Origin of the sequence: Solimonas marina, assembly GCF_012241385.1 — a bacterium.
Taxonomy (GTDB): Bacteria; Pseudomonadota; Gammaproteobacteria; order Nevskiales; family Nevskiaceae; genus Solimonas; species Solimonas marina.
This window is the reverse complement of sequence record NZ_JAAVXB010000005.1, coordinates 113,550-171,220: the sequence shown is the minus strand read 5'-3', so window position 1 is coordinate 171,220 and position 57,671 is coordinate 113,550. Positions and strand designations below refer to the sequence as shown.

General features: G+C 66.3%; 52 protein-coding genes (2 of these 52 cut by a window edge). 18 read left to right on the top strand and 34 right to left on the bottom strand.

Going from position 1 to position 57,671, the window contains the following annotated elements; translation table 11 throughout:
* From G7Y82_RS11090 to G7Y82_RS11075, 4 genes are all read left to right on the top strand, one after another.
* A protein-coding gene (locus tag G7Y82_RS11090; protein ID WP_168148175.1) for an FUSC family protein crosses the window boundary here: on the top strand, positions 1-1,032 show its 3' end. 1,092 nt of this gene lie to the left of the window's left edge; only the last 1,032 of its 2,124 coding nucleotides appear in the window; its start codon lies off the left edge, out of view; the stop codon is at positions 1,030-1,032.
* Positions 1,022-1,219 carry a DUF1656 domain-containing protein gene (locus G7Y82_RS11085; protein WP_168148173.1) on the top strand — a complete coding sequence of 66 codons (198 nt, stop codon included), beginning with the start codon at positions 1,022-1,024 and terminating at the stop codon, positions 1,217-1,219. The genes G7Y82_RS11090 and G7Y82_RS11085 overlap by 11 nt, the downstream gene beginning before the upstream one ends.
* A gap of 15 nt (positions 1,220-1,234) precedes the next feature.
* Complete coding sequence (locus G7Y82_RS11080) at positions 1,235-2,131, top strand: efflux RND transporter periplasmic adaptor subunit (protein ID WP_168148171.1); 897 nt, start codon at positions 1,235-1,237, stop codon at positions 2,129-2,131.
* A gap of 128 nt (positions 2,132-2,259) precedes the next feature.
* Positions 2,260-4,686 (top strand): zinc-dependent metalloprotease, encoded by a 2,427-nt coding sequence (locus G7Y82_RS11075; protein WP_168148169.1) that lies wholly within the window; start codon positions 2,260-2,262, stop codon positions 4,684-4,686.
* Here the strand turns inward: G7Y82_RS11075 and G7Y82_RS11070 are convergent.
* Positions 4,683-6,068: a sensor histidine kinase gene (locus G7Y82_RS11070; protein ID WP_168148167.1), complete on the bottom strand. Its 1,386-nt coding sequence runs from the start codon at positions 6,066-6,068 to the stop codon at positions 4,683-4,685. The two genes, G7Y82_RS11075 and G7Y82_RS11070, sit on opposite strands and share 4 nt — an antisense overlap.
* Positions 6,065-6,811: a response regulator transcription factor gene (locus G7Y82_RS11065; RefSeq protein ID WP_168148165.1), complete on the bottom strand. Its 747-nt coding sequence runs from the start codon at positions 6,809-6,811 to the stop codon at positions 6,065-6,067. Before G7Y82_RS11065 ends, G7Y82_RS11070 begins: the two co-directional genes overlap by 4 nt.
* A gap of 183 nt (positions 6,812-6,994) precedes the next feature.
* On the opposite strand from G7Y82_RS11065, the gene G7Y82_RS11060 reads away from it, so the two are divergent.
* Complete coding sequence (locus tag G7Y82_RS11060) at positions 6,995-8,572, top strand: serine hydrolase (protein ID WP_168148163.1); 1,578 nt, start codon at positions 6,995-6,997, stop codon at positions 8,570-8,572.
* 34 nt (positions 8,573-8,606) lie between these two features.
* Here G7Y82_RS11060 and G7Y82_RS11055 read toward each other — a convergent pair whose 3' ends face one another.
* The 6 genes from G7Y82_RS11055 to G7Y82_RS11030 form a co-directional block, all read right to left on the bottom strand.
* A complete protein-coding gene (locus G7Y82_RS11055; RefSeq protein ID WP_168148162.1) occupies positions 8,607-9,398 on the bottom strand; it encodes a response regulator transcription factor in 792 nt (263 codons plus the stop codon).
* A gap of 83 nt (positions 9,399-9,481) precedes the next feature.
* A complete protein-coding gene (locus tag G7Y82_RS11050; protein WP_168148160.1) occupies positions 9,482-10,396 on the bottom strand; it encodes a 2OG-Fe(II) oxygenase in 915 nt (304 codons plus the stop codon).
* A gap of 3 nt (positions 10,397-10,399) precedes the next feature.
* A complete protein-coding gene (locus G7Y82_RS11045; RefSeq protein ID WP_168148159.1) occupies positions 10,400-11,047 on the bottom strand; it encodes a hypothetical protein in 648 nt (215 codons plus the stop codon).
* A gap of 41 nt (positions 11,048-11,088) precedes the next feature.
* Positions 11,089-11,739 carry a hypothetical protein gene (locus G7Y82_RS11040; RefSeq protein WP_168148157.1) on the bottom strand — a complete coding sequence of 217 codons (651 nt, stop codon included), beginning with the start codon at positions 11,737-11,739 and terminating at the stop codon, positions 11,089-11,091.
* 5 nt (positions 11,740-11,744) lie between these two features.
* On the bottom strand, positions 11,745-13,127 hold the full coding sequence (locus tag G7Y82_RS11035) for a cytochrome-c peroxidase (protein ID WP_168148155.1): 1,383 nt from the start codon (positions 13,125-13,127) through the stop codon (positions 11,745-11,747).
* A 119-nt stretch (positions 13,128-13,246) separates the two neighbouring features.
* Positions 13,247-15,580 (bottom strand): alkaline phosphatase family protein, encoded by a 2,334-nt coding sequence (locus G7Y82_RS11030; RefSeq protein ID WP_168148296.1) that lies wholly within the window; start codon positions 15,578-15,580, stop codon positions 13,247-13,249.
* A gap of 251 nt (positions 15,581-15,831) precedes the next feature.
* Here G7Y82_RS11030 and xth point away from each other — a divergent pair, with 251 nt between their 5' ends.
* Both xth and G7Y82_RS11020 read left to right on the top strand, forming a co-directional pair.
* Positions 15,832-16,602, top strand: coding sequence for an exodeoxyribonuclease III (xth, locus tag G7Y82_RS11025; RefSeq protein WP_168148153.1), 771 nt, complete (start codon positions 15,832-15,834; stop codon positions 16,600-16,602).
* 98 nt (positions 16,603-16,700) lie between these two features.
* Positions 16,701-17,714 carry a hypothetical protein gene (locus tag G7Y82_RS11020; protein ID WP_168148150.1) on the top strand — a complete coding sequence of 338 codons (1,014 nt, stop codon included), beginning with the start codon at positions 16,701-16,703 and terminating at the stop codon, positions 17,712-17,714.
* A gap of 21 nt (positions 17,715-17,735) precedes the next feature.
* On the opposite strand, the gene G7Y82_RS11015 is transcribed toward G7Y82_RS11020, so the two are convergent.
* From G7Y82_RS11015 to G7Y82_RS10970, 10 genes are all read right to left on the bottom strand, one after another.
* On the bottom strand, positions 17,736-19,076 hold the full coding sequence (locus G7Y82_RS11015) for a gamma-glutamyltransferase (protein WP_168148149.1): 1,341 nt from the start codon (positions 19,074-19,076) through the stop codon (positions 17,736-17,738).
* Positions 19,077-19,147: 71 nt separating this feature from the next.
* Positions 19,148-19,402, bottom strand: a complete 255-nt coding sequence (locus tag G7Y82_RS11010; RefSeq protein ID WP_168148147.1) for a YfhL family 4Fe-4S dicluster ferredoxin — start codon at positions 19,400-19,402, stop codon at positions 19,148-19,150.
* 43 nt (positions 19,403-19,445) lie between these two features.
* On the bottom strand, positions 19,446-19,946 hold the full coding sequence (gene coaD, locus G7Y82_RS11005; protein WP_168148145.1) for a pantetheine-phosphate adenylyltransferase: 501 nt from the start codon (positions 19,944-19,946) through the stop codon (positions 19,446-19,448).
* A 28-nt stretch (positions 19,947-19,974) separates the two neighbouring features.
* Positions 19,975-20,538 (bottom strand): 16S rRNA (guanine(966)-N(2))-methyltransferase RsmD, encoded by a 564-nt coding sequence (rsmD, locus tag G7Y82_RS11000; RefSeq protein WP_168148143.1) that lies wholly within the window; start codon positions 20,536-20,538, stop codon positions 19,975-19,977.
* A 139-nt stretch (positions 20,539-20,677) separates the two neighbouring features.
* The gene (locus tag G7Y82_RS10995; RefSeq protein ID WP_168148142.1) at positions 20,678-21,166 is read right to left on the bottom strand and encodes an Rv1443c family protein; all 489 of its coding nucleotides are present in this window, start codon (positions 21,164-21,166) and stop codon (positions 20,678-20,680) included.
* 95 nt (positions 21,167-21,261) lie between these two features.
* Positions 21,262-22,704, bottom strand: a complete 1,443-nt coding sequence (gene tldD, locus G7Y82_RS10990) for a metalloprotease TldD (RefSeq protein ID WP_168148141.1) — start codon at positions 22,702-22,704, stop codon at positions 21,262-21,264.
* Between the two features lie 4 nt (positions 22,705-22,708).
* The gene (locus G7Y82_RS10985) at positions 22,709-23,545 is read right to left on the bottom strand and encodes a carbon-nitrogen hydrolase family protein (RefSeq protein ID WP_168148295.1); all 837 of its coding nucleotides are present in this window, start codon (positions 23,543-23,545) and stop codon (positions 22,709-22,711) included.
* Between the two features lie 2 nt (positions 23,546-23,547).
* The gene (locus G7Y82_RS10980; protein ID WP_168148140.1) at positions 23,548-27,705 is read right to left on the bottom strand and encodes a YhdP family protein; all 4,158 of its coding nucleotides are present in this window, start codon (positions 27,703-27,705) and stop codon (positions 23,548-23,550) included.
* Positions 27,706-27,792: 87 nt separating this feature from the next.
* A complete protein-coding gene (rng, locus tag G7Y82_RS10975; protein WP_168148139.1) occupies positions 27,793-29,253 on the bottom strand; it encodes a ribonuclease G in 1,461 nt (486 codons plus the stop codon).
* A 19-nt stretch (positions 29,254-29,272) separates the two neighbouring features.
* The gene (locus G7Y82_RS10970; protein ID WP_168148138.1) at positions 29,273-29,857 is read right to left on the bottom strand and encodes a Maf family protein; all 585 of its coding nucleotides are present in this window, start codon (positions 29,855-29,857) and stop codon (positions 29,273-29,275) included.
* Between the two features lie 111 nt (positions 29,858-29,968).
* Between G7Y82_RS10970 and G7Y82_RS10965 the strand changes: the two genes are divergently transcribed.
* A complete protein-coding gene (locus G7Y82_RS10965) occupies positions 29,969-30,970 on the top strand; it encodes an MBL fold metallo-hydrolase (protein WP_206370568.1) in 1,002 nt (333 codons plus the stop codon).
* Between the two features lie 42 nt (positions 30,971-31,012).
* Here the strand turns inward: G7Y82_RS10965 and G7Y82_RS10960 are convergent, their stop codons facing one another.
* Positions 31,013-33,775, bottom strand: a complete 2,763-nt coding sequence (locus G7Y82_RS10960; protein ID WP_168148137.1) for a beta strand repeat-containing protein — start codon at positions 33,773-33,775, stop codon at positions 31,013-31,015.
* A 321-nt stretch (positions 33,776-34,096) separates the two neighbouring features.
* Between G7Y82_RS10960 and G7Y82_RS10955 the strand changes: the two genes are divergently transcribed.
* Entirely contained in the window at positions 34,097-34,867 is a 771-nt protein-coding gene (locus G7Y82_RS10955; protein ID WP_168148135.1) for a class II aldolase/adducin family protein, read from the top strand.
* A 7-nt stretch (positions 34,868-34,874) separates the two neighbouring features.
* On the opposite strand, the gene G7Y82_RS10950 is transcribed toward G7Y82_RS10955, so the two are convergent.
* The 13 genes from G7Y82_RS10950 to G7Y82_RS21900 all read right to left on the bottom strand — a co-directional run bounded on the left by G7Y82_RS10950 (position 34,875) and on the right by G7Y82_RS21900 (position 47,161).
* Positions 34,875-35,159, bottom strand: coding sequence for a DUF4345 family protein (locus tag G7Y82_RS10950; RefSeq protein WP_366515653.1), 285 nt, complete (start codon positions 35,157-35,159; stop codon positions 34,875-34,877).
* Positions 35,160-35,288: 129 nt separating this feature from the next.
* Positions 35,289-35,750 (bottom strand): MOSC domain-containing protein, encoded by a 462-nt coding sequence (locus G7Y82_RS10945; protein WP_168148132.1) that lies wholly within the window; start codon positions 35,748-35,750, stop codon positions 35,289-35,291.
* A 75-nt stretch (positions 35,751-35,825) separates the two neighbouring features.
* Entirely contained in the window at positions 35,826-36,218 is a 393-nt protein-coding gene (locus tag G7Y82_RS10940) for a GFA family protein (RefSeq protein WP_168148130.1), read from the bottom strand.
* The gene (locus G7Y82_RS10935) at positions 36,215-37,411 is read right to left on the bottom strand and encodes an Lnb N-terminal periplasmic domain-containing protein (protein ID WP_168148128.1); all 1,197 of its coding nucleotides are present in this window, start codon (positions 37,409-37,411) and stop codon (positions 36,215-36,217) included. The genes G7Y82_RS10940 and G7Y82_RS10935 overlap by 4 nt, the downstream gene beginning before the upstream one ends.
* Before the next feature lie 77 nt (positions 37,412-37,488).
* On the bottom strand, positions 37,489-38,358 hold the full coding sequence (locus G7Y82_RS10930) for a CorC family transporter (RefSeq protein WP_168148126.1): 870 nt from the start codon (positions 38,356-38,358) through the stop codon (positions 37,489-37,491).
* Positions 38,355-38,792, bottom strand: coding sequence for an rRNA maturation RNase YbeY (ybeY, locus tag G7Y82_RS10925; protein ID WP_168148124.1), 438 nt, complete (start codon positions 38,790-38,792; stop codon positions 38,355-38,357). The genes G7Y82_RS10930 and ybeY overlap by 4 nt, the downstream gene beginning before the upstream one ends.
* Positions 38,789-39,796: a PhoH family protein gene (locus tag G7Y82_RS10920; RefSeq protein WP_168148122.1), complete on the bottom strand. Its 1,008-nt coding sequence runs from the start codon at positions 39,794-39,796 to the stop codon at positions 38,789-38,791. The genes ybeY and G7Y82_RS10920 overlap by 4 nt, the downstream gene beginning before the upstream one ends.
* Positions 39,793-40,782 (bottom strand): threonine dehydratase, encoded by a 990-nt coding sequence (locus G7Y82_RS10915; RefSeq protein ID WP_168148120.1) that lies wholly within the window; start codon positions 40,780-40,782, stop codon positions 39,793-39,795. Before G7Y82_RS10915 ends, G7Y82_RS10920 begins: the two co-directional genes overlap by 4 nt.
* Positions 40,779-42,155 (bottom strand): tRNA (N6-isopentenyl adenosine(37)-C2)-methylthiotransferase MiaB, encoded by a 1,377-nt coding sequence (gene miaB, locus G7Y82_RS10910; RefSeq protein ID WP_168148118.1) that lies wholly within the window; start codon positions 42,153-42,155, stop codon positions 40,779-40,781. Before miaB ends, G7Y82_RS10915 begins: the two co-directional genes overlap by 4 nt.
* Before the next feature lie 87 nt (positions 42,156-42,242).
* A complete protein-coding gene (locus tag G7Y82_RS10905) occupies positions 42,243-42,680 on the bottom strand; it encodes a low molecular weight protein-tyrosine-phosphatase (protein ID WP_168148116.1) in 438 nt (145 codons plus the stop codon).
* 117 nt (positions 42,681-42,797) lie between these two features.
* A complete protein-coding gene (locus G7Y82_RS10900; RefSeq protein WP_168148114.1) occupies positions 42,798-43,772 on the bottom strand; it encodes an NADPH:quinone oxidoreductase family protein in 975 nt (324 codons plus the stop codon).
* Between the two features lie 279 nt (positions 43,773-44,051).
* Positions 44,052-45,410, bottom strand: a complete 1,359-nt coding sequence (locus tag G7Y82_RS10895; RefSeq protein WP_168148112.1) for a sigma-54-dependent transcriptional regulator — start codon at positions 45,408-45,410, stop codon at positions 44,052-44,054.
* A complete protein-coding gene (locus G7Y82_RS21900; RefSeq protein ID WP_206370566.1) occupies positions 45,407-47,161 on the bottom strand; it encodes an ATP-binding protein in 1,755 nt (584 codons plus the stop codon). Before G7Y82_RS21900 ends, G7Y82_RS10895 begins: the two co-directional genes overlap by 4 nt.
* 66 nt (positions 47,162-47,227) lie before the next feature.
* Between G7Y82_RS21900 and G7Y82_RS10885 the strand changes: the two genes are divergently transcribed.
* From G7Y82_RS10885 to G7Y82_RS10845, 9 genes are all read left to right on the top strand, one after another.
* On the top strand, positions 47,228-48,313 hold the full coding sequence (locus G7Y82_RS10885) for a putative porin (RefSeq protein ID WP_168148108.1): 1,086 nt from the start codon (positions 47,228-47,230) through the stop codon (positions 48,311-48,313).
* Positions 48,313-48,792, top strand: coding sequence for a type 2 periplasmic-binding domain-containing protein (locus G7Y82_RS10880; protein WP_168148107.1), 480 nt, complete (start codon positions 48,313-48,315; stop codon positions 48,790-48,792). Before G7Y82_RS10885 ends, G7Y82_RS10880 begins: the two co-directional genes overlap by 1 nt.
* Positions 48,793-49,002: 210 nt before the next feature.
* Entirely contained in the window at positions 49,003-49,701 is a 699-nt protein-coding gene (locus tag G7Y82_RS10875) for a thermostable hemolysin (RefSeq protein ID WP_240954237.1), read from the top strand.
* Positions 49,698-51,194, top strand: coding sequence for an AMP-binding protein (locus G7Y82_RS10870; RefSeq protein WP_168148105.1), 1,497 nt, complete (start codon positions 49,698-49,700; stop codon positions 51,192-51,194). Before G7Y82_RS10875 ends, G7Y82_RS10870 begins: the two co-directional genes overlap by 4 nt.
* A complete protein-coding gene (locus G7Y82_RS10865; protein WP_168148103.1) occupies positions 51,191-51,853 on the top strand; it encodes an iron-containing redox enzyme family protein in 663 nt (220 codons plus the stop codon). The genes G7Y82_RS10870 and G7Y82_RS10865 overlap by 4 nt, the downstream gene beginning before the upstream one ends.
* A 29-nt stretch (positions 51,854-51,882) precedes the next feature.
* A complete protein-coding gene (locus G7Y82_RS10860) occupies positions 51,883-53,532 on the top strand; it encodes a phosphoethanolamine transferase (RefSeq protein WP_168148101.1) in 1,650 nt (549 codons plus the stop codon).
* A gap of 64 nt (positions 53,533-53,596) precedes the next feature.
* Entirely contained in the window at positions 53,597-54,409 is an 813-nt protein-coding gene (locus G7Y82_RS10855; RefSeq protein ID WP_168148099.1) for an SDR family oxidoreductase, read from the top strand.
* 19 nt (positions 54,410-54,428) lie between these two features.
* The gene (locus G7Y82_RS10850; RefSeq protein WP_168148097.1) at positions 54,429-55,076 is read left to right on the top strand and encodes a tetratricopeptide repeat protein; all 648 of its coding nucleotides are present in this window, start codon (positions 54,429-54,431) and stop codon (positions 55,074-55,076) included.
* Positions 55,077-55,163: 87 nt separating this feature from the next.
* Positions 55,164-56,426: a CDP-glycerol glycerophosphotransferase family protein gene (locus G7Y82_RS10845; RefSeq protein ID WP_206370565.1), complete on the top strand. Its 1,263-nt coding sequence runs from the start codon at positions 55,164-55,166 to the stop codon at positions 56,424-56,426.
* On the opposite strand, the gene G7Y82_RS10840 is transcribed toward G7Y82_RS10845, so the two are convergent.
* Together G7Y82_RS10840 and G7Y82_RS10835 are read right to left on the bottom strand one after the other, a co-directional pair.
* Entirely contained in the window at positions 56,420-57,571 is a 1,152-nt protein-coding gene (locus G7Y82_RS10840; RefSeq protein WP_168148095.1) for a glycosyltransferase, read from the bottom strand. The genes G7Y82_RS10845 and G7Y82_RS10840 overlap by 7 nt on opposite strands.
* On the bottom strand, positions 57,549-57,671 hold the 3' end of the coding sequence (locus G7Y82_RS10835) for a COG4705 family protein (RefSeq protein ID WP_168148093.1). It continues 711 nt past the right edge of the window; the window shows 123 of its 834 coding nt (coding positions 712-834); the start codon falls outside the window, past its right edge — the gene reads right to left on this strand; the stop codon is at positions 57,549-57,551. The genes G7Y82_RS10840 and G7Y82_RS10835 overlap by 23 nt, the downstream gene beginning before the upstream one ends.

Sequence of the window (57,671 nt, the reverse complement as noted above, 5' to 3'; positions counted from 1 at the left end):
CGCCCGGCGCTGCCGGACAGCAGCCGTTTCACGCCGCATGGCGATCTGCCGACGGCCATTGCCGCCGGCGCCCGCGCGGCGCTGGCGCTGGTGCTGGTCTGCACGTTCTGGATTGCCACCGACTGGTCGGCCGGCTCCGGTGCGGCGCTGATCGCCTGCATCGTCTGCTGCTTCTTCGCGGCGTCACCGACGCCGGTACTCGCAACGCGGCAGATGATGCTCGGCGCGGTCTTCTCGACGCTGCTGAGCTGGCCGTACGCCCTGATCCTGCAGCCCGCGGTCGGCGACAGCTTCACGATGTTGATCGTGTCGATGCTGCCGATCATGATCCCGGCGCTATGGCTCGCCGCGCAACCGGCGACGGCCGGCGTCGGCCTGCCGGCTGCCTTGTTCTTCGCGTCGCTGGCAGCGCCACAGACGCCGATGATTCAAGACCCGGCCTCGCTGCTCAATCAGGGGCTGTCGCTGTTTCTCGGCATGGCCGCTGGCGGCATCGTCTTCAGCACGCTGATACCGGCCGAGGGCGCGGTGCGTCTGGACCGTTTGCTCAATGCGCTGCGCAAACAGCTCAGTGAAGTCTGTACGCGGCCGCTGGACGGCCTGCGCGCCCGCTTCGAGAGTCATTGCCGGGATCTGCAGATGCAGATTTCGATCACCACCAAAATCTCCGAAGCCGCCATCACCGACGCTCAGAACTACGGCTTGTCGTTGCTGGAGATCGGCCACGCGATCATCGACGCGCGCCGCACGCTGGCCACCCATGCCGACCTCGCACCGCTGCATGGTGCGATGTCGGCAACGCTCGATGCCGTCGTGCGCGTCGCCGAACAGGCTTCGGCCCTGCGCCGTCGGCGCGCACTCAAGCGTCTTGACGATCTGATCGCCGACGTCGGCGCCATGCACCTGCATGCGCCGGCCGCACTCGCCGCCCGTCAGCGTCTGCTGCATGCACTGTACCGGTTGCGCGCCGGCCTGCTCGACGCCGCCGACCACCCTGAATCGCTGTCCGCCGGAGCTGCTCATGCCGCGTGAATTCGCGCTGTCCGGAATCCTGTTCCCGAGTCTGATCGTGGTCTTCGTCATCGCCGCCGCGGTGACCTGGATCATCGACGGACTCATGGCGCGCGCCAATCTCCATCGTTACGTCTGGCATCCGCCGCTGTTCCGGCTCGCGTTGTTCGCCTGCCTGTTCGGCGCCGGCGGCCTGCTGCTCTACTGAATCCGGACTGTCCCCATGAACGCCATCAAAGCCCTGCGCATCCTCATGACCCTCGCGATCTGCGTCATCGCGGTCATGGTCGGCACTGCCCTCTGGGATCACTACATGCTGTCACCGTGGACGCGCGACGGCCGCGTACGCGCCGATGTCGTGGCGATCGCCCCCGACGTTGCCGGCCTGATCGCCGATATTCCGGTGCACGACAACGAATACGTGCACAAAGGCGATCTGCTGATGCGCATCGACGACAAGCGCTATCAGATGGCCGTCGATCAGGCCGAAGCCGCACTCAAGGCTGCTGACGTCGAGCGTCATCTGCGCAAGCAGGAGGCCGCACGTCGCGCCAAGCTCGACAGCCTGGTCATCTCCAAGGAAAACCGCGAGACGACCTCGTCGCAGGCCGCGGCCGCCGACGCCAAGTACGACGCGGCACAGGCGGCGCTCGACGTTGCCAAACTCAACCTCGAACGCACCGAGATTCACGCGCCGGTCGATGGGTACGTGACCAACTTCACTGCGCAGGTCGGCGACTACGCGTCGGTCGGCAAACCGGTGCTGGCGCTGATCAACGCGCATTCGTACTACATCCTCGGCTACTTCGAGGAAACCAAGCTGCCGCGCGTCCGCGCTGGCGACCCGGTCCGTATCCACATGATGGACGGCGAGGAGCTGACCGGCCGCGTGCAAAGCGTGCCGCGCGGCATCACCGACCAGAACGACACGGTCGGCCGCTCGATGCTTGCCAACGTCAACCCGACCTACAACTGGGTGCGTCTCGCGCAGCGTATCCCGGTGCGCATCAGCATCGACGACCTCGAGCATCATCCGCTGATCGCCGGACAGACCTGCACGGTCGTCATCAAGCCCGGCAAGCAGGACACGAAACAGGCCGCCGCGGCGCCGGCCGGATGACGAAATCTTCACCGAAAATCGGGGCTTTGGCGCTTGCGCCGACGCCCCGTTGCTGCGGAAATGCGCAGGCACTATCAGCCTAGCTGCGTGTCCGGGCCACGCGGCTTTTTTCGCAGGAGATTCTTCAAATGACGCACCCCGTGGTCCGGCGCCAGGTTTCGCTCCTGGGCGCCGCTGTTCTCGGTCTTGCGCTGCTCGCGTCGCCGGCCGCTCAGGCCGCAACGCCCAGCATCGACAAGTTCACGTCCGGCATGCAGCACCAGGACGGCTTTCTGCCGTTGTACTGGGACGCCGATTCCGGGCACATCTACATGGAAGTGCCGAAGGCCGGCACCGAGGCGCTGTTCTTCACGACCATCGCGCAGGGCATCGGCTCCAACGACATCGGCGTGGATCGCGGCCAGATTTCGCGGACCAAGCTCGTGCGCTTCGACCGCATCGGCGACAAGCTGATGCTGACCGCGCTCAATGAAGCCTTTCGTGCCGACACCGACGACGAGGGCGTCAAGCTCGGCGTCGAACAGTCGTTCGCCGATTCGACGCTGTTCGGCTTCAAGATCGCCGCGCAATCCGGCGACCATCTGCTGATCGACGCCACCAACTTCGTGCTGCAGGACGGTCATGGCGTGATCGAGCGCCTGAAGCGCTCGCATCAGGGCGACTTCAAGGTCGACCCGAGCCGCAGCGCGATCGCGATGGACGGCACCAAGGCGTTCGAGAAGAACAGCGAGCTGACCGGCACGCTGACGCTGGCCGCCAACAATCCGGGCAACTTCGTACGCGATGTCGCCGAGGGCCCGAGCGCCCTGACAATCAAGGAACGCTACTCGTTCTTCGAATTGCCGCCGCCGGGCTTCAAGCCGCGCGTCGACCTGCCAGGTGACGGCTACACCGGCTGGGATTACGTCGACTACGGCGCACCGCTCGGCGAGCCGATGGTCAAGCACTACATCGCCCGTCACCGCCTCGAAAAGAAGGACCCGACCGCGGCGATCAGCGATCCGGTCAAGCCCATCGTCTACTACATCGACTCGGCCGCGCCGGCCGTGATCCGCGCGGCGCTGCTGCGTGGCGCGAGCTGGTGGAACCAGGCCTTCACCGCCGCCGGCTACCGCAACGCCTTCCAGGTGAAAGTGCTGCCCAAAGGCGCCGACGCGCTCGACGGCCGCTACAACATCATCCAGTGGGTCAGCCGCCTGACGCGTGGCTGGAGCTACGGCTACGGCGTCATCGATCCGCGCGACGGCGAAATCATCAAGGGCAATGTCACGCTCGGCGCGCTGCGCGTGCGTTACGACTACATGATGGCCGAAGGCCTGCTGTCGCCGTACACCGATCCGGATCATCCGTCGACCGAAGCCGAGAAGATGGCGCTGGCACGTCTCAGCCAGCTCGCCGCGCATGAGCTCGGTCATACGCTGGGCCTGACGCACAACCACATGGGCAGCACCGAAGGTCGCAGCTCGGTGATGGATTACCCGGCGCCGCTGGTCAAGCTCGACGACAACGGCAACGTCGATCTGTCCGACGCCTACGCGGTCGGCATCGGCGACTGGGACAAGGTCACCATCGACTACGGCTATCAGGACTTCCCGCAGGGCACCGACGAAAAGGCAGCACTGACCAAGATCCTCGCCGACGCGCGTGATCATGGCCTGCACTTCCTCGGCGACCAGGATTCGCGCGCCGACAGCACCGCCAGCCCGCCGAGCAACCAGTGGGTCAACGGCACCGACAACGTCGCCGAGCTCAAGCATGCGATGAAGGTGCGTGCCGCCGGCCTCAAGAAGTTTGGCGAGGATGCGATCCGCGGTGGCCAGCCGATGGCGACCATCGAGGAAGCGCTGGTGCCGCTGTACCTGTATCACCGCTACCAGGCCAAGGCCGCGGCGACGATGCTGGGCGGTCAGATCTACACCTACGCCGTGCGCGGTGACGGTCAGCTGCCGACCAAGCCGGTCCCGGCCGACCAGCAGCGCGCCGCGCTGGCCGCACTGATCGACACGCTGGCTCCGTCGCAGCTGACGCTGTCGCCGAAGCTGCTGTCGGAGCTGCCGCCGCGTCCGCAGGGTTATCGCTGGAACCGTGAGCTGTTCACGCGCACCACCGGCATCACCTTCGATCCGCTGGCGCCGGCCGCCGCCGCCAGCCAGCTGACCATCGGTCTGCTACTGAATCCGGATCGCGTCGCGCGCCTGTCGACACAGCACGCCGTCGACGACAAGCAGCTGAGCCTGCTCGACGTCATGGATGCGATCGACAAGGCCGCGTTCGACGGCAAGGCCGACGGCAGCTACGAGGACGCGATCCGCGAACAGCAGCAGACGATCTTCGTCACGCAGCTGCTCAAGCTCGCCACCGAGTCGAGCTCGTCGCAGGTCCGCGCCGACGCCGAGTACAAGCTTGGCCAGATCGAAGACCGTCTGTCGTCGGCGAAGAAGGGCGATGCCGCACAACGCGCCGGTCTGCTGTCGATGCTCAAGCGCTACGACGACGGCACGCTGGATGTCAGCAAGCTGCCGGAACCGACGATCCCGCCGGGTGCGCCGATCTAAGGGTTTTGCAATCGCAGTCCGCAGTCCGAAGCGGCCACCGAAAGGTGGCCGCTTTTTTTGTGGGCGCTCGTCACCGGCAGCGACATCGTCACGCGCAAACCGCCGTCGTTGACCGCCTGTATCTCGCCGTGGTGCGCGCGCACGACACGATCGACGATCGCCAGCCCCAATCCGTAGCCGGGTGTACGCCTGGCGTTTCGCCCACGAAAGAACGGCTGGAACAAGCTCGCCAATTCCGCTTCCGCAACGCCCGGGCCGTGATCGCCGACGCTGAGCGAACAACGATCCGCGGATGCCGCGACACGAACATCAATCGCATGCCCGGCACCGAACTTCACCGCGTTGCTGATCAGATTATCGAGCGCGCGCGACAACAACTGCGCGTCGGCCTCGACCAGCGCCGGCACCGCCGCATCGAGGCGCAGAACACTGCCGACACGCCGCGCATCCAGTTCGGCCTGCGCCACGGACATCGCGGCCAGCGCCGCCAGGTCCACCGACTCGCGCCGCGGTTGCGGCACACCGGCCTCGACCTGCGACAGCGTCAGCAACTCGTCGATGAGATGATCGAGACGCGCGATCTCGCGTTCGGCACGTTCGAACGAGCCGAGCGGCGCCGGCCGCTGGCGCTTCGCGAATTCGAGAATCAACTGCAGACGCGCGAGCGGCGAGCGCAGCTCGTGCGAAACATCGCGCAGCAGACGCCGCTGCTGATCGACGAGCGCCTCGACACGACCGGCCATGCGGTCGAACTCGCGGGCCAGCGTCTGCAGCTCCTGCGGCGCGTCGTCGAACCGGCCGCCGGCCCGCGCCGACAGCTCGCCTTCAGCCATCCGTTGCGCCGCGCCCTGCAGCGCCGCGGCCGGCGCCGAGATACTGCGTGCAAACCACCAGCCGACCAGACCGATCGCCAGCAGCGACAGCGTCACCTGTATGGTCAGCAACAAAATTCGCCGGACCGGAAACGGCGCCGGGCGACGCAGCGCCACGAACCAGCGGACCGCACCATCGGCGCCCACCACACGCTGTGCGACCAGCAGTTGCCCGGGCCTGGGCTGCCATTCGCTGTGCGGCTGCAGCAACAACCGCGGCAAGACGCGCTCGACTTCCGGCAGCAGCGGCCCTCCGAGCAAGCTGCGCCCGTTTTCCAGTAGCGTCGCTTCGACATGAATGTCGCGCTCGCGGTCGGCGGCCCAGTCACCCAGCGCGTCCACGCCACCGGCCAGATAGTGCGCGTCGGCGTCGCGCGCCAGGCGCAACCAGTCGGGGGCGCGGCTCTCGGTGTACCAGGTGATGACGCTGCTCAGCGCCACGCTGACCAGCAAGGTGGCGACGTTGACGCAACAGAACCACAGCAACAGACGACGATACAGCGTGTTCAAGCGGCGGCCCCATCCGGGACGTGCATCAAATAGCCGGCGCCGCGCACGGCTTCGATCACCGGCGCCAGTGGCGACGCCTGCAGCAACTTGCGCCGCAAGCGACTGACGTGCACGTCGATCGTGCGGTCGAAACGCGCCGCTTCGCGGCCCAGCGACGCCTGCATCAGCTCCGACTTGCCGATCACGCGCCCCGCCTGCCGCGCCAGAATCAGCAGCAACTTGAATTCGGCGGCGGTCAGGCGCAGATCGCGGCCGTCGATATCGGCACGGCAGGCCGCCGCATGAATGCGCAGCCCACCGAGGACGGGATTCTCGGGACCGCCCGACAGTTGTCGCCGCTGCATGGCGCGCACGCGCGCCAGCAGCTCGCGCGGCAGGCAGGGCTTGCCGAGATAGTCGTCAGCGCCGTATTCAAGGCCGGTCGCGCGGTCTTCCGCATCGCCGCGGGCCGACAGGATGATCACCGGCAACTGGTGATGCAGACGCAGCTCGCGCAAGGTCTGCAGCCCGTCGCCGCCCGGCATCGCAATATCGAGAATCAACAGGTCCGGGCATGCGTCGAGGGCGGCAAGACGACGCAGCACGCCGTCTCCGTCGTGCACGGCATCGACGGCGAAACCCTCGAGGCGAAGAAAGTCAGCCAGCAGCGCGCAGAGCTCCTCGTCGTCATCGGCGATCAGCACGCGAAATGGCGGACGCAACGCCGCGACGGTCTGGGTTTTGAATCGGGACGGAATGGACATGGCACCTGAAAGCGATAGGCCCGGCTCGGGATTCGCGCGCCTGTCATCCTAGTTTCACTGTCCAATGTGACAGCCTGGCGTCACACCACCGCAACGCCCTCGGCCGCCGCTTCGGTCGCCACGCCCCTACAATCGACGCTCGCGCCACCCCAACCCACACGCCCCCAAACTGTCCCATTGCGCATGCATCGTTTCCCCACCCTGCTTGCCCTCGCCACCGCCCTGCTGCCGTTGCTGACATTCGCCGCCAGCACGCCGTTACCCGCCGAGCGCATCGCCTACCTCGACCAGCAGGTCGACGCCGCGGCCGCGCGCTATCACCTGCCGGGCATGGCGGTCGGCGTCATCGACAACGGTCAGATCGTCTACACGCGCACGCTCGGCGAACGTGTGGTCGGCAGTGGCGAGAAGATCGATGGCGACACGCTGTTCAAGATCGCTTCACTGAGCAAGGCGATGACCACGGCGCTGCTGGGGCGCCTGGTCGACGAAGGCAAGCTCGACTGGGACGACAAGGTCACGAAGTATCTGCCCGGCTTCAAGATGTACGAGCCGAAGGTGACGAAGCAGATGCGCGTCGCCGACCTGCTGACGCATTCGAGCGGCCTGCGCTACGGCAGCGGCGATCTGATGCTGTGGCCGGACCCCAACGATTTCACGCGCGCCGACATCATTCACGCGCTGCGCTACTTCCCGCCGGCCTATCGCTTCCGCACCGAATACCACTACGACAACCTGCTCTACGTCGTTGCCGGCGAACTGGCCGCCAAGGCCGGCGGCGCCTCCTATGAAACGCTGATGCATCGCGAGGTCTTCGCGCCGCTGGGGCTGAACCGCTGCCAGGTCGGTCGCTGGGACCGCGACGCGATCGGCAACGTCGCCGAGCCACACGGCTATATCGACGGCCACAATCAGGTGATCCGCGCCGACGGTCCGGTGATCCCGGCCTCTGCCGCCGATCCGGCCGGCGGCATCCGCTGCAGCCTCGACGACATGCTGCGCTGGGCGCAGAACTGGCTGGCGCCGACACCCGCGCAGTTGCACTGGCTGTCGGCCAAGCAGCGCAAGGTGCTGCAATCGCCGCATATCAAGATTCCGGTACCGGCGCTGGCGCGCGTCTGGAGCGGCACCACCCGGCGCGACTATGGCTATGGCTGGCGCATGAACGACGTCGACGGCCAATGGGCGGTCTGGCACACCGGCACCCTGTCCGGCATGTACGCCGAGCTGTGGCTGCTACCCGATGCCCGCAGCGGCTTTGTGCTGTTGATCAACGGCAACGGTGGGCAGGCGCGCACCGTGCTTGGCGAAACCTTGAAGAAGTTCTTCACCCAGCCGTCGAACACGCAAGGCGTTGCCGGCTACGGCGACAAGCTCGATACCATTATCGCCAACGCACCGACGCGCCGTAACGATCCGAACCTGCCGGACAGCGCGGCGATGCCGCCCGTCAGCGCTGCGGCCATGGCCGGCCAGCTCGGCATCTACCGCGATCCGTGGCTCGGCCAGGTGTCGATCTGCGCACGCGATGGCTTCGTCCATTTCGCTTCGGAAAAGTCGCCGCGCCTCGCCGGTGTCGTCGTTCATGATGGCGACCGCGACCTGGTGCGCTGGGACGATCGCAGTGTCGACCCCGACGCCTGGCTGGACTTTCACCAGGGCAATCCGATCCAGCTGACGATGGCCAAGCTCGACCCATACGGCGACGCCAGCTCCGATTTCGAAGACCTGCACTTCGTGCGCGAACGCGGCTGCGAGTAAGGCCGATATCCGCCGCTGTGGTGGCGGCCGCGCTTCAAGCGGGCTCGGCTGGCACCATGTCGGCCGGCACCGTCGAACACATCGGCAGTGCCGTCATCGGTGATTCGGAATCGGCCGGGGAGACCAGGCGGTAACCGCTGCCACGAACGGCTTCGATGCGTGGCGCCTGCAACGACGCGTCCTGCAGCTTGCGGCGCACGCGACTGACATGCACGTCGAGACTCCGGTCGTAGCGCTCGATCTCGCGCCCCAGCGCGGCGCGCGTCAGCTCGGCCTTGCCGACGACGCGGCCGGCCCGGCGCGTCAACGCCAGTAGCAGACGGAACTCGGCCGCCGTCAGGCGCAGATCGCACCCATCGACGCAGGCCCGGTGCACCGTGACGTCGAGCTGCAAGCTGCCGAGCGTCAGATCGTCCGGCAGCTGCATCGTCTGCCGACGCAGCTGCGCGCGAATCCGTGCCAGCAGCTCGCGTGGCGGACAAGGCTTGGCCAGATAGTCGTCGGCCCCGGCGTCCAGGCCGACAACGCGGTCGCCCAGCGCGCCATGCGCGGACAGCATGATCACCGGCAGCGGGTGGTAGGCCCGCAGTTCACGCAGTGCCTGCAAGCCATCGGTGCCAGGCATCGTCACGTCGAGGATCAACAGGTCCGGACTGCACTCGGCCGCCAGCCGTCCGAGCACGCTGTCACCGTCATGCACGGTCTCGACTTCGAAACCCTCGTCGCGCAACAGGTCGGCAAGCAGCTGGCATAGCTCCTCGTCGTCGTCGGCGATCAGAATGGACGGCGGCACCCGGTGAGTAGCCGGCGGGGGGACGGACGGCATGGCAGTTCCCTGAAAATGCCAGGTCATGGCGCCCCGGTGGGCCATGACATGAAACGGCAAGTCTGCCGCCGTGATGTGACAGATCAGCGGTCGTGCCACTGGGCGCGCATCGAAACCCCGTCGGCGCTGACGAAGCGGCGCTGACGCATCCATTTCGTCGCCACCCATTTCTCGCCGGCGAGCACCCGGCCGCCAGCGTGCAGCGTGCGGGGATCGACGCGGCCGCTACGACTGCAGTATTCGAAATACACGGCATTGCCGCGCTGCGGCGCAACCGACCAGCCCAGCGCCGGGAATACGGTATCGCCGCCAGCCTGAACGTCGTTCAGATAGCAGACCAGCGTGCTGACGCGCTGGCCGCTGCGTGCGATCGACGCCCGGCTCGCGGCGCTGCCCAGATCGAGGAAGTCGAAATGCGGGGCACTGGCCGCGCCGGCGGTGTAACGCAGAATCTGCAGTCCCTCACCGTTTTCGATCGGCAGCTGCATCAGCGCCGCAAGGCGTCGGTCGATACGCTCGATCAGCGGATTCTCGGCAGGCCGGAAAAACATGCCGTCGCTGCTGCGCTCGGCACTGACGACGTCACGGCCGGTTTTCGGATCGACGATCGTCGACGGCAGCAGGCGCGGCCGCGCCATTGCGATCAGTGCCGCACATTCTTCTGCATCGAGCACACCGGACAGCAAGGCCAGCGTCGGCGACTGCAGTCGCGCCAGCACATCGACCCGGCGCTCGTCGGCAACGAGGTGCCGCGCGGCCGGAAGATACGGGGCGTCGTCGGCCGGCGGCGCGTCGTCGGCGATCTCGACGACATCGATCGGCGGTGAACGTCGTCCCTGCCGAGCGGCGACGAAGGCATCGACGATCGCCTGTGCAGCCGGGACCGGCATGCCCTGCGCCTGCAGGGTTGCGCGCAACCGAAGCGGCGCCATGCCCTGCTCGAGCTGCCGATTCAGCCAGCCGGCCAGCTCCGGCGCGAAACGAACGAGTGTGCCCATTGCTCAGACCGGTGCCGAGCGCGCCACCCAGCCGTTGTCCCCGAGTGTGAATTGCTGCTGCAGTTGCAGTCGGCCGCCGGCACCGTCGATGACGCGCGCCACCATCGGCAACACGCGTTGTGCATCGGCGTGACGCACCCACGGGGCCGGATCAATCTGGTACGTGTAGCTGACCAGCGCCGTCGGATGCTCGGCGTCACGCGGGTCGAGCTGCCAGTGCACGACTTTGTCGAGCGTGATCTGTGCGACGCAAATATCACGCGCGTGCTGCACACCGGCGCGCGACGTGTACGGATGTACCTGGTAGTAGCGCCGACCGTTGGCCGTCAACGCATAGCGTTTGACGACCCCCTGCGGGTTGTCGGTACTGCGCTCGACGGCGACCACCGTGCTCGTCACCAGGCCCAGCTTCTCGAATACCGGATATTGCACCGCCCGGCTCGAATGCGCGGCGGCCTCGGACGGCGTCAGATCGGACGGCCAGTCGAACATGCCCAGACACAGCTGACCGCGATGCGCCAGAAAGTCTTGCAGCGCGAACTCGAAGTTCTCATGCGTCGCAGCGCGCGGATCGTAAGGCGCGCTACAAGCCTGCAGCGCTGCCGTCAGCAACAACGTCACCGGAACCGCCAGGCGGAACATCGTCTTCATCGCTTCTCACTCATCAAGGTTTTCGAAAGTCGTACGCGGCCTCAGCTCGCCGACAGCTCGTCGGCGACCCAGCCGGACGGCGTCAGGTGCATACCGATACGGACCTGCAGGCGACCGGCATTGCGCAGTGCACGCGTCACTGTCGGAAACGCCCGTGTCGCCGTATCGGTCTGCATCCACGGCGCGGGCATGGCGCGGTACGTGAACAGCACCGACGTCACCGTACGGCCGTGGAGCCGCATCGGCCGCTCCCAACCGATCAGGCGGTCGAGCGACAGCGTCGCTGCACACAGATCCGCTTCGTGCGTGACGTGTCGAAAGGCCGTCGACACCACTTCGGGCGCGTGCAGGTAGTAGCGCCGGCCCAGTGCCGTCAGCCGATACTCGCGCGCGGTTATCGGTCCTGCGGCAGCGCCGCCGGCGCGGCGTGGGGGGACGTCCTGCCCGCTGACCAGCCCCAACGATTCGAGGGCCACCATGCGCCGCATCTCGCCCGGCGGGTGCGCACGATCGGCGTCGCCGACCGTGATCGGCCACTCGTACAGGCCCAAGCACAGGTGCCCGCGCTGCGCCAGGTAATCCGCAACCGCCGCCTCGAAGTTCGCGCGATTCGGCAACCGAGCACGTGGATCCTGGCAAGCGCCGATCACCAACGTCAGCAACAGCAGGGCAAGGCCTCTTGGTACCGACATGCAGGTCAATTCACGCAGGCGCCATGGGTCGGCGCGGTTTCCGGCGGCTGATACCCGTCCGTCAACGTGTCCAGGAAGCAGATCAGATCGGTGATGTCCTGCTCGGTCATCGACGGCGTCGAATGCACCGCGCGCGGCTCGGTGCCGCCGCCGAGTGTGTTGTCGCCACCGACACCGGTGCCGAGCGGCACCTCTTCGTCGATGCTGCCCTGCTCGTCGGCCGGCAGGTCGTCGAACTTGTCGACCGTCGCGCCGGGGACAAAGGTCGGCTGCAACGCATAGTCCGGGTTGTCGACCGGCGTGCCCGTGCCGCCGCTGCTCGGATACCAGTATTCGGGATTGGTATCGCGCGTGTTGTAGAAGTGCACGACCTGATCGAGTGTGTGAAAAACGCCGTTGTGGAAGAACACCGTGCGTGTCGCCACGTTGCGCAGCGTCGGCACCTTGAACTGTCCGCAATACGCATCCGGCGTACCGAGTTGCGCTGGCGTGTGGTCGGTGCGGTATGGCCCGCACAGGCCCATGTCGTAATAGGCCGGATCGTCGTTGTTCGGAATGTCCGGGTTACGCGGCGCGCCGATCGCCTGATAGGTGAAGTCCGTCATCAGACCCGTGTTCCCATCAAAGCTGGCGCCACCGTAGTGGCAGGCCACACAGTTGCCGATGTCGGCGGTGTTGAAAACTTCCAGCCCGCGCTTCTCGGCTGGGGTCAAGCCGCCGCCAATTTTGTTCTCGATGTAGAGATCGTATTTGCTGCTGTAAGGGTGGAAGCTGATGTCTTCACGCTGAAAAGCCTGCAGCGCCTGACCCAGATCGGCAAACGCGGCATCGGTGTCGTCGAACACATTCGCACCGAATACCTGCTCGAATTGCGCGGCATACGCACCGATCTTCAACGCCTCGACGACGGCGGCTTTCGAGGGATTGTCCATCTCGACCGGATTGAGCAGCGGAAAGGTGATCTGATCAGCGAGCGAGTCGGCGCGGCCATCATCCATAAAGCCGCCGCCAGGCGAACTCAGTGTCACGCCGTCGGGATTCTCGGCCTCGTCGGAGTAGGCCGGCGTCATGTCTTTGTAGCGCAGCGACGGCACCGCGCGCGTGCCGTAGGACTCGCCGTCAGAGCCGAGCTGCACGGCGAGACTGTTCGGCGGCCCATAGGCGTATTCCGGTGAATGGCAGTCGGCACAGGACATGTCTTTGAAGCCCGACAGCGTCGTATCAAAGAACGCTTTCTTGCCAATCTGCGCCATCGCACTCAGTGACGAGCTGTCATCGTCGCTGCCAGTCGACGGCGATGATGATGCCCCACTCGCGGCACCGTGATTGCCATTGCCGCAGGCGGACAGCGCCAGTATGAGCAGCAACGCTGCCACGCACTTGTTCATCTCAAAATTCCCATTCCGCCGGCGTATAGATCGCGCTCGGCGCGCACGAGGCACATGACCGTCCCCGAACGAAAAGGCGGCGGCGCCCTCCGCGGAGGGCGCCGCCGCTACGGCACGGCTTACTGGGTTGCCCAGATGTTGTCCTGATTCGCGTCAGGCCCCGTTTGCGGCGTGATCGCGCCGTCGGTCGCACCGGTATCCGGGTTCTGCACGCCTTGAATGTCGGCAGGATTGAGCTTCTGCTCATAACCATCCGGAATCACGTAGGCGTGATTCATCGGACGCACCGCATCGAAGTGCGTATCCGCGCTGCCCGCGAATTCCGGCAGATTCGTGATGTTCTGCGCGATGAAGTACTCCGTGTACTTGGCACGGTTCACGTAAGTCTCCGGCTGCACCGGATCAGACAGCTGGAACATGTCCTCGAGCGTGCGGGTGAACGAGAAGTGGCTGTAGGTGTCGGTATCCGCAACGCCCTTCGGCGCCGAACCAACGTCCTGGCCGTTGGTGATGACGGCGAAGATCGAGTTGCCGTGGCCGATGTTGCCGTTGCCGTAGTTGGTCACCGCGCTCGCCTGTGACCAGCTGCCGTCTGCGTTCTGCACCAGCGGCTCGGTGCCGCTGTTCTTGCCACCAGCATTCCAGCCGCAACACGACGTCGCCGAACCTTCGCCTTCGTCGTACATGATCACGATGGCTTCGTGGCGGTTGGGGTTCTTCCACAACGCCGACGCCTGGATCTTGTCGACGATCATGCCGACGTAATAGTCGCCGCGATTGATGATCGGGCTCTGGCCGCTGTTGTCGCCTGCGCAGCTCGTGTCGCTACCCGTGCCGTGCATGTCATCGCACTGGTCGGGAATGACGAAGTTGAGCTGACCGACGTCGCCGGTCGCCAAATCGGTGCCGAGCTGGTCGTAATCGTAGCCTTGCGGAATCGTGTAGGCGGTGCTCTTGGCCCAGTCTTCCGGCGTGTACTGCGTGCCGATCACCGTGCGGTTGTCGGCGTAGAACTCCGGCAGATTGCGTGCGAGCTGATAGCCCATGCCCGGATGGTGCTTGGTCTTGTACAAACCACCCGGCACCGCGTAATCGGCCGTGCCGGTCACGCCACCTTCGTTGTAGGTGTCGACGACCGCCGAGTCGGCGACGCTGTCGGTGCGCGGGTCCTGACCCGGGTTCATCGATTCGTTGTAAACGCGCCAGGTCAGGCCGGCCGACGAGATCTGCGTGAACAGATTGGCCGCCGAAATATTGTGATTGGTGCCGCTGCAGGTGCTCGAATAGCCGCTCAATGCACCGGTCGCGGTCGGCATCGCCGGCATCGCCGGCAGTGGCTGACCATCGGACGCCGTGCCGCCGGCGAATGCCACGTCCGTCGGTGCGTTGTCGCCGGTCGCCGCGCAGCCCCACCAGTTGTCGTCGGTGATGCCGAAGTCGTCACCGCCGCCGACCGCGATGTAGTTCGGCTCGGACGGCTTGCCGGTCGAGTAGTACGTCGAGAACTGGTCGTAGGTGTCGAGAATCTTGTTGATGTTCGGTGCACGCGCGTTGCCGACAATGGCGTCCGTGCTCTTGTTCTCCATGATGATCACGAAGATGTTGTCGTAACGCGGAATGCCTTCGATGTTGAACGCCGCCTGCTGGGCTTCGGCGAAGGTGATGGCCGCCTGCGTCTCCTGCGGCGTTACCGCCGTCGCGGTGCTGACGCCGGACAGATCGACCAGACGCGGATCGCCCCCCTTGACGGCCAGGTTGTCCGGATACAGGTCGCCGCGATCGAACTTGGCCGTCGCGTAGACGTAGCGGTTGGTCAGTGCGTTGTCTTCGAACAGCAGCGCCGACTGCTCGTCTCCCGACAGCGTATTGACGTCGGCCAGCGCGTCGGCACCGCTGATCGTCAGCGCATTGGCGGTGTTGAACGGTGCGCTCAGGCGCGTCGCCAGTGCGGCCTTCTCGGTGGCGTAGTCACTGCTGTCGGCCTCGACCAGGCGCTGCACTTCGCTCGACATCGGGCTGATGACGATCGCGTCTTCGCCCTGATCGGCGATCTGCGCCGCCGAAGCGCGCAGGATCAAATGCGCGGGCACCGCTGCGGACAGCGCGGTGTTCGTCGATGACGTCGTGATGTCGGCGACCAGCGGGCCGCTGGCGTCCGAATCCACCGTCAGTGCGAACGTGCCGGCACTGTCGGTGGTCGCGGAGGTCTCGCCGTCATCGAGCTTGCCGTTGGCATTGCTGTCGAGGAATACCGTGGCACCGGCGTAGTAGCCCGGCTTGATCGTCGGGTCGCCGCTCGTGCTGCCCGGCACATAGCCGCTCGACGAAACGACACCGGACAGCGTCTTGGTGGTCGGCGTGGTACCACCGCCGTCGCCGGACCCGCCGCCGTCGTTGTTGTTGCCATGACCATCACCGCCGCACGCCGCCAGAGCGGCAATGGCGGCCACCATTGCCGCTTCGGCAATGGCCCGGGACGACTTGCGGAAAAGCTGTGACGGCTGTTTGAACATCGATCTACTCCCCTGCGTGGATGCGCGAGCGCGTCGGCACGGCGCCGACGGCCTCTCGTAAGAGCCGCGATCCTAGGCGGCGTGATTGACGAATTTGTTTCTCTTTTCCGGGCTTTACACTTCTTAACGGTGCCAGCACCGCAAGCGTTTCGGAATTAGAATCGCGGACGCCCGAAAAACGCCCTGCCGCCATGCGCATCGCCACCTGGAACGTCAATTCGCTGAAAGTCCGCCTGCCGCACCTGCTCGACTGGCTGCGCGAGACACAGGTCGATGTCGTCGCTCTGCAGGAGCTGAAAATGATCGACGACGCGTTCCCGCACGACGCGCTCGCCGAGCTGGGCTACCGCGCGGTGACCAACGGGCAGAAGACCTATAACGGCGTCGCGCTGCTGGCACGTCATGAGATCGCCGACGTCGTACGCGACATGGACGGATTCGTCGACGAACAGAAGCGGGTGATTGCCGCGACCATCGGCGGCATCCGCTTCGTCAGCGTTTACGTCGTCAACGGCCAGTCGGTCGGCAGCGAGAAATACGCGTACAAGCTGCGCTTCCTCGACGCCCTCTACGACTATCTGGCCGGCGAGCTGGAACAGCACCCGCTGCTCGCGGTCGGTGGCGACTACAACATCGCACCGGCACCCGAAGACACGCACGACCCGCAAGTCTGGGAAGGCGGCGTGCTGTGTTCCGAACCGGAGCGTGAAGCACTGCAGAAGCTGATGTCGCTGGGCCTGCTCGACGCCTTCCGCCTGTTCCCGCAAGCCGCCAACGCCTTCACCTGGTGGGACTATCGGCAGGCGGCGTTCCGCCGCAATCTGGGTCTGCGCATCGACCACTGGCTGCTGTCGACACCGCTGGCCGCCGCCGCGCGTAGCGCCGCCGTCGACCTGGCACCGCGCAAGCTCGAACGACCGTCCGATCACGCGCCACTGGTCGTCGAACTCGCCGATACCTGAACTGCGTCACAAAAACGGGGCTGTTGTTCGCAAAACCGCGGTGCCGATGAGAACCAGTGCGCGGTTTGCCGGACGGACGCCGACTACCATCGGTGCCCATGCGCAACCCAAGAACCCCGGCGGAGCGTGACGGCCGCCGCAACCACTACGACGTCACCGGACGCGTGCGCATCTCGCATCCCCACGAGGTGCGCGATGCGGTCTGCACCTTGCTGCACGCCCGCTGGCCCGCCCTGGACCTGAAGCCCCTGCGCCACGCGTTCTCGACCTTTGCTCGTCTTTATGCCGGCCAGTTGCCAGGCTATCAGGGCTGCGACACCTGGTATCACGACGCTCAGCACAGCCTCGATTGCGCGCTGGCGATGGCGCGCCTGCTCGACGGTCACGAGCGCAGCGTGCCGGCCGGCCAACGCCTCGGCCCGCGCCGCGCACTGCTCGGCATCGTCATGGCGCTGTTCCACGACGCCGGCTATATCCGCCGTCGCGGCGATCGCGCCGGTAACGGCGCCGAATTCACGCTGACCCATGTGCGCCGCAGCGGCGAGTTCCTGCGCGACTATCTGCCGCGCGTCGGCCTGCGTGCCGACATCTCGTGCGCGCGCCAGCTCGTGCATTTCACCGGCTACGAAATCGCCCTCGAGCAGATTCGCGTGCGTAACGAACGCGATCGCACGCTCGGCTTTCTGCTCGGCACCGCCGACGTGCTGGCGCAGACCGCGGACCGCTGCTACCTGGAAAAATGCCGGGACTTCCTCTACCGCGAGTTCGCACTGTGCGGACTGGCGGGCCAGCCGCGCAGCGGCGCGCCGACGCCGATCTACGCGTCGGCCGAGGATTTGCTGAATCGCACCGCAACGTTCAATCGCCAGCTCTGGGCCGAGCGTCTCGACGGCCATTTTCGCGGCGTGCACCGCTATCTCGATGTGCACTTCGGCGGCAGCAACCCCTACCGCGCCGCCATCGACGTGCACTTGAACCGGATCGAGGCGCTGGTGCAGAGCGGCCGCCTCGACGAGCTGCGGCGGCGGCCGGTGGCGATCAATCGCGAGCGCCTGCGGCGCATCCTTGCCACGCCGAAGCGCCGGGCGCGCACCATGCGCATCGCAGCCTGAACCGCCGCACGGCGAAGGCGATCAGCGCGCGGCGGCGTCCTGCGCGCGCACGCTGCGCGTGGCCGGGTTCCAGTCGATCAGCGCTGCGGCCGGCGATGTCGCCCGCCCGTTCAACCAGTCGTCGACAAGCTGCGCCGCGTCGGCGCCCGGCATCGCACCGCCGGCAACGCCGGTCACCAGCAGACCGCGCGGGCCGGCCGCGAACAACGGCGTCATCGGCGACAGCGGCCGGCGTTGCGCGGCCAAGCGATTGGCGGTGCCGCTGGCGGTCGCCGGCGCAAAATCAGCGAGCGCGTCATTGATGAAGACGCCGGTCGCAGGCACCAGAAAACCGCTGCCGAAGGCGTGCCCGAGCGTGAACGTCGCTGCGACCTGATTGCCGGCACGGTCGAGCACGACGACGCTCGCGCCCGACAGGTCGTGCCGCAGCATCGGTGCCGCCGGTGGCGTGGCGCCGGCGGCCAGCGCACGCAAATGGGCGCGTGACAGCAAATCGACCAGCGGCGGCCGGCGCGCATCCGGATCGCCGAGCGCATCGGCCTCGGCGCGGGCGCGGCGCCACGCCGCCTGCCATTGCGTCGCCGCGCGCGACGAGCCGTCGTCGAGCCAATCGCCGACTTCGAGCTGGCCGAACAAGAGGCCGACGCTGACCCCGCCGGTCGATGGCAGCGCCGGCAGGGTCAGCCGGTAGCCGCGGTAATCGACATCCACCACTTCGCGCTCGGCGGCGCGGTACAGGCGCAGATCGGCATCGCGCCACTGGCCGCCGGCCACGCTCACCGCCTTGAGCAGGTGATCCGCCACTGCGCCTTCGTAGAAGCCGCGGCGCCCGTCGCGCGCCAATGCTTCGAGGGTCATGGCCAGATCAGCCTGCGTTAACCCCTGCCCGGCAGTCAGCGAACGGCCGCCGGGCTGCAACAGCTTGCGCGCCGCCCAGGACGAGGGCGGTGTTGCGGTCAACGCCGCCGCCAGTGCCGGACTGACGGGACTGCCGGTGCGCGCGGTTTGAATCGCCGGCTGCAGCAAGCGCGTCAACGGCCGGCTGGTGTAAACCGACGCGACCCGCGCCAGCGCCGCCGGCGTGCCGGGAATAGCGCCGGCAAAGCGGGGCGGCGACGTCGCATCAATGACCGCTGGCGCCTGCTCGCGCCCGTCGATGAAGACATCACGGTCGTCGCGCGCGCGATGCAGCAGCCAGAAGCTGCCGCCGCCCAGACCCGCGGCCTGCGGGTCGACGACGGCCAGCATCGCCGCCGCGGCGACGGCCGCGTCGAAGGCGTTACCACCGGATTCGAGCGTATCGAGACAGACCTGCGTGGCACGCGCATCGGAGGTCGCACAAGCCGGGGCCGGCAACGACACCGGTTCGGCACCTACCACGGCGACGGCCAATGACAGGCCGGATGCCAGAACCCGAGCGAGCGCCGCGACGTTCAAGGCGTGTGGCCGGTCAGCCGCTGGTATTTGGCGCGCAATTCGTCCTGTGTTTCCTCGCGCTCGGGATCGAGCGGAATGCAGGCGACCGGGCAGACGGTCTGACATTGCGGCTTATCGAAGTGGCCGACGCACTCGGTGCATCGGTCGGGATCGATCTCGTAGATCTCGATCCCCTGATAGATCGCCTCGTTCGGGCAGACCGGCTCACAGACGTCGCAGTTGATGCAGTCTTGCGTGATCTTGAGGGCCATAAGACCGCTATTTTAGCGCGCGGCCACGCGCGGCGGCTGAATTTCAGCGCTTGCGAGGCTTCTTGCGGCCGAAACGTTCGAGCAGCACCGGCACCACTTCCTTGGGCACCAGCTTGGCCACCGGCGCGCCGAGTCCGGTCAGCTCGCGTACCAACGACGACGACAGGTGCGCGTATTCCGGCGACGGGTTCATGATCACCGTATCGAGATCCGGATACAGATCGCGGTTCATCACCGCCATCTGCTTCTCGTAGTCGAAGTCGCCGGTGGTGCGCACGCCACGCACCAGCACCGTGACCTTGTGCTCATGCGCGAAGTCGACGACCAGCCCGGAGAAGCCGATCACTTCGACATTCTTCAGGTGCTTGACGACACTCTGGATCAGCTCGACGCGCTCTTCGAGCGTGAATTTCGGGTTCTTCGCGAGGTTGTGTCCGACCGCGACGATCAGCTTCGGAAACATCCGCGACGCGCGCTTGATGATGTCGTAATGACCGAGCGTAATCGGATCGAAGGTTCCGCTATAGGCCGCGATGACCGGCATGTCGTTCCCTGTTTGCGTGGACACGGATTCAGGCCGGCTGTTGATAGCGGGCCAGGCCAAAGCATACCTGACCGGCTTTTTTCTCTCTGAACAGCTCGAAGCCCACCGGCAGCGCCGGCATCGCCCCCGGCGGCCATTCCAGATAGACCCAGGCGCGCGGCGCGAGGACAGCGGCCAGGTCCGGCAGGACGCGCTCGAGCAACCCCTTGCCGTACGGCGGGTCGAGAAATACCACATCGAAGCGATGCGGGGTTTGCGTCAGATAGAACGCGGCATCGATCTCCGACACTTCGGCATGCTGCGCCTTGAGCACAGCCAGCGCGGCGCGGATGGCGGCCGCCTGACGGCGTCCCTCTTCGACGAACACGCAGTGGGCGGCACCCCGCGACAGCGCCTCGACGCCGAGCGCACCACTGCCGGCGAACAGATCCAGGCAGCGCGCGCCGTCGATCACCGGTGTCAGCCAATCGAACACCGTCTGCCGCACGCGGTCCGGCGTCGGCCGCACACCGTGCGCGGCGTCGAACTCGATGACGCGTGAGCGCCACTGTCCGCCGATCACGCGCAAGCGCCCTTCGCCGCGCTGCGCCATCAGTGCCGCTCCGTCGGCGTTGGCGGGACAGACGGGATACGGATGGAACGGGCGGGCATGTCAGCGTCGGACGCCGGGCGGCTTGGGGTCTGCATGGGGCGGACTTTAAGCTGCCCCGCGCAGACGTCAATCCCGGCGCTCAACGAGACGCCGCCTCGCCCTCGATCGGCCGCGCCTCGATGATGCCGAAATGGGCGCGCAACCAGCGGTGCCGCTGCAGAAACAGCAGGCGCACGAACAGGCGGATCAGGCGCTCCGGCAGGAACCGCGGCTCGATCTCCAGCTCATCGACGAGCCGCGAGCCGCGCGACATCAGCTCGACGTGGCGCTTGTGCCGCCAGCGCCGCTGCAGCCACGAGCTCGAATCTTCCTGAAAGCCGTAATCCCACTGCTTTTCGATGCGTAGCGCGTGACGATCGAACGGAATCAGCCCGAGCAACAACAACCAGCTGTTGAACAGCAGCGCTCCCGACGGCGCATCGCGCAGCGTCAGACAGGCAAAGGCTTTCGGCACGCTCATGCGCACCATCGGCGACAGCTCGTCATTGACACCCTGCATGCGCGTCGCGTGCAGCCAGATGGTCGGCGGCTCGGCGTCGAGATGGCTTTCGAAACGCAACCAGATCATGGTCGTCTCCGTTGCAGGCTCGATGGCCACCTTCGGCCGACGCCGGTGAACGGCGGGTGAAGCGAGCGGACGGCGAAAACCGCCGAACTCGGGCCTCAGGCCTGCGTGCCGCCGATCGTCAACGCATCGACCTTGAGCGTCGGCTGACCGACGCCGACCGGCACGCTCTGGCCTTCCTTGCCGCAGGTGCCGACACCCTCGTCGAGCTTCAGGTCGTTACCGACCATCGACACGCGCGACAGCGCTTCCGGGCCGTTGCCGATCAGCGTCGCGCCCTTGACCGGCCGCGTGATGCGGCCGTTCTCGATCAGATAGGCCTCGGATGCCGAGAACACGAAGTTGCCGGACGTGATGTCGACCTGACCGCCGCCGAAGTTGACGGCGTAGAGCCCTTTCTCGACCGACGCGATGATGTCACCCGGTTCGCTCTTGCCAGCCAGCATGTAGGTATTGGTCATGCGCGGCATCGGCAGCTGCGCGTACGACTCGCGGCGACCGTTGCCGGTCGGCGCCATGCCCATCAGCCCGGCGTTGAGCTTGTCCTGCATGTAGTTCTTCAACACGCCGTTTTCGATCAGCGTCGTGCACTGCGTCGGCGTGCCTTCGTCGTCCACCGACAGCGAGCCGCGACGATTGAGCAGCGTGCCGTCGTCGACGATGGTGCACAACTCGGAGATGACCTTCTGCCCGACGCGGCCGGAGAACGCCGACGAACCCTTGCGGTTGAAATCGCCTTCCAGGCCGTGGCCGACGGCTTCATGCAGCAGCACGCCCGGCCAGCCGGGTCCGAGCACCACCGGCAACTGGCCGGCCGGTGCCGGCACCGCGTCGAGCAGCACCTGCGCCAGACGCACGGCTTCGCGCGCATAGCGTTCCGGCATGTCGCCGTCGAAAACCTCGGCATAGCGCGCACGACCGCCGCCGCCGGCGTGCGCCATCTCGCGGCGGCCTTGATGTTCGATGATGACCGAGACGTCCATGCGCACCAGCGGCCGCACGTCGGCGCTCCAGGTACCGTCGCTGCCGGCGACCAGTACGGTCTCGAAACTGCCGGCCAGCGACGCGTTGACCTGGATCACCCGCGAATCGACGGCGCGTGCGGCGGCGTCTGCACGGCGCAGCAATTCAAGTTTCTTGTCGGTCGGCCAGCTCTGCAGCGGATCGACCGGCGCATACAACGGCTTGACCGTGCGCGGCGCGAAGGCCTGCACGGCGCCGAGCTGGCCCTGACGGACGATCGCCCCGGCGGTCTGCGCGGCATCGCCGAGCGCGGCCAGATGCAGATCGTCGGAATACGCCAAGCCCTGCTTATCGCCGGCCACCGCACGCACGCCGACGCCGTGTTCGACGTGGTGCGCACCGGACTTGATCAGGCTGTCTTCGAGCGACCAGGTCTCGGTCACCGCGTGCTGGAAATACAGATCGGCGCTGTCGACGCCCGGTTTCATCAAGCGCGCCAGCACATCGGCGATGCGGTTCTCATCCAGCTCGGCCGGTTCGAGAAAGGTCTGGCGGGCAAGTTCAGTGGCTTCAGTCATGACTTCATATTGACGGCGGATACGCCGTTTGCAAGCGACGGTGCGCAAGCGCCGGAAAACCTTGGCGCAATTCCGCCTGGTGCGACGCGTCGCGGTCGGCGAGCACGACACCGGGTTCGGTGCCGGCTTGGCTGACGATGCGGCCCCAGGGTTCGACGATGGCACTGTGACCGTAGGTGCCACGGCCGCTCGGGTGCACGCCGCATTGCCCCGGCGCGATCACGTAGCAGAGGTTTTCGACGGCGCGCGCGCGCAGCAGCAGATCCCAGTGCGCCTCACCGGTCTTGACGGTGAACGCCGCCGGGACGATCAGAATCTCGGCGCCGTCGGCGACCAGCGCGCGATACAGCTCCGGGAAGCGCACGTCGTAGCAGACCGACAGGCCGACGCGACCGACCGGCGTATCGACGACCACCGGCTGCAGCGCGCCCGGCGCGATGCTGGCCGACTCGCGGTAGCGCTCGCCGCCGCCGTTCGGCACGTCGATGTCGTAGAGATGAATCTTGTCGTAGCGCGCGACGCGCACGCCGTCGCTGTCGTAGACACAGCAGGCCGCCCAGACGCGTTCCTCACCGTCGACGCGAATCGGCACGGTGCCAGCGATGATCCACAGATCCAGCTCGCGCGCCAGCGCCGCCAGCCGGTCCTGAATCGGACCATGTCCGTCGACCTCGGCGATCGCCAGCTTGTCGCGGTCGCGTCGCCCCATGAACGCGAAGTTCTCGGGCAGCACGGCGAACCGCGCCCCCTGCGCCGTGGCATCGCGCAGCAGCGCCGCGGCCATGTCGAGGTTGGCGCCGACATCGTCGACGCTGGTCATCTGGATCGCCGCCAGACTCATGTTCATGGGTTCGTCTCCTGCGTCACGGTCGGCGGTGCGGCCTTCGCCTTGTCCTGGTTTGCGGCCGCTGCCGGCTTGCCAGGCGCCGGCGTCGCGGCGACCGGTTTCGCTGCCGCGGCAGCCGGCGCCTTCGACGGCGCGACTGCCGGGGTTTTAGCGGCCGCCTTGCTCTGGGTCTTGCTTTCGACCTTGGCCGGGGCCGGGGTCGTCGGTTCGGCCTTGTCCGGCTTCGGCAACGAATGCGAGTCGATCTTCTCGACCTTCGGGTTATACCAGCTGCCGGAGACGTGATAGGTCAGCTGCGTGACCTGATCGAGCGGCTTGTCGAGCACTTCCTGCGCAACCAGAACCAGCGCACCGACCGCGGGACCGCCGAGCAACGCGGCGCCAAGCGTGACCCCGGACGAGATGCCCGCCGGGTAGACGGTGACGCGCTGATCGTAATCGCGCGCGACCAGTCCGATGCGGCCGCGCATGTCGATCTTCACCGACGGCCCCTTGATCGTCAGGTCGTCGGTCACGGCCGCGCCGTTCCCCAGATCGAAGTGGCCGCCGATGGTGTCGAAGCCAAGGCCCTCGTCGACGACATCACTGAAATTGAGCAGCAGACGGCGCGGCAAGGCATAGAAATTCAGCAGACCGAGCACACGGCCGGCGCCCGGCTTGACGGCCTTGAGCTGACCGTTGTCGGCACTGAGGTCGACGCGCCCCTGCGCAACCTGCCAGACCAATCCAGTCGTCGACGGCGCCCACTTCAGATCGGCCTTGACCTTGGTTTCCTTGGCACGGAAGTTCTGCTCGTAGTCGAGCGCCCCGAGTACTGCGTCGAAATCCTTGCTCTCGATCATCGCCTGCAACGCAGCCGACGACTTGCCGTCGGCGCGCCGCCATTGCCCGCTCGCGTCGAGATCGAGCACGCCACCGGAAATCTTCAGCCGATCAAGACGCTGCCCCTGCGCGATGCGCGAGCTGCGAATCTCGACCTGACCGAAGTCGGCGCCGTTGCCGGTCAGTGCATCGCACAGCAGATCGAGCGACGGCCAGTGCGAGGGCTGTGCCGGCGGGCCGCCATTGTCACTGGCCTGAGCCGCGGCGGCCGCCACCGCTGCCGCGTCGCTGTCATCAATGGGCTCGTCATCGGGTCGATGCTGCGGCTTGAGCGCAACATGCGAAAGCCGCGCGACGATGCGCCCCGGCGCCGGCCCCACCCACTGGATCGTGCCTTGCGCGCCAACGCCGTCGAGCGACGTCATCCAGCCATTGCCCTGCGGCTGCCAGCGCAGATGCGTGGCTTCGGTCAACTGGTTCTGCCAGCGCAGATGATCGACGTCGAGATCGATCAGGTCCAGGTGCACGCCCGGATCGGCAGCGGAGACCGCCGCAGGGGCGGTCGTGGCGGGCGCATCCGGCGCGGTCGGCGACGGCATGGCCGCCACCGGCGCCGTGGGTGGCGCCGTTTTCGCCTGCCCGTCGCCCGCGAACAAGGCGATCCACGCGGCCGCGTCGACGGTGCCGGCGTGACCGTCGACGACGAATCGCCCTTTGCCGGCCGGCGGGCTCGCACTGCCGAAGCGCACCTGCAGACCCTGCAGCTGCAGCCCTTGCTGTTGACCGTCCGGCGGCCCCAGCGCGGCATCGGCGTAGAGCATGCCGCCGTACGCGGCCCCGATCCGCAGCGGCGCATCGGCATCGCCGCCGATCCGTACGCTCAACGGCATGGCGACGTCGGCATCCTTGGCCACCGGCTCCGGCAACGTGACTGCGGTGCCACGCAGGTCGCTGCGCAGCGTCAGCGCCGTGCCGCCGTGCTCTTCGATCGGCAGCTCGGCATGCCATTGGCTCGTACCGTCCAGAGCCTCGCGAATGAACGACGGCAGGAACTGGCTGGCGCCCCGGCCGCCGGCGTTTGGCGTGAACGGAAAATCGGCCTGCACCACACCGTGCGTGCCATCGCGCGGCACGATGCGCGCGGTCAGCGGCAGATCCTCAAAGCGCGCATGCAGTTCGTTGGCCGTAGCCCCGATATTGTTGAAGTGCACGGTGCCGGTGATGCCGCTGACCGGCTGGTCGAGCTTGCTGTAGAACATCTGCACGTTGTCGAGCGCGATGTCGCCGTCGACACTGGTGGTCTTGATGTCATGCAGCGGCAGGTCGAGCCTGGCGTCGACCGTTGCCGCGCCGGCGGCGTGTGTCTGATCGAGCAGGCCGGCCAGGCGCTCGTGCAGCGGCGAGTTGCGCAAGAAGTCGTAGTAGCGGCCGATCTCGCCGTGTGTACTGCCGTCGACGGTCAGTTCGGCAGCGCCGAAGTCGGCGATGCGCGCCACGACGTGATCGACGGCATTGCCGGCGATCGTCGCGGCACTGGCGTCGACTTCCAGGCCGGCGCCCGCCACGCTCAGGTGTGCCGCGACGTTCTCGATGGTCGGCCAGCCGTCGCCGATCTCGATATTGGCGTCGCCGACATCGGCGTCGATCTTGAACACACCGTCCGGGTGCTTCTGAAACGGAAAATCGCTCATCGGCCCGCGGATCGTCAGCTGGCCATTCGAGACGTGACCGCCGGCGATGCCCTGCTGCAACCAGTCGCGCGTGTGCTCGGACCATTGCAGCGGCATGTACGGCTTGAGCTTGTCGAGATCGGCAACCGAGAAGCTGGCGCCCAGATCGAGGACCGGCGCGTCATGGTCACCCGGCAGCGCCAACTGGAAGTGGCCCTTGGCGTCGACACCCGGCAACTGCGCCTCGAAAGACGGCGTGCCGATGTTCCAGCCGTCGACCGTACGCGTCCACTGTAATTGCGTGTCGACGCTGTCGAACGTGATCGGCACCGCGATCGCCTTCGGCGCCAGCAGCTCGATCGGCGCATGTGAGAGGCGCAGCTGACCACCGCCTTCATTGGCCGAGGCTTCACCGGATACGTGTGCGACCCCAACACCATCCGCCGGCGCGAGGCCCATGTCGTCGAGCCGTGCGGTCGCCGAATAGCGCGTCTGCCCCTGCGTATCGGTGCGCAGTCGCAGCACGATGTTGCGCAAGGTGCCGGACAAGCGCGGCGCCTGCGCGGCGACGGCCGGGGCGTCGCGCCAGACCGCCAGCCACGGCATCAGCCGGTCGACATGCAGTTCGTCGGCATTGATGTCGATCTCATGTCCGTTGGAATCGCGGGTCCAACGCAGGCTGCCGCGCGCCAGCAACTGATCGTCGAAGCGGAAATCCTCGAGCGCCGCAAACCAGCCGCTGGCATCGCGCGTCAGACCGGCGCGCAGGCGCATCGACTTGGCCCCGCTCGACTGACCGTTGCGGGCGACGATCAAACCGTCGGAATCGATCTCGACGTCGGCGCGCGTCACGCGTCCGCTCTGCAACTCGCCTTCGATCGAGCCGTTCAGGTTCTCGGCGCCGATCTGCACGCCAGGCTGCAGATAGGGCGCCAGCCAGCCCTGCGGCCGCAGCCGCTCGAAATCTAGATTGAAGTCGCCGTTCCAGCGTTCCGGAAAGGCGATGGGCCCCTGCACGTCGGCCGACAGCTCGACCAGATCACCGTGCGTCACCGGCAGTTGCAGACGCCCGTCGAAGCCGAAGCCGTCACTGCGCTGCGCGAGATCGGCACGCACCAGGCGTACGCGCTTGCCGTCGATGCCGAAGCGCGGGCCGGTGAAGATCAACGTGCAGTTCTGCACGACGACATGCCCGAAGCGGGCCATCTGCTTGGCCCAGGCTTCGCGCGTGTCATCCGAGACACCGTTCTGCCCCGGCTCGAAACCGGCAAAGGTCCACTGCCCGTTGCGGTCCTCGTTGATCGACAGCGTCAGGCCGGACATTTCCAGCCGCTCCGGCAACATGTCGCCGGTCAGCAGGCGCACCACCGAGAAGCCGAGGCTGAGGCGGGTCACCGTCAGGCTTTCGTCACCGTCCTCGCTGTAGAGCGTGATGTCGGACAGATCCAGGCGCGGCTCGATGCCGCGCCAGCCGAGGTTGACGCCGCCGATCTGTACCGGGCGATTGGCCACGTGCGTGACCCAGGCGGCGAGATCCGCCCGATAGCTCGGCAAGGCGAGGACGGCGAGCTGGAACAAACCGCTGATGACAGCACCGGCAATGACGACGGCGGCCATCAGCGTGATCGCCCATGTCCACCAGCGGCGTTTGACGCGTTCCATTACTCAGCCAAAAAATGATCGCGACTATTGTCGCGTGACCGGCCGCCGAGAGCTACTGCGGCGGCGCCCGGAATCCGGGCCGTCCGGTCAAAGCGGCACGACGTCGAAGCTTTCCTGTGTGTAACCGGCTTCGCTCTGCAAGCGGATCGGCCGGTTCAGCGTCGCTTCCAGTGCCGTCAGACCGGCCGGCTGCTCCTCGACCAGCTTCTGCACCACGTGTGGCGCCGCCAGAACCAGAAAACCCTTGGCCTCGAACTGCCGCGCCGCGCGCTGCACCTCGCGGGCAATCTCGTGCGCCACCGTTTCCACCGTCTTGATCGTGCCGCGACCGCTGCAGGCCGGACAGGGCTCGCAAAGGATGTGCCCCAGCGACTCGCGGGTCCGCTTGCGTGTCATTTCGACCAGGCCCAGCGGCGAGAACGGATGAATCTGTGTGCGCGCGTGATCAGCCGCCAGCGAGCGCTCCAGTGCGCGCAGCACCTGGCCGCGATGATCCTCGGACTTCATGTCGATGAAGTCGATGATGATGATGCCGCCGAGATTGCGCAGACGCAGCTGGCGGGCGATCGCCTGCGCCGCCTCGAGGTTGGTCTTCAGCACCGTTTCCTCGAGGTTGCGATGGCCGATATAGGCGCCGGTATTGACGTCGATGGTCGTCATCGCCTCGGTCTGATCGATGATCAGATGACCGCCGGATTTCAGTTCGACCCGGCGGTCCAGCGCCCGCGAAATGTCGTCCTCGACACCGTACAGGTCGAAAATCGGCGCCGCCCCCTCGTACAGCTCGACGAGCGGCGCGGCATGCGGAATGAAGGTTTGCGCAAACTCGCGCAGACGAACACATTCTTCGGCCGAGTCGATGCGCACACGTTCGACGTGCGTACCGAGCAGATCGCGCAGGATGCGCATCGACAGTGGCAGGTCGCCGTGGACCAACGTGCCCGGTGGCGCGGACTTGGTCTGCGTCGCGACATCGCTCCACAGGCGCAGCAGGAAATTCAGATCGGCCTCCAGGGCCTCGGCGCCAACACCATCAGCGGCGGTCCGCGCAATGACCCCGAAGCGCGGCGCCAGGCGCTGCTGCAGCTCGTCGAGGATGCCCTTGAGTCGCGTGCGCTCGGCCTCGTCCTCGAGTCGCGCCGACACGCCGACATGCGCCTCGTGCGGCAGCAGCACCAGATAGCGCGACGGAATCGACAGCAGACTCGACAGCCGCGCGCCCTTGCTGCCGATCGGGTCCTTGACGATCTGCACCAATACCTTCTCGCCCTCACGCAACAGCTGCGTGATCAGTGGCGGCGACGCCGAATGCGCGGCGGCGGCCACCACCATGTCGTTGACGTGCAGAAACGCCGTGCGTTCGAGGCCGATCTCGACGAATGCCGCCTGCATGCCCGGCAGCACGCGCTGCACGACCCCCTTGTAGATGTTGCCGGTCAGGCCATGCCGCGACGCGCGCTGCATATGCACTTCCTGCGCGCTGCCACCCTCGACGAGGGCGACGCGGGTTTCCTGGGGGCCGATGTTGACGAGAATCTCGGTACTCATGGTCCACTGGCCGACGACGTCAGCCGCTCAAAGGGTCGATCGCGAATTGTTTCAGAAGTGCGCAGGTCTCGTAGAGCGGCAAACCGACGACGCCACTGTACGAACCGTGGATTTCGCGCACGAATTGGGCGCCGAGGCCCTGGATGCCGTAGGCGCCGGCCTTGTCGGCCGGCTCGCCGCTGGCCCAGTACGCGGTGGCCTGCGCCGGCGAGATCGGTCCGAACACGACGCGCGTGATCGACAGCGTGACCGCTTCGCGCGCGCCCGACACCAGCGCAACGGACGAGTAAACCTCGTGTTCGCGATCGGACAGCGCGGCGAGCATCGCCAACGCGTCGTCGCGACCGGCCGGTTTGCCGAGGATGCGGCCATCCAGCACCACGTCGGTATCGGCGCCGAGCACCGGCAGCCGCCGATCCGACGCCTGCCAACCGGCGTGGGCCTTGGCCAGCGCGATACGCCGCGCGTAATCGGCCGGCGCTTCGCCCGGCTGGACACGCTCTTCGATATCGGCCGGCGCGACGACGTAGCGCACGCCGATCTGCGTCAGCAGTTCGGCACGACGGGGCGATTGCGAGGCCAGCAGCAATTGCGGCGCAGACACGGCGCGGCTCCAAGCTTAGAGGGGATGCGGCAGCGTAGCCGAACTGCGGCGGCGAATCACGGCAACGCAGGTGGCTGGCGACAACGCGTGCAATCCGTCTAGCCTAAGACGATGAAGACCCGTATCCGCCAGATGGTACTGGCCGCCCTGCTGCTGGGCACCGCCGGCCGCGCCAGTGCGGCCGATTTCGATCTGGTTGCGCTCGGTGTCGACGGAGGGCTGCAGAACGGCAATCTGTCGGCCTGGCTGGTCCGCGCCGACGGCGAGCCGCGCTATCTGGCGCTGGACGCCGGCACGCTGCTGTCGGGCATCGACGTCGCCCTGCAACACGGCGCGTTCGACGACCGCAAACCAGACCCAGCACTGACGCCGGCCGGCGATGTCCTGCGCAACGCCATCGCCGGCTATTTCGTTTCGCACGCGCATCTCGATCACGTCGCCGGGCTGCTGGTCGATGCCACAGACGACAGTCCGAAGCCGATCTATGGCCTGGCGTCGACACTGGCGGTGCTGAGTCGCGATTACTTCAATTGGGACGCGTGGCCGAACTTCGCCGACCGCGGCACGACGCCGGCGCTCAAGCAGTACACGCTGCGCGACGAGCCGCCGGGACAGTGGTTCGCAGTCGACGGCACCTCGTTGCGAGCCGCGCTCTATCCATTGACGCACGACCGCGTGACTTCATCGATGATCCTGCTGCAGCACGGCGGGGCATATCTGGCTTACTTCGGCGATACCGGTGCGGATACCGTTCAGCACAGCGATCGACTGCAGACGATCTGGAAGCTGCTCGGCCCGCTGCAGAAGCGCGGTGCGCTCAAAGGCATGCTCATCGAGTGCTCGTATCCGGACCGCGTCGACGACGCGCACCTCTACGGACATCTGAACCCGGCGTGGCTGTTACGCGAGCTCCAGCGTTTCGAGCAGGCGGCCGGCGGTGCGGGATCGCTGCGCGGACTCGACGTGGTGGTCACGCACATCAAGCCCAGCCTGCGGCGCGCAACAGACCCGAGACGGGAAATCGCCGACCAACTGCGCGCCGGCAATACGCTCGGCCTGCACTTTCATTTCGCGCAACAGGGCGACCTGCTGAAGCTGCCGTCCGCGGAATGAAGCCGTGCCCTTGCGCCCCGCGAGGCGCGCAAGGGCACGCGATCAGTTGATCGTTCGCCGCAGCGTGGTCGAACCGGAGACGCCGGTATCGGTCTTGCCGACCGCTTTGATCGTCGTCGACGTGAACGCGAAGCTGCCGGCGCTGGCCAGACCATTGGCATCAATGGTCGCTGCATTGCTGTTGCTCGACGACCACGTGACCTGATGCGTCAGGTCCAGGGTCGTGGAACCGTCGCTGAAGCTGCCGGTCGCGGTGAACTGCAGCGTCGTACCCGCCGCGATCGTGCTGTTGGCCGGCGTCACCGCGATCGACGACAGCGTCAGCGCCACGCCCTGCACCGATGCCGACTTCGTGAAGCCACTGTAGGTGGCGACAACCGTCGTCGAACCTGCAGCCTTGGCTGTGACGTAGCCCTTTGCGTTCACGGTCGCCACGGAATCGTCGAGCGTCCGCCACGACACGTCCGCCGTCAGATCCTGGGTCGATCCGTCGGCGTAATGTCCGGTGGCGGTGTATTCGACGAAGTACCCAACCGGGATGCTCGTCGCAGCCGTCGGCGCGATCGTGACATTGGTCAGCGCGGACTCCGTCACCGTCACGGCGGCCGTGGCGTCGTCGACACCGCTCATCGACGCGGTGATCGTCGTCGAACCGACGGCGACCGATGTCACCAAACCTTGATTGCCGCTGGCATTGCTGACCGTCGCGACACTCTCATCCGACGAGGCCCAGGTCACGGCCGTGGTCTCGTCGGCGGTGGAGCCGTCACTGAACGTACCGGTCGCCTTGAGCTGCGTCGTCGTGCCGCTGGCAATCGAAACCGTGTCCGGGCTCACCGCAATGCTGACCAGGGTCGCCGCCGTCACCGTCAGCGTCGTCTCGCCGCTCACATCGCCGAGCGTCGCGACCACCGTGGTATCGCCCTCGCCCTGCGCGGTCGCAACACCGTGCTCGCCGTCGGCGTTGCTGATCGTCGCGATGGTCTCGTCGTCGGTCGTCCACGTCACGTCGTCGGAGATGTCCATCGTTGAACCGTCGGTATAGGTACCGGTCGCGGTGTAGTCGACGGTGCCGCCCTTGGCGACCGACGTATCCGCCGGCGAGATCGCGATGCTGCTCAGCACCGCGTCGGTAACCGTCACCGGCGCCGAGCCGACCACACCGGTGGCGGCATCGGTCGCCTTCAGCGTCGCCGTGCCCTTGCCTTCACCCGTCACCAGACCGCGTGCGCTGGAACCGGTCGTCACCGTCGCAACGTCCGTGTCCGACGACGTCCAGGTGACGTCGTTGGTGACGTCACCGGTGCTGCCGTCGGTATAGGTCGCCGTCGCATGGTACTGAAGGGTCGAGCCGAGCGGGACGGAGCCGTCCTGCGGGGTCACCGAGATGCTGCTGATGGCTGCGGCGGTCACCGTCAGCGGCGTCGTGCCCGATACCGCGCCCGAACTGTCGGTCTTCGTCACTGTCGCCGTGATCACCGTCGAGCCGGTGTTGTTCGCCTTCGCCAGACCAACCGCGCCGCTATCGTTGCTGATCGTCGCGACATTGGCATCGGACGAAGCCCAACCCGCCAGACTCGTGTAGTCGATCGTCGTGCCGTCGGAGAACACCGCGGTCGCCGTGTATTGCTGCGTCGTACCGACCGCGATGCTCTTGTTCGCCGGTGTCACACCGACCGACGTCAGCGTCGCATTGGTCACCGTCAGCGCCGCAGAGCCCGACACCGATCCGGAGACCGCGCTGATCGTCGTCGAACCCGCGACCTTCGCCGCAACCATGCCATTGCTGCCGCCGGCATTGCTGACCGTGGCGACGGACTCGTCGGACGACGACCACGTGACCGTTTGCGTCACATCATGCGACGAGCCGTCGCTGTAGATACCGGTCGCCGTGAATTGACGCGAGTAGCCGGCGGCAAGCTTGGAATTGACCGGCGTGACCGAAATCGACTCCACCGTTGCGCCGGTAACGGTCAGCGTCGTCGAGCCGACCAGATCACCATAGGTCGCCGTGATGGTCGTCGGGCCAGCCGCATCGGCCAGCGCGAAACCCTGCGCATTGGTCGAATTGCTGATCTCGGCGACGCTGCTGTCGCTGGACGCCCAGGTCACCGCCGTCGTCAGGTCTTCCGTGGTGTGGTCGGTGTAGACGCCCGTCGCCGTGTACTGCTGCGACGCGCCGACCGGCAGCGTCGCCGAACTCGGCGAGATGTCGACGCTGGCCAGCTCGGCCGCCGTCACCGTCACCGCGGCGCGCGCCGTGATGTTCTCGTAGGTCGCCACGACCTGCGCGGAGCCCTCTGCCACGCCGGTCGCCTGGCCCTTGGTGCCGCTCGCATTGCTGACCGTGATGACGTCGGTGTCACCGGAGCTCCAGCTCGCGTCGGCGCTGACGTCACGCGTCGTGCCATCGGTGAACGTCGCCGAGGCAACAAAGGCCTGCGTATACCCCTTGGGAATGCTGTCACTGGACGGCGTCAGCTGCATCGACACCGCAATCGCGGCGGTCACCGTGGCGGTCGTCGAGCCGCTGATGTCGTCGAGTGTCGCGGTGACAGTGGCGGTGCCGGTTGCCACCGGCGTCGCCAGGCCCTCGCTGTCGATCGTCAGCACGCTGGCATCGGACGAGGTCCAGGCCACCAGACGCGTCACGTCGGCATGCGCGTTGTCTTCGTAAATCGCCGTTGCGGTGTACTGCTCGGTCTTGCCGAGCGGAATCGACGTCGCATCCGGCGTCACCTCGATCTTGGTGATCGCACCATGCGAGCCGCTGCTGCTGCCCCCGCAGGCCGAAAGAACGGACAAGCCCAAAGCCACGAGCGCCAGCCGCAGCCAGGTCGTGGATGTACGCGCAAAGAACATATCGATTTACCTGGAACGATCCGCAGCCCCCGTCGTTGATGACCGGTACGCTGCCTCACCTGAAAAGTTCGACTACATCTGGATACCCCGATTCCAGAATATAGACACGGCGTTACATCTGAATATAGCTTTTTTCCGACAGCTGGCCGTCAGTGACCGCATCTTCATCCGTGACCTGCGTCACGAAACGCCGCCGGACCGCGCAGTCGCCATCCCCGTCACTGCGCGCTACAGTCGAAAAAATATTCGAATGAGGAGAACCCCATGACCCGCCCAGCAACGAATGTGCCGCTCCGCGCGCAGATCTCGGACGCCGAATGGCAGGCCCGCGTCGATCTCGCCGCTGCCTATCGGCTGGTCGCCCACTTCGGTTGGGACGATCTGGTCTTCACCCACATCTCGGCGCGGGTGCCGGGCGAGGACGGGCATTTCCTGATCAATCCGTATGGCTGGCTGTTCGACGAGATCACCGCGTCGAGCCTAGTCAAGATCGACCTCGCCGGCAACAAGGTCATGGACTCGCCGCACCCGATCAATCCGGCCGGCTTCACCATCCACAGCGCCATCCACGCCGCGCGGCCCGACGCGCATTGCGTGATGCACACGCATTCGCTCAACGGCGTCGCGGTCTCGGCGCAGCAGGGCGGCGTGCTGCCGCTGTCGCAACAATCGACGCTGGTACTCGCGTCACTCGGCTATCACGATTACGAAGGCATCGCGCTCAACGACGACGAAAAGCCGCGCCTGGTTGCCGACCTCGGCGACAAGACCTTCCTGATGCTGCGCAATCACGGCCTGCTGACGGTCGGCCCGACACCGGCCGACGCCTTCCTGGCGATGTACGTGTTCGAGGCCACCTGCATGATTCAGGTTCGCGCCCAGGCCGGTGGCGGTGCGCTGACCGAGGTCAACCCGAAGATCGTCGCCGGCGTCCAGGCCGCGGCGGCGCAGGTCACGCGTGGCCTCGGCGGTCAGTTGGCCTGGCCGGGACTGCTGCGCCGCCTCGACCGTATCGATCCGTCGTTCCGCGATTGAAGTCCGCTCAGTCCGGGCGACGCAGCAGCCAGGCGGCGAGCGCGGCACCGCTCAGTTCGAGCAGCAGGTAAGCGATCATGACCGCGTTGGCCGGCCCATCGCAGATCAGACCGACCGCGCGGCCACCCGCCATGCCGAGCAACAGCAGCAGCACGCCAAGCAGACCGGCGCGCCGCGACGATGGATGTGCGGCGAGCGCCCATAGCAGCGCACCGACGGCGACCGACAGGCCGCCGTACGTGGCACGCATGTCGATCAGAGCGGACGCGGTCGCCGGCGCCGTGCCGGTCACGATTTGGACAGCGTCGATGGTGCGGCGATGAACACCAGCCCGTAAGCCGCGAACATGACGGCGACGGCACGGATCACCCAGGCCGAAATCCCCATTCCTCCTCCCCGGCGACGCCAGACCGGCGTTGCGTCAGTCCGCGTCGATTTCGAAGTCCATGCCGACGCGCAGGATGCCGCCGCGCAACGCGTCGGTGCGCAACCCGCCGCGACGCACCCAGGCGCGCACCACCGACGGTACCGGCATCTGCGCCGTCGCCAGCCGCGCGCCCAGGTTGCGGCACGGTTCGCACAGCTCGACGCCACGAAACTGTACGTCCCCGACGCGAAAGCGGCGTCCGACCAGCTCGTTGAGCCGCACGCCGCGCGTGACGATGTTGCGGCGCAACTCGCCCGGCTCCAGCGCACGGCCGTAGGGCGCCGCAAACGCTTCGATGGCCTCGGCTTCGACAAAGGTCACGTTCTGCCCCGGCCACTTCGCCTTGCCAAAATTGCGGTCGCCGACGATGCCCTGATACGCGACGACCTGCACGCTGTCGACACGCGCCACGTCGGCGCCGGAGCGGCCGGCAACGTAGATCGCTTCGATCCTCATGAATGACTCCGCCCGGTATCCCGCGACATCATGCGCATCGGCCGGCGATCCCGCACGTGGCCGTCACCGCGCGGGTCAGAACAGATAGTCGGCGACGCAGCGACCATCGGGCGACAGACGCTCGGTGGTCTCGAGTCCGTCGAAACGGTGGACCTGGATATGCGCGACGTCGTCCGGCTCGGCGAGACGCAGATTGACGGCGATGCGGTAGCGTCCGTCGGTTTCGGGCTGCAGCGCACGCCAATAGGCGACGCTGCCGCAGGTCGGGCAGAAGTGGAACGCCAGGACCGCGTTGCCGCGCACATAGGCGCGCGTCTCACCGTCGACGCGGATGCCCTCGCCGTCGTAGTCGTAGGCCCAGAGCACGCCGTAGCGGCGACAGACCGTGCAGTTGCATGCGGTCGCGCTGGTCGGCTCGCCGTCGAACGACCAGCGCACGGCGCCACAATGGCAGCTGGCGTCGATCATCGCGGCCGCAGCGGTTGGCGCAGCAGCGCATAGGCCAGCACCAGATGCGCCGGCAACAGCGCGGCGATCCACGGCAGATTCTGCTGCGCGCCCGGCAACAGCAGCAGGGGCACACTGAGCGTTGCCGCCGCTGCCACGACGATCGTCACCACGCGCTGCCACGCGCGCGGCCGCCAAGCGGCGCGAAACGCGCCGCACCACGCCGGAATCATCAGCAGCGCCAGCGGGTCGAGCAGCAGCAGATTGCGGTTGGCCCACATCGCCCAGTGATCGGTCAGCGCCCAGCTGGCAACCAGCACCAGGCCGAGCACCGTGGCGACGAGGCTGCTGCCGAGCGCCAGGATCGCGAAGCTCCAACGCGCAGCGCGGTGATCGCGCGCGCGATCCAGCGCCCACAGTACGGCCGCGAACACCAGTCCGAACGCCAGCAGCGGCAGCAGCCAGCGCGGCGGATGCGTCGGTTCCGGCCAGGCGTCGCTCTGCAAGACCCAGGTCCCCGACTCGACCAGCGGATGCGAGCTGCCATCGGCCGCAGTGACGCTCGCCTTGGCGGCAACATCCTTGAGCACCATCGGCACGAAGGCCTGCGCCCACAGATCGAGCGGCTTGTCCGCACTCGGCCCCATGCCCAGATCCATGGCCAGCGACAGCGGCCAGTCCGGCGCGATCAGCCGCGTCGCCTCGAAGCGATACGTGCGACCGGTCGGCACGCCTTTGGCCGCACGACTGAGCGCGCCGCCGCTGGCCTTGTCGAGGGCATCGCGCACGCGCGTCGTGCAGTTGGAGATGAAGTAGTCGTAGTGGTACTGCGCGTTCTCCGGGCGCACGTTCCAGGCGAGGAAGTCGACCAGCTCGCGGCGCTGTGCATCGTCGAGATCGAGACGCTGCAGATACACCCAGCGCCGCTCGGCGGCGTAGCCGCGCAGCGCGTAGTAGAACGGCTCCGGTGCGACGCGGTACATCATCTTGCCGCGTGCAAAATTGAGGAAGAAGTTCTTCTGCCGGAAGTCGAACAGGCCGTAGTTGTAGAGCAGCGCGTCGGGGTTGGCCGGATCGCCGACCAGCAACGCGTCGTGACCGAAGCGCTCCCAGTAGGTCTGGCCCGGGCCGAACGTAACGAGGCTGACCGGCGGTGCGACGGGCTCGTCGGCGGCCAACGCCGGGCGCACGCACAGCAGCATCAACAGGGCCACGGCCTGCGCCGCTCCAACAAAAAGAGACCGTAGGAGCGGCTGGGGCCGCGACCTTGTGCGCATGCTCTGGACCTCGATCAGTTCGGCGACAGCGTGACCATCAGCTGGTGAATGCGGCGCGTATCGGCACGCTGCACGTTGAACGTCAGCCGATCGACCGTGACGCTCTCGCCACGTTTGGGCATGTGTCCGAACAAATGCATGACGTAGCCGCCGACGGTATCGAACTCGTCGGTCGGCAGGCTGACGCCGAAGTACTCGTTGAATTCCTCGACGTCGGCCAGCGCGTTGACGAGGAAGCGCCGCTCGTCCTGCTTGAGGATGTGCGAGCCTTCGGCTTCGTCGTACTCGTCGTCGATCTCGCCGACGATCTGTTCGAGCACGTCCTCGATCGTGATCAGGCCGGCGATACCGCCGTACTCGTCGACCACCAGCGCCATGTGATTGCGGCTGCGGCGGAATTCCTTGAGCAGGATGTTGAGCCGCTTGGACTCGGGCACGAAGGTCGCCTGCCGCACCAGCGTCGCCAGATCGAAGGTACCCGGCGCCGGAATCGTCGCGCTGAACTTCAGCAAGTCCTTGGCGAGCAAGGTGCCGATGACCTCGTCCTTGGAATCACCGATCACCGGAAAGCGCGAATGCCCCGACTCGATGACGACTTCGAAGATCTTCTCGAGCGACCATTCGGCTTCGATGGTGACCATCTGCGCACGCGGCACCATGACGTCGCGCACGTGCATCTCGGTGGTCTGCACGATGCCTTCGAACATCGACATCGCATCGTTGTCGACCAGCTCGGCCTCGCGCGCGTCGCGCAGCAGCTCCAGCAGATCATCGCGGGTTCTCGGGCCACCAGCCAGGCGTTGCGTGACCCGGCGCCACCAGCCGCCGATGGACGCGTCATCGCGATGGTGACTACTGTCGTCTTCTTCGTCTTCGTTGCTCATTGGTAAGGGTCCGGGAAACCCAGGCGCTTGAGGATGCGCACTTCGCGCGCCTCCATTACCTGTGCGTCCGGCTCGTTTTCGTGATCATAACCTTGAAGGTGCAGGCAGCCGTGCACGACCATGTGCGCCCAGTGCCCGCGCGGCGTCTTGTGCTGTTCGACGGCCTCGCGCGCGACGACCGCGGCGCAGATGACCAGGTCGCCGAGCACCGCCGCGCCCATCGCTGCGTCGCCCTGGAACGACAGCACATTGGTCGGCTTGTCCTTGCCGCGATAGTCGCGGTTCAGCGCCCGGCTCTCGCCCTCGTCGACGATGCGGATCGTCAGCTCGCCGTAGCGCTTCGGCAGCGCCGCACGCGCGAACGTGCGCAGGCTGTCCGGCGACGGAATGCCCTTGGCCGAGACCGTGCGCTGGATGGCGATTTCGCCGCTCATGCCTGACCTTCCTCGTCGCGCTCGTGCAACTCGTAGGCCTCGACGATGGCCTGCACCAGCGGATGGCGCACGACGTCTTCCTTGCGAAAATACGTGAAGCTGATCCCCGGCACGCCGGCCAACACGGTTTGCGCATGGCGCAGGCCGGACTTCATGTGCTTGGGCAAATCGGTCTGCGTCATGTCGCCGGTGACGACCGCGACGCTGCCGAAGCCGATGCGCGTCAGAAACATCTTCATCTGCTCGACGGTGCTGTTCTGCGCTTCGTCCATGATCACGAACGACTCGTTGAGCGTGCGGCCGCGCATGAAGGCCAGCGGCGCGACCTCGATGACGTTCTTCTCGGTCAGCCGCGCGACGCGCTCGAACCCGAGCATTTCGTACAGCGCGTCGTACAGCGGCCGCAGATACGGATTGATCTTCTCGGCCATGTCGCCGGGCAGAAAGCCCAGCTTTTCGCCGGCCTCGACAGCCGGGCGCACCAGCACGATGCGGCGCACGCGATCTCGCTCCAGCGCGTGCACGGCCGACGCCACTGCCAGATAGGTCTTGCCGGTACCGGCCGGGCCGATGCCGAAGCTCAGGTCGTGGGTGACGATGTTCTTCAGATACTGCTTCTGCTGCAGACCACGGCCGCGGATGACCCCGCGACGGCTGCGGATCACCACCTCGTCGCGCATCTTCGCGTCGTCGTCGTCCGGCGACACGGCGTGCTCGTCGCCGAACTGTTCGGTCAGTGCCAAATGCACGTTCTCGGTGGTCACCGTGTCGTCGGCGGCCAGATTGAACAACTGCTGCAGCACCGCCTCGCCGCGCCCCACGTCCTTGCGCGTGCCGACCAACTGAAAATGATTGCCGCGATTGCGGATCTCGATGCCGAGGCGCAGCTCGATCTGGCGCAAATGCGCGTCGAACGCGCCGCACAGATTGAGCAGGCGCTCGCTGTCGTCCGGCTCCAGCACCAGATCGAGCTTGGCCGCTGACGCTGCCGGTTTGGTGCTCATACCGTCCCCGCCAGAACGCCGGCATAGACCGGCCGGTCGATGTTGCCGCCGCTAAACACCACGCCGATGTGTCGGCCGGCATTGCGTTCACGTTCCTGCAGCGCCGCCGCGGTGGCCGCCGCACCCGCGCCTTCGAGCACGTTGTGCGTGGTTTCGAACGCGAGCCGCATCGCTACGGCGATTTCGTCGTCGCCGACGTCGACGAGACGCTCGGCGCCGCGGCGGATGATCTCGAACGCTTGCGGCTCGGGCACGCGGCAGGCCATACCGTCGGCGAGCTGTGTCGTCACCTCGTGCGCGACGACATGGCCGGCGGCCAGCGAGCGCGCATAGGCCGGCGCGCCGCTGGAGACGACGCCGACGATTTGCGTGGCCAGGCCCAGAGCGTCGCGCGCGGCGATCATGCCGCAGATGCCGGAGCCGAGGCCGATCGGCACATAGACGGTATCCAGCGGGCCGGCGGCATCGAACAGTTCGAGCGCATAGCTGGCAACGCCCAACACCAGCGCGTCGTCGAACGACGGCACCAGATGCAGGCCACGTTCGGCGGCGAGCTGCTGTGCGTGCTCGCGCGCTTCCTGAAAATCGCTGCCGTGCTCGATCAACGCGGCACCGAGCGCACGCATCGCCGCGTTCTTCTCGCGGCTGTTGCCATGCGGCACGACGATGGTGCTGGAAAGGCCGAAACGGCTCGCCGCATACGCCACCGACTGGCCGTGATTGCCACGCGTTGCGCAGATCACGCCGCGCACGTCGGGCGCGCGCTGCGTCAGTCGCTCGAAATAGACCAGGCCGCCACGCACCTTGAACGCCCCGAGCGGCGTCTGGTTCTCGTGCTTGACCCACGCCGTGCAGCCGAGCGCCGCATCGAGCAGCGGCCAGCGCAGGCAGGCGGTCGGCGCCATCCCGCGGTGGACGATCTCGGCAGCGGCCGTCAGCTCGGCGTGGGTGTAGCGGGCGGCGTTCTCGGGAACGGCGGCGTTCATCCCGTCACTGTATCGAGCAGGCGCCCGCGCAGCGAATTCGGCGCGGCCTCGGTGATCGTCACGTCGACGAAGCGGCCGATCATGTCGGCATGTCCGTCGAAATTGACGACGCGGTTGGTTGACGTGCGGCCGGCGAACTGGCCCTCGCCGCGACGCGACGGCCGCTCGACGAGAATGCGCTGCGTGGTGCCGACCAGCTCGCGCTTGAATTCGTCGTCGAACTGGCGGATGCGCGACTGCAGGATCGCCAGGCGCTGGTCCTTGATCTCGGCCGCGACGGTATCGCGCAGATTGGCCGCCGGCGTGCCCGGACGCGGGCTGTAATTGAATGAGAACGCGCAGTCGAAACGCGCCTCGGCAATCAGGTCCATGGTCTGCATGAAATCGTCGTCGGACTCGGTCGGAAAACCGACGATGAAATCCGAAGACAGCGACAGGTCCGGACGCGCGGCGCGCACGCGGCGAATCTTGTCGAGGAACTGCGCGCGCGTATAGCCGCGCTTCATCATGCCGAGAATGCGGTCCGAACCCGACTGCACCGGCAGATGCAGATACGACGCCAGCTTCGGCTGCTGCGCGAACGAGTCGATCAGTGCGTCGGTGAACTCGGCCGGATGCGAGGTCGTGTAGCGGATGCGTTCGATGCCCGGCAGCCGCGCGATGTAGTCGATCAGCAGCGCCAGGTCGCACAGCTCGTGCGTGCCGCCCATCGCGCCGCGATAGGCGTTGACGTTCTGCCCCAGCAGCGTGATCTCGTGCACGCCCTGTTCGGCGAGCTGCGCGCATTCGAGCAGCACGTCGTCGAGCGGCCGCGACACTTCGGCGCCGCGCGTGTACGGCACCACACAGAAAGTGCAGTACTTCGAGCAGCCTTCCATGATCGACACGAACGCCGTGGCGCCGTCGGCGCGAGGCTCCGGCAGCGCATCGAACTTCTCGATTTCCGGGAAGCTGACGTCGATCGCCGGCTGCTGCGTCTGGCGCGTGCTGTCGAGCATCTGCGGCAGTCGGTGCAGGGTCTGCGGGCCGAACACCATGTCGACGATGGGCGCGCGCTCCGACAGTGCCTGGCCTTCCTGCGAGGCGACGCAGCCGCCGACGCCGATCACACGGCCGGGCTGCGCCTGCTTCCATTCCTTCCAGCGGCCGAGCTCGGAAAACACCTTTTCCTGCGCCTTCTCGCGCACCGAGCAGGTATTGAGCAGCAGAAGGTCCGCTTCCTCGGGCTGGTCGGTGCGCGCGTAGCCATGCGATGCGGCCAGGACGTCGGCCATCTTCGCCGAGTCGTAGTCGTTCATCTGGCAGCCCCAGGAAATCAGGAACAGCTTGCGCGGCGCGGGGGACTGCGGAGCGGAGGGTACGGCGTCGGACATCGAGGGTTGGCCACAAACTGGCCAGGAGATAGACGGCCTTACAGTATAAAGGAGAACGATGGCGGCGCGATGGCCGCCGTGCCACGCTCAGCCGATCTTCTGCAACCAGGCGTCGATGCCGGTTTCAATGTCGGTCCAGGCCTGCTCGAACGCCGCCTTGGGCTGCCGGTAGGGGTCGGCGACGTCGGCGTTTTCGTTCCACTTCATGATCTTGTGCACGCGGCCACGCAGCTGCGGGTAACGCGCATTGATCCAGTCGCTGTGACCGTTGTCGAGTGTCAGGATCAGGTCCATCGACGACAGCAGCGGCTGCGTCGCCTGCTGCGCGCGATGCATGGAGATGTCGAGCCCGTGATCGGCCGCGACTTCGACCGCCAGCGGGTCGGCCGGATGGCCGATCAGCGCGCCGGTGCCGGCCGAGCAGATCTCCAGATTGCGATCCTTGAGGCGGGCCTTGAGCAGGCCTTCACCAATGGGGCTGCGGCAGATATTGCCGGTGCAGACAACGATGATCCGATTGAACATGCGGTAGGCGTGACGTGACCGGCAGGCGGTGCGCGTCCGTCGAATATGGGTGGAATTCGGCCAAATTGTAACCGGATCGGCCGGCGCGCACGCCGGCCGATCCGACACCGCGGCGCGTCAGGGCACGATGACGATCTTGCCGCTGACCTTGCGCTCCATCATGTCGCGCAGCGCCTGCGGCGCTTGATCGAGCGGGTAGCGCTGCGTCACCACCGGCTTGATCTCGCCGGCCGCATACCAGGCGAACAGCTCGGCGAAGTTCTGTGCATTGACCTGCGGCTCGCGCTGCGCGAACGCACCCCAGAACACGCCGACCGCCGATGCGCCCTTGAGCAAGAGACGATTGGCGGCCAGATTCGGAATCGGCCCGGATGCAAAGCCGATGATCAGGTAGCGGCCATTCCAGGCGATGCACGACAGACACTCTTCGCCGAGCGCGCCGCCGACCGGGTCGTAAATGACGTCGGCACCCTGCCCCTTGGTCAAGGTCTTGATCGCGTCCTTGAGGCTTTGCTGCGAGTAGTCGATCAGCTCGTCGGCGCCATGGGCCTGCGCCAGCGCCAGTTTGTCGGCGCTCGACGCCGCGGCGATCACGCGCGCGCCCATCTTCTTACCGAGCTGCACGGCCGACAGGCCAACACCGCCCGATGCGCCGAGCACCAGCAGCGTCTCGCCGGGCTGCAGGCGGCCGCGCTGCTTGAGCGCGTGATACGAGGTGCCGTAGACCATCGGGAACGCCGCCGCCTCGACCAGATCGAGCCCCGGCGGCAACGGCAGACACAGCGCACCGTTGACCGCGACCTGCTCGGCAAAGCCACCAACGCTGGTGAACGCAGCAACCGGATCACCGGCCTTCAGATGCTTGACCTTGTCACCGACCTCGACGACGGTGCCGGCGACGCCCGCACCCGGAATGAACGGCAGCGGCGGCTTCATCTGATACTTGCCCTGCACGATCAGCACGTCCGGGAAATTGACGTCGGCACCGGCAATGCGGATTAGCACGTCCGCAGCGCCGACTTTGGGCGTCGGCAAGTCTTCGATCACGAGTTGTTCGGGTAGGGCCAGCTGCTTGCAGACCACGGCTTTCATGATGATGGGCTCCTGGAAATATTTTTTGTCGCGCCCCGTACGGCGCAAAAAGCTTTTTCACCACAGATTACACAGATTTCTCAGATGGAAGAACGAAGCTCGGCGACTGATTTTCTTCTGCGGAATCTGCGGTTCGTCATCGTTGCTTTGCGGCCGCGACGGCGTAAGAAGCGCTTCGACCACTGCGACGCAGTTGGAAAGGCGAAGACTCGGGAGCGCTTTTCTTCTGTGCAATCTTTGAAATCTGTGGTTGCTCGCTGTTCATGGACAGCAGTGGCATCAGCTGTCGATGCCGTAGCGCTTGAGCTTGTTCCAGATCGTGCGTTCGCTGACATTGAGCAGGGCGGCGGCGCGCGTCTTGTTGTTGCCGCAGCGCCGCAGCGCCTCGCGGATATAGCGCGACTCGATCTCACCGACCGCCTGATCCAGATTCAGATCGACCCGCTGCATATCGTCAATGACGGTCGGCGCTGGCGCTGCCGGGCCGCCACCTTCGATCGGAAAATGCACGGCATCGAGCGCGCCGCCGCCGGACAGCACCAGCGCGCGTTCGATCAGGTTGCGCAACTCGCGAACATTGCCCGGCCAGTCATAGGCACGCAGGTGCGCCAGCGCCGGCGGCGTGATCGGTACCGCGCGCGCAGCGCCGGCGATGTCGGCGACGAAGTGCTGCGCCAGCGCCTCGATGTCATCGCGACGCTCGCGCAGCGGCGGCAGATCGATCGCAAAGACGTTCAAGCGGTAGTAAAGGTCCTCACGCAATCGCTGCGCGCGTATCGCATCGACCGGCCGGCGATTGGTCGCCGCGATCACGCGCAGATCGAGCTCCAGGGTGCGGTTCGAGCCGACGCGTTCGACCGTACCTTCCTGCAGGACGCGCAGCAGCTTGGCCTGCAGCGGCGCCGGCATTTCGGTGACCTCGTCGAGGAAAATCGTGCCGCCGTCGGCCAGCTCGAATTTGCCGACACGGTCGCGCAGCGCACCGGTGAATGCGCCCTTCTCGTGACCGAACAGCTCGCTTTCGAGAATGTCGGCGGGAATCGCCGCGCAGTTGATCGGCACGAACAGCGCATCGCGCCGCGTCGACGCGCGATGGATCGCACGCGCGACCACCTCCTTGCCGGTACCGGTCTCGCCGGTGATCAGCACCGTGGCCTGCGTCGGCGCGACCTGCGCCACCTGCTGGCGCACCTTGCGGCTGACCTCGCTGCCGCCGACGAAGCCGCTGTCGCCGCTCTGTTCGGCAAGAAAGGCATTACGCCGCAGCAGATCGCTTTGCGCAAAGACGCGGCGCATCGCCAGCTCCAGCGTCTCGACATCGAACGGCCGCAGCAGATAATCGCAGGCGCCGAGGCGCATCGCTTCGATCGCCGATTCGATGCTGCCGTGCGCGGTCATCATGATCACCGGTAGCGACAGTCCGGCCTCGCGCAGCTTGCGCAGCAACTCGATGCCGTCCATACCCGGCATGCGCAGATCGGTGACGACCAGATCGAAGCTCTGCTCCTGCAGCAGGCGGAACGCTTCGCTGCCGTCGGCCGCGCTCCAGGTACGGTAGTTCATGCGCGACAGCATGATTTCCAGCACGCGACGCATGCTGGCTTCGTCGTCGACGATCAGAACGTTGCGGGCATTCATGCAGCACGCCTGGGCAGACGAATGCGGAACACGGCACCGCCGAGATCGGCGGATTCGACGACGATCGCACCGCCATGCGCGTTGACGATCTGTTTGACCACGGCCAGTCCCAAACCCAAGCCTCCCTCGCGACGATAAACGAACGGCTGAAAGACCCGCTGACGCTCGGCCGGCGGAATGCCCGGCCCATTATCGGCAACCTCGATCGTCACCGTCTCGGCGTCGCTGCGCGCCGCGACGCGCACGCGCCCGCCCTCCGGCAGGATGTGCAGGGCATTAAGCATGAGATTCAGCAGCACCTGCGTCATCTGCTCGGCGTCGACATCGGCCACCGCATCGTCGGCCGGGACGTGCTCGATCTCGATATGCTGGCGCGCCGCCTGCGCGCGCAGCATCGCCAGGCACCGCGCAATCAGCGCATCGATGTTTTCCGGCGCCCGATTCGGCGGCCGCACGCGCGCACGGTCGAGCATATTGGCGACCAGCCGATTGAGCCGCTGGGTTTCAGTATCGATGAAGCCGATCAGCTCGCGCGATTCACCGCCGATCTCGCGATCGCGTTCGAGCATCTGTGCCGACGAGCGCAGGATGCCCAGCGGCGTACGGATTTCATGCGCCATCATCGCCGCGAATTCGCCGATCGCCGCCAGCTGTGAAGCGCGCACCAGTGTCTGCCGCGACGCGTCCAGGTCATCGACCATGCGCGTGAACGCTTCCATCAGCTCGCCGACCTCGCCGGACGCCGGCGGTGGCGGCGGCGCGCGCTGCTCGCGCATCAGGCCGCGCACGTAATCGGTCAACGCGACGATCGGCCGCGCGATACGCCCGGACACTGCGAACGCCAGGACGATGGTCGCTGCCGTTGCCACCAGCAACAGGCCGAAGAAGCTCCACACCATGTGCCGCACCGGCGCCAGCGCCGCGCGGCTCGATTCGAGCACCAGCGTCGTCCAGCCGAAGCCATTGAAGGGCCCACGGCCCGGCGCGCGAACGGCGCTGACGATCACCCGCCCGTCGAGCAGTGGCGCGCCGTCGCGCTCGCGCGCCGGGGCACCACTGCCGGCAATCCAGTCGGCGTCGAGTTGCGTCGAGCCGGGTGTGAAGCGCCGGCGCAGATTGCTCGACACTGCGACGATGCGGCCGTTGCGGTCGACGACAGCGACCGCGCGGCTGTCGTGTGTGCCGGCATCGAGCTCGTGTGCGGCCACGCCCCAGTCGACGACCAGCACCAGCTCGCCGAGCGAGCCGTCGGTGAATTGCGAGTCGATCGGCAGACGCATGACCAACACCTCGGTGCCGTTGGCCTCGCGGCGCGGCGCCTCGACCGTCACCGTATCGCCCGGCAGGGCCGCCTGCTCCCAGACCGGACCGTCGTGAAACGCGCGACCGATCGCGGTCGGCTGGCTGCTGGCAACGATGCGTCCCTGCGGGTCGACGGCGTACAGCGCGTCATAGACGTTGCCATAGTGCTGGCGCATGTTGACCAGGAAGGTCGACAGCCGCTTGTCGATGTCACCGAGCCGCAGGTCCTGCATCACCTCCAGGTGCGACCATGTGACGGCATTCTGCAGGCGCTCGAAAACCTGCTTGTCGAGGTCGGCCGCGGCGCCGGTCGCCTGCGTCGACAGGCTTTGCTCGATCTCCGCGCGCATCGCCGCCTGCGTGCGCCAGGACGACAATCCGGTCAGCACGATCGCCGGCAGCAGGCCGACGGCGAGAAAGGCGGTAAGCAGAATGCTGCGGATCGTCACGCGTGAATTTCGGTGCAAGAATGCGCGCCATTATTGGCGTTGCGGCGGTCAGGGAAAACTGCGGGCATGGATTCAGGGTTACGCATCATGGTGCGGCGCGCACTCCTCGCGGTGCCGCTCCTGCTCGTCAGCGGCATGGCATCGGCACAGGCCGGCGCCATCGATCCGGGGGCCGACAGCAGCGGACCGGCCGTCGAGCGCCATGGCTACCCGCTGGGCGCCGGCTTCAATCTTGGCGGCTACAGCGCCGCCGAAGTGGCCGACTATCTCGGCGACGACCCGGCCATGACGCTGCGCAGCCTGAGCCTGCTGCTGTCGTGGCAAGGCCAGGGTCGCTGGAGCTTCTTCAGCGAGGTCGAAGGCGAGAATCTGTTCACCATCAACGCCGATCAGCTCGGCATGCGCTACGACGGCGACAGTGACCATGATCTCGATATCGGCCTGGAACGGTTCTACGTCGACTATGCCTGGTCCGACGCGCTGCAGTTTCGCATCGGCAAGTTCCTGACACCGATCGGCCGCTGGAACGTCATTCACGCCGCACCGCTGACCTGGACCACCTCGCGGCCGCTGATCACCGAAAGCACCTTTCCCACCAACGCCACCGGCGCGATGGTGCATGGCGTGCTGCCGATCGGCGAACGCACGCTCGAGTGGGCGCTGTATGCCTCTCCGGGCGAAGAACTGGCCCCGGAACACGACAGCAATCCGTTCAAGGAAGCCTACGGCCTGCGCCTGGACTTCGACGTCGGCTACGGCCTGCAGCTCGGCGCATCCGCCGTCGAGTTCGAACAAACCCACGACGCCGGCGAGCACAAGACGCTCTACGGCGTCGACTTCCTCTGGCAGTATCTCGACTACGAGCTCAGCGGCGAATGGGCATACCGCGTACGCACGCGCGGCGACGACAGCGCCGACGAGCGCGGCGCCTACATTCAGGCAGTCGCCCCCATCGTCGGCTCGCTGTTCGGCGTCGCCCGCTATGAAAGCTTCAACCCGAGCGGCAGCGATCCTGGCCTCAATCTGTATATCGGCGGCTTGGCCTGGCGCTTCCATCCGGGTTGGGTGACGAAGGTCGAATACCGCTTTGCCACCGACAACGGCGTCGACGAACCGGAAGGCTGGCTGGGCTCGATCTCGGTGCTGTTCTGATGCTGCTACGCCTCGCCTCGCGGCTGCTACCCGCGCTGCTGGCCACCCTGGTCTGCATCGCCGCACGCGCGGCCGATCCGATTGCGGTGATCGTCGCGCCGTCGGAAGCCGGTGCCCGGATCGACGCCGACGATCTGGCCCTGATCTTCCGTCGCAAGCGCCAGTACTGGCCGGACGGCACGCGCATCGAGCCGGCCAATCTCGCGGCCGACGATCCGCTGCGCCTGGCGTTTTCGCGCGCAGTCCTCGGGGCCGCGCCAGCGGCGCTGGAAAACTACTGGAACGAGCAGTATTTCCGCGGCATCCGCCCGCCTTATGTGCTCGCCTCACCGGCGGCGATGCTGCGCTTCGTCGCCGCAACCCCGGGCGCCATCGGTTACGTCCGCAGCTGCGCCGCCAGCGCCGATGTCGCGGTGATCGGCTATCTCGACGATGGCGGCCACTGGCATCGCGGACACGTGGCCGCACCGGCCTGCTGAACCCAACCCTGCAATTTCTTGCAGACAGGACTTGCAGTCCTGCAGCCGACTGCAGCGCATCGCGCGCTGTGGACTCGTGCGTTTATTTAAATATTTTCAATTATAAACAAATAGTTGTGAGATAAATGACGCAACTGGCAGCGGCTGGCATCGACGCTGCAACAGTGGAACCGAAGCGCCTCGAAGATCGGGTGCGTGAAGGAGCCCCACATGATCGCCGGCCTAGCCACCCAGATGCCCGACGCCCAAGCCGCCCCGCGGCCGGCCACGCCCCGCACGCGCGCCACCGGGACACGCCAGTACCGGCTCGTCGAGGCCGAAACACCCGAAGCACGCGCTGAACTCGAAGCCTTCATCGCCGAGCGTTATGAACACGCCTACGGCGCGCGCATTCACAGCTTCATGCCGCGCCTCTACGCCCTGGTCGGCGACGACGGTCGGCCACTGGCGGCCTTCGGCCTGCGCGACGCCGCGAGCGAACCGCTGTTTCTCGAAACCTATCTCGAACAGCCGATCGAGCAGACCATCGGCGAACGCCGCAGCGTCGCGCTGTCACGCCACGAAATCGTCGAAGTCGGCAATCTCGCCGGCCGCCATGGCGGCGCACTGCGGGTGCTCATTCTGCAATTGGGCATCCTGCTGCAGAACATGGGATACCGCTGGCTGGTCTTCACCGGCCACAAGCAACTGATCAACGGCTTCGCGCGGCTCGACGTGGAATTGGTCGAATTCGCCGCAGCACGGATTGAGTGCATCCCGCAGCCATTACGTTCCGACTGGGGACGCTACTACGACGATGGCCCGGTCGTCATCGGTGCCGACATCAGCGCCGGCCGTGCCCATCTGCTTGCACATCCCGAGCTGCTGCGCCGCGCCTTGCCGCCGACGATCTCGGGGGACGCGGCATGAACACGCTGTTCGAGGCCTTGCAGCAACACGCGCGTGAGCGTCCGCAGCAGATTGCGCTGACCGATGGCAAGCGCGAGCTGAGTTACGCCGAGCTGCTCGACGAAGTCGAAAAGCTCGCCGCGCAACTGCGCTTCCTGTATGTCGATACGCTGGCGCTGTACGCCGACAACGGCATCGGCTGGGTGATCAGCGATCTGGCGGCGATGAGCGCCGGCATTCGCTGCGTGCCGCTGCCGCGCTTTTTCAGCGATGCGCAGCTGCTCCACGCCCTGCGCGATAGCGACGCCGATGCACTGCTGGCCGACGACGAGCGCATGCTCGAACTCTGCGATTGGGACAGCGAACCGCAGGCGATCTGCGGCTGTTCGTGGAAACTGGTGCGCCGTAGCGGCAACGCATCACGGCGCCTGCCGCCACACACGCAGAAAATCACCTACACGTCCGGCACGACCGGCGATCCCAAAGGCGTCTGCCTGAGTGCCGACAGCCAGATCGCCGTGGCCCGTTCGCTGATGCAGGCCAGTGGCGCGCAGGCACAGGACCGCCACCTGTGCGTGCTGCCGCTGTCGACGCTGCTCGAAAACATCGGTGGCGTCTACGCGCCGCTGCTGGTCGGCGCCACCATCGTCGCGCTGCCGCAAGCCGAAGTCGGCATGGGCGGCGCCGCGCAACTCGACGTCCCGCGTCTGCTCGGCGCGCTGCATGCAACGCGTGCGACGACCGCGATCCTGGTGCCGCAGCTGTTGATGGCACTGGTCACCGCCGGCGAGATGGGCGCACCGCGGCCGCCGTCGCTACGCTTCATCGCGGTCGGCGGCGCGCCGGTTTCGCGACAGCTGCTCGAACGTGCGCAGCGCCTGGGCCTGCCCGTTTACGAGGGCTATGGTCTATCTGAATCGTCGTCCGTCGTCGCTCTCAACACCGCGCAGGCGCAGCGCGTCGGCAGCGTCGGCAAGCCGCTGCCGCATCTGCAGCTGCGCTTCGCCGACGACGGCGAAGTCTGGGTGCGTGGCAGCGGCTTTCTCGGCTATTGCGGCCAGACGGCGCCCGATGCGAACGACGGCTGGATCGCAACCGGCGATCTCGGCCATCTCGACGCCGACGGCTACCTCCACCTGGACGGCCGCAAGAAAAGCCAGTTCATCACCGCCTTCGGTCGCAACGTCGCGCCCGAATGGGTCGAGCGCGAGCTGACCCAGCATGCCGTGATTGCCCACGCCGCCGTGTTCGGCGAGGCACGGCCGTGGAACGTGGCGATCATCGTCGCCCGGCCTTTACCCGGCGTTGACGTTCAGGCTGCTATCACGGCGGCAGTGGCCGCCGCCAACCGCGAGCTGCCTGACTATGCGCGAATCCGGCGCTGGCTGTTCGCCGACGAACCGTTCACGGCCGCCAGCGGTCTGATCACGGCCAACGGCCGCATCCGCCGCGCCGAAGTGCTGGCGCGTTACGGCGAACGGCTGGATCACCTTTACATGGAAACTTCGACATGAGCTTTTTCGAACGTCTGCAACAGGAGACCACGAGTGATCGTCAGCGTCTCTACACAGCGCCGCTGATTCGCGCTGCGTTCGCCGGTCAGGTCAACCGCGACGACTACATCGCCTTTCTGTCACAGGCCTATCACCACGTGCGCCACACCGTGCCGCTGATGATGGCCTGCGGCGCACGCCTCGGCGCCGAGGACGAGTGGCTGCGTGAAAAGATTGCGCATTACATCGAAGAAGAGATCGGCCACCAGGAATGGATCCTCGACGACATCCGTGAAGCCGGCGGCGACGCCGAAGCCGTGCGCAACAGCCGGCCGCATCCGGAAACCGAGCTGATGGTCGCCTATGCCTACGACACCATCACGCGCGGTAATCCGGTCGGCTTCTTCGGCATGGTCTTCGTTCTCGAAAGCACCAGCATCGAGCTGGCCAGCGGCGCGGCATCGACGCTGCAAGGCGCGCTCGGACTACCGAAGCAGGCGTTCACCTATTTGACGACGCATGGCGCCGTCGACGTCAGCCACCTCGACTTCTTCCGCAAGCTCGTCGAACAGCTGCGCCGCGACGAAGACCGTGACGCCGTATTGCACGCCGCCCGCATGTTCTTCCGGCTATACGGCGACGTATTCCGCTCGATCGAACCCATGCGCAAAGCCGCCTGAACGCGCCAGATCACCTAGACCAAGATTTGATGAGCACCCTCACTACTACCCGTCCGGGCTTGCGTCAACGCCTTCCGGCGATTTCGGCGAACGTCCTGATCGTCGTCGTCGCCGCCTTCATCGTGCTGTTCGACAACAACCGCTTCTGGTCGATCGCACACGGCGCCATTGATTCCGATCTCACCGGCGTCATCCTGCAGGTCAGCACCGCACTGATCCTGATCGGCGCCTACAGCGTGTTGTTCTCGCTGCTGTCGTGGCGCCCGCTGCTGAAGCCGGTGCTGATCTTCATGCTGATCTTCAGCGCCGGATCGGCTTATTTCATCGACCAGCTGCACGTCATCATCAATCTCGACATGGTGCGCAATGTCGCGGACACCAACACGCGCGAAGCCACCGAGCTGATGACGCCGAGCATGGCGCTGTACTTCCTGCTGCGCGCCGGCCTGCCGGCCGTGCTCGTCGCGATCTGGCCGCTGCGTTACTCGACCGCACTGCGCGAACTGCGCACTCGCTTCATCGTCATGTCGCTACTGCTGGTCGCGGCGCTGGCGCTGCTCGCCAGCCAGTACAAGAACTTCTCGATCGTCGGCCGCCAAAACAAGGAACTCGGCTACTTCATCAATCCGTTCTACCCGGCCAAGTCGTTCTACAAGTACGCGGTCGAAATGATGCCGCATGCACCGCTACCGATCTCGCCGCTCGGCCGCGATGCCCTGCGTCCCGCGCCCGCGCCGGGCCAGCACCCGCAAGTCGTGGTCTTGATGCTCGGAGAGACCGCGCGCGCCGCCAACTTCGGACTCGACGGCTATGCGCGCCAGACCACACCGGAACTGGCCGCCACCCCCGGCCTGATCAATTTCCGCGACACCGCCTCGTGCGGCACGGCGACAGCGATCTCCGTGCCCTGCATGTTCTCATTGCTCGGCAAGCAACACTGGAGCTCGGAGCCCAAGGCACAGTACCTCAACGTCATCGACGTCCTTGCCAACACCGGCGTCAAAGTACATTGGCGCGACAATGACGGCGGCTGCAAGGGAGTCTGCGGCAGCGCCGAAACCGTCGACGTGACCAAGAACGGCCCCGCCAGTCTTTGCGATGATCTCGGCTGCCACGACGACGTGCTGGTGCAGGACCTGCCGGCGCTGCTCGATAACGTGAAAGGCGACACCTTGATCGTGCTGCACCTGATGGGCAGCCATGGCCCTGAATACGATCATCGCTACCCGCCGGCATTCCGCCATTTCACACCGGCGTGCCGTAGTGCGCAGGTACAGGATTGCCCGCGCGACGAAATCGTCAACGCCTACGACAACACCATCCTCTACACCGATCACGTGCTCGGCGAGGTACTCGGCTTGCTGCAACAGCGCAGCGCCAGTCTCGACACCGCGATGATCTACCTGTCCGATCACGGCGAATCGCTCGGCGAGAACGGCGTCTACCTGCATGGCCTGCCGTATGCGCTGGCCCCGGCGGAGCAGACCCATGTGCCGTTCGTGGCATGGCTGAGCCCGACGCTCGAACAGCGCCAGAAACTGCAGCCGGCCTGCCTGCAGAAGATCGGCGATGCGCCACGTTCGCACGACAACCTCGCGCCGATGCTGCTCGGCCTGTTCGGCGTCGACAGCAAGGCGTACCAAGCCGACCTCGACCCGCTGTCGAGCTGCCGAGGTTGAGCCCGATGCGCCCCGTCACCACAACGCAAGCACCGATGCTTCGCCTGTCTGCCAGGAGCAGCTCATGAAACTGAACGCCCGTACGGTATTGCTGACCGGCGCCAGCGGTGGCATCGGCCAGGCGCTGGCGCGCGAGTTCGCGCAACGCGGCGCACACCTGCTGCTGAGCGCACGCAACGTCGACAAACTCGCCACGCTCGGCAATGAACTGCGTGCGCTGGGCATCGATGTCAGCGTACTCAGCGCCGATCTTTCGAGCGCCGACGGCGCCGAGCGTCTGGCTCATGCCGCACTGTCCGGCGGCACACCGGATCTGGTCGTGCACTGCGCCGGCAGCATGAGCTTCGGCTGCCTGGAGACCATTCCGACCGAAGAAATCACACAGTTGTGGCAAACCAACGTCATTGCGCCAAGCCTGCTGACACGCGCGCTGTTGCCAGCGCTGCGCAAGCAGGGACATGGCCGGCTGGTCTTTGTCGGCTCGATCTTCGGCTCGCTGGCATTTCCGATGTATGCGACGTACTCGGCGACCAAGTTCGCGTTGCGCGGCTTCGCCGAAGCTTTGCGCCGGGAACTTGACGGCAGCGGCATCGGCGTCACCTATGTCGCGCCGCGCTACACACGAACGCCGATGAACGACGGCGCGCCGGCACGCATCGCGCAGGCTTTGTCGATGCAGCAGGACGAGCCGGCAATGGTCGCGCGGCGCATTGCCGACGCCATCGAGCGCGACCGCCGCGATCTGTTCTTTGGCTTTGGCGAGCGCATTTTCGTCAAGCTCAATGCCTGGTTCCCTTGGCTCGTCGACCGCGGTCTGCGCGCGCAGACCCGCCGCATGCGCGAACTCGAACCGGCAACCGCCGGACTCCCGCAGTAAGACCCAGAGGTTCGACCCAATGAAACGCATACTGCTCCTGGCATTGCCGGGCACCTTGCTGCTGCTCTGCGGCAGCGCCAATGCCGCATCGCTGGATGACGCTCTGGCGTCCGTGCAACACGACTGGGCGCATGCCTACTACGCCGCACCGAAGGACCAGAAGGAAGCGGCGTTCAACAAATTGATGGGCGAATCCGACGCCATGCTGCAGGCGTATCCGGACCGTGCCGAGGCCTTGACCTGGCACGCCATCGTGCTGTCGAGTGCCGCCAAGTTCAGCGGCGGCCTCAACGCACTACACGAAGTCAAGCAAGCGCGTGAGGACCTCGAAAAGGCAATGCAGCTCGACCCGAGGGCGTTGAACGGCTCGATCTACACCTCGCTCGGCAGCCTCTACGCGAACGTGCCGGGCTGGCCGCTCGCCTACGGCGACAAGAAAAAGGCCGAGGCATATCTGCAACAGGCACTGGCCATCAATCCGGACGGCATCGATCCGAATTTCTTTTACGGCCAGTTGCTCGCCGACCGCGGCGACAAGGCCGGCGCCCGCGAGTACTACGAGAAGGCGCTCGCCGCACCGGCGCGCCCGGGACGTCAGGACGCCGATGCTGGACGTCGCCAGGAGATCCAGATTGCGCTGAGCAAGCTGGGTGGCAGCGATCACTGATCCGCGCGCAGCGGAACACAGCGCCATCTGATCATCACGATCGCGCGGCAGACTCGGCGGTTCGGGCAAGGTCTTGAAGGGGGAACGATGCCGCTTTCACAAGCTTCGACTGCACGTGGCCGCGACCGCAACGGCAATGGCAATGGCAACCCGCCGCGTTGCGGCTTTCTGTTCAATCACGAGCAGCTGCATCAGCTGGCACACAGCGCCCCGATTGCATTCGAGCTGATCCGTCGCGCCGCGCAGATGAACGTCACGCTGTTGGCGACGAGCAAGGGACAGCTGCAGGTGTTGCGCCGGTTCGCGACGCAAAGCGGCATCACCAAGGTCGATATCCGCCAGCTGAATCTGCCGGTCTGGCTGCGCGGCATCGCCAAGGCCCTCGACAAGTTCGTGCCGTTCACGCGCGTGGCGATGCTGCTGTCGAATCTCGCGACGTTCCGCACGCTCGACGTATTGGTCGTACCGGAAAAGACCAGCCTGATGCTGCGCTCGATCGGCGGGCTACACGCCTTGCGCATCGTGCATACACGCCATGGCGCCGGCGATCGCGAGGTCGGTTTCAATCGCGCCAGTTCGAAGTTCGACATGGTGCTGGTGTCCGGCCCCAAGATCGTCGACCGCCTGCAGCGGCGCGGCCTGGTGCAGCCGGACGGTTACGCCATCGTCGGCTATCCGAAGTTCGACCTGCACGGCAAGGCACCGCGGCGTCACTTCTTCAACAACGACCGGCCGACCGTGCTGTACAACCCGCATTGCTCACCGCGCCTGTCGTCGTGGTATCGCGACGGACTTGCGGTGCTCGAAGCCTTCTATCACTCGAACAAGTACAACCTGATCTTTGCGCCGCACGTGATGCTGTTCCGCAAGGACGTGCAGATCTCGCTCGACCGCCTGCGCATCGACCGCCCCGGCCTGATCCCGGAGCGCTATCGCAACTGCCCGCATATCCTGATCGATACCGGCAGCGAAAGCTGCTGCGACATGACCTACACCCTGGCCGCGGACTGCTATCTCGGCGACGTCAGCAGTCAGGTCTACGAATTTTTGCTGCACCCGCGACCATGCCTGTTCCTCGACAGCCACGGCACTGAGAGCTGGCGCGGCGACGTCAACTATCAGCACTGGTACGCCGGCCATGTCACCCAGCGCGTCGGCGACATGGAGGCGCAGATCGACCGGGCCTTCGCCGATCACGCGCGTTACCTGCCGGTGCAGCAGGAGCTGTTTCGTTACAGCTTCGACCTCACGGATCGTCCCTCGGCCGCGCGCGCAGCCGACGCAATCGAGCACTTCGTCGCGCAGCTCGGCGCGGTCAATCCTGACGACGACATCCGCGTCGCCTACTGAGCGCGCTGCGCGACCAGCGCCTCGGCGCGGCTCAATACCGCGTCGCCGGCACGACGAAATGCCGCCGCGCCGAAGCGCTCGAGCAGGCGCTCGCGGCCGTATCGCCCCATCTGCGCCGCGGCCTGCGGATTGGCCGCCAGCGCGGCGATTGCGGTCGCCGTCGCATCGACGTCATCGATCGGAACCAGCCAGCCGCTGCGCCCCGGTTCGACGCTGTACTGCAGCTCGCCGACCGCCGTGCAGATCACCGGCAGCCCGGCCTGCATGGCTTCGTGCGCGGCGATGCACATGCCTTCGTGATGGGAAGTCTGAATGTAGCCATCCAGGCCGGCCAGAAACGCTTCGGTATCGTCGACGAAGCCGACAAAGTTCACACGGCCTTCAAGGCCGCGCGCGCGAACCTGTGCCGTCAATCGCTGGAATTCCTCGCCGCTGCCGCCGACCACGAACTCGACCCGCGCCGCCAGCGCCGGCGCGCGCGCACTGAACGCCGCGACTGCCTCGATGAGCTGGTCGTAGCGCTTGTTCGGATGCAGCCGGCCAAGGCTGCCGATGCGCAGCGACGTGCCGGCCGTCCAGGTTCGTGCCTGCTTGGCATCGTCACGTGCGCGGAAGATCGGCCAGCGCATCACGCGCGACGGCTCGAGCCCCAGCGTGCGGACACTGAAATCGACCACGCTTTGCGAGTCGGCGACCCAGAAATCGGTCAATGATCGCGTCAGCTGCAACAGGCGCCGATTGCCTGGCCTCAGAAACGCATTGTGCTGCCAGCTGACGACCGGAATGCGCTGCGTCGCGCCCATCACCTGCCCGTAGACGGTCGCGCCGGTCAGCGAGGTCCAGATCAGATCGGGCCGGTCGCGATCGAGCTCGGCATGCAAGGCGCGCGCAGCCCCGAACCAGTCCCGGTCGCGCCGCCCCAGCACCTGCCATTCGATGCCGGCCCGGTCCAGCCACGCGCACGACCGCCGATCCTGCGGCTGCAAGGCCAGGACCCGAACCTGATGGCCGCGGCCGCGCATGTGCGCGACCAGATCCGGAATCGGAAACGCCGCGCCACCGCCGTTGAGGCCGTTGATCAGATAGTGGATCTGCATGCCGTCGCGAGTATGCCTGCGCAGCTCATCGTCTAGCGCGGACTCCATCGACGCAACTCGGCGCCGGCCGCTGCCGGAACGACAACGTCAGCACGACGATCACCAGCAACAGCACGGCCGACGCCGCATAGCGGCTTAGCGCCAGCCC

Bases quoted from the DNA above. Each gene is read 5' to 3' on its own strand.
- G7Y82_RS10920 (WP_168148122.1), bottom strand. From the start codon at position 39,796: ATGAGCACCAAACCGGCAGCGTCAGCGGCCAAGCTCGATCTGGTGCTG.
- G7Y82_RS11055 (WP_168148162.1), bottom strand. From the start codon at position 9,398: ATGCCGTCCGTCCCCCCGCCGGCTACTCACCGGGTGCCGCCGTCCATT.
- G7Y82_RS10870 (WP_168148105.1), top strand. From the start codon at position 49,698: ATGAACACGCTGTTCGAGGCCTTGCAGCAACACGCGCGTGAGCGTCCG.
- G7Y82_RS10850 (WP_168148097.1), top strand. From the start codon at position 54,429: ATGAAACGCATACTGCTCCTGGCATTGCCGGGCACCTTGCTGCTGCTC.
- G7Y82_RS10845 (WP_206370565.1), top strand. From the start codon at position 55,164: ATGCCGCTTTCACAAGCTTCGACTGCACGTGGCCGCGACCGCAACGGC.
- G7Y82_RS10840 (WP_168148095.1), bottom strand. From the start codon at position 57,571: ATGGAGTCCGCGCTAGACGATGAGCTGCGCAGGCATACTCGCGACGGC.
- G7Y82_RS10895 (WP_168148112.1), bottom strand. From the start codon at position 45,410: ATGAATGCCCGCAACGTTCTGATCGTCGACGACGAAGCCAGCATGCGT.
- G7Y82_RS10980 (WP_168148140.1), bottom strand. From the start codon at position 27,705: ATGGAACGCGTCAAACGCCGCTGGTGGACATGGGCGATCACGCTGATG.
- G7Y82_RS10940 (WP_168148130.1), bottom strand. From the start codon at position 36,218: ATGATCGACGCCAGCTGCCATTGTGGCGCCGTGCGCTGGTCGTTCGAC.
- G7Y82_RS11035 (WP_168148155.1), bottom strand. From the start codon at position 13,127: ATGAACAAGTGCGTGGCAGCGTTGCTGCTCATACTGGCGCTGTCCGCC.
- G7Y82_RS10905 (WP_168148116.1), bottom strand. From the start codon at position 42,680: ATGTTCAATCGGATCATCGTTGTCTGCACCGGCAATATCTGCCGCAGC.
- G7Y82_RS10945 (WP_168148132.1), bottom strand. From the start codon at position 35,750: ATGAGGATCGAAGCGATCTACGTTGCCGGCCGCTCCGGCGCCGACGTG.
- G7Y82_RS11065 (WP_168148165.1), bottom strand. From the start codon at position 6,811: ATGTCCATTCCGTCCCGATTCAAAACCCAGACCGTCGCGGCGTTGCGT.
- G7Y82_RS10875 (WP_240954237.1), top strand. From the start codon at position 49,003: ATGATCGCCGGCCTAGCCACCCAGATGCCCGACGCCCAAGCCGCCCCG.
- G7Y82_RS11080 (WP_168148171.1), top strand. From the start codon at position 1,235: ATGAACGCCATCAAAGCCCTGCGCATCCTCATGACCCTCGCGATCTGC.
- rng (WP_168148139.1), bottom strand. From the start codon at position 29,253: ATGAGTACCGAGATTCTCGTCAACATCGGCCCCCAGGAAACCCGCGTC.
- G7Y82_RS11030 (WP_168148296.1), bottom strand. From the start codon at position 15,580: ATGGTGGCCGCCATTGCCGCTCTGGCGGCGTGCGGCGGTGATGGTCAT.
- G7Y82_RS11060 (WP_168148163.1), top strand. From the start codon at position 6,995: ATGCATCGTTTCCCCACCCTGCTTGCCCTCGCCACCGCCCTGCTGCCG.
- G7Y82_RS10855 (WP_168148099.1), top strand. From the start codon at position 53,597: ATGAAACTGAACGCCCGTACGGTATTGCTGACCGGCGCCAGCGGTGGC.
- G7Y82_RS11050 (WP_168148160.1), bottom strand. From the start codon at position 10,396: ATGGGCACACTCGTTCGTTTCGCGCCGGAGCTGGCCGGCTGGCTGAAT.
- G7Y82_RS10985 (WP_168148295.1), bottom strand. From the start codon at position 23,545: ATGAGTCTGGCGGCGATCCAGATGACCAGCGTCGACGATGTCGGCGCC.
- G7Y82_RS11010 (WP_168148147.1), bottom strand. From the start codon at position 19,402: ATGGCCCTCAAGATCACGCAAGACTGCATCAACTGCGACGTCTGTGAG.
- G7Y82_RS10880 (WP_168148107.1), top strand. From the start codon at position 48,313: ATGCTGCTACGCCTCGCCTCGCGGCTGCTACCCGCGCTGCTGGCCACC.
- G7Y82_RS10965 (WP_206370568.1), top strand. From the start codon at position 29,969: ATGAAGACCCGTATCCGCCAGATGGTACTGGCCGCCCTGCTGCTGGGC.
- G7Y82_RS10900 (WP_168148114.1), bottom strand. From the start codon at position 43,772: ATGAAAGCCGTGGTCTGCAAGCAGCTGGCCCTACCCGAACAACTCGTG.
- G7Y82_RS11020 (WP_168148150.1), top strand. From the start codon at position 16,701: ATGCGCAACCCAAGAACCCCGGCGGAGCGTGACGGCCGCCGCAACCAC.
- G7Y82_RS10860 (WP_168148101.1), top strand. From the start codon at position 51,883: ATGAGCACCCTCACTACTACCCGTCCGGGCTTGCGTCAACGCCTTCCG.
- rsmD (WP_168148143.1), bottom strand. From the start codon at position 20,538: ATGGCGCAGCGCGGCGAAGGGCGCTTGCGCGTGATCGGCGGACAGTGG.
- coaD (WP_168148145.1), bottom strand. From the start codon at position 19,946: ATGCCGGTCATCGCGGCCTATAGCGGAACCTTCGATCCGATTACGCTC.
- G7Y82_RS11075 (WP_168148169.1), top strand. From the start codon at position 2,260: ATGACGCACCCCGTGGTCCGGCGCCAGGTTTCGCTCCTGGGCGCCGCT.
- xth (WP_168148153.1), top strand. From the start codon at position 15,832: ATGCGCATCGCCACCTGGAACGTCAATTCGCTGAAAGTCCGCCTGCCG.
- G7Y82_RS10865 (WP_168148103.1), top strand. From the start codon at position 51,191: ATGAGCTTTTTCGAACGTCTGCAACAGGAGACCACGAGTGATCGTCAG.
- G7Y82_RS10915 (WP_168148120.1), bottom strand. From the start codon at position 40,782: ATGAACGCCGCCGTTCCCGAGAACGCCGCCCGCTACACCCACGCCGAG.
- miaB (WP_168148118.1), bottom strand. From the start codon at position 42,155: ATGTCCGACGCCGTACCCTCCGCTCCGCAGTCCCCCGCGCCGCGCAAG.
- G7Y82_RS11045 (WP_168148159.1), bottom strand. From the start codon at position 11,047: ATGAAGACGATGTTCCGCCTGGCGGTTCCGGTGACGTTGTTGCTGACG.
- G7Y82_RS11085 (WP_168148173.1), top strand. From the start codon at position 1,022: ATGCCGCGTGAATTCGCGCTGTCCGGAATCCTGTTCCCGAGTCTGATC.
- G7Y82_RS10885 (WP_168148108.1), top strand. From the start codon at position 47,228: ATGGATTCAGGGTTACGCATCATGGTGCGGCGCGCACTCCTCGCGGTG.
- G7Y82_RS10995 (WP_168148142.1), bottom strand. From the start codon at position 21,166: ATGATCTGGTTGCGTTTCGAAAGCCATCTCGACGCCGAGCCGCCGACC.
- G7Y82_RS10955 (WP_168148135.1), top strand. From the start codon at position 34,097: ATGACCCGCCCAGCAACGAATGTGCCGCTCCGCGCGCAGATCTCGGAC.
- G7Y82_RS10930 (WP_168148126.1), bottom strand. From the start codon at position 38,358: ATGAGCAACGAAGACGAAGAAGACGACAGTAGTCACCATCGCGATGAC.
- tldD (WP_168148141.1), bottom strand. From the start codon at position 22,704: ATGACTGAAGCCACTGAACTTGCCCGCCAGACCTTTCTCGAACCGGCC.
- G7Y82_RS11040 (WP_168148157.1), bottom strand. From the start codon at position 11,739: ATGTCGGTACCAAGAGGCCTTGCCCTGCTGTTGCTGACGTTGGTGATC.
- ybeY (WP_168148124.1), bottom strand. From the start codon at position 38,792: ATGAGCGGCGAAATCGCCATCCAGCGCACGGTCTCGGCCAAGGGCATT.